Source organism: Bradyrhizobium amphicarpaeae, assembly GCF_002266435.3.
In the GTDB taxonomy this organism is placed as follows: domain Bacteria; phylum Pseudomonadota; class Alphaproteobacteria; order Rhizobiales; family Xanthobacteraceae; genus Bradyrhizobium; species Bradyrhizobium amphicarpaeae.
On sequence record NZ_CP029426.2, the window covers coordinates 3,120,430 to 3,176,644 of the forward strand.

At 63.8% G+C, this 56,215-nt stretch carries 53 protein-coding genes and 2 pseudogenes (2 of these 55 running past the window's edge); 28 read left to right on the forward strand and 27 right to left on the reverse strand.

The genetic code is table 11. The annotated features are described in order from the left end of the window. Together CIT40_RS14265 and CIT40_RS14270 are read left to right on the forward strand one after the other, a co-directional pair. Window positions 1–949 carry the 3' portion of an NADP-dependent oxidoreductase gene (locus CIT40_RS14265; protein WP_094896576.1) on the forward strand. It extends 74 nt beyond the left edge of the window, so the window shows 949 of its 1,023 coding nt (coding positions 75–1,023); its start codon lies beyond the left edge, outside the window; the stop codon is at window positions 947–949. Window positions 950–1,119: 170 nt separating this feature from the next. Further along, window positions 1,120–1,416: a hypothetical protein gene (locus tag CIT40_RS14270; RefSeq protein WP_094896577.1), complete on the forward strand. Its 297-nt coding sequence runs from the start codon at window positions 1,120–1,122 to the stop codon at window positions 1,414–1,416. A 15-nt stretch (window positions 1,417–1,431) separates the two neighbouring features. On the opposite strand, the gene CIT40_RS14275 is transcribed toward CIT40_RS14270, so the two are convergent. Next, window positions 1,432–2,274: a metallophosphoesterase family protein gene (locus tag CIT40_RS14275; protein ID WP_094896768.1), complete on the reverse strand. Its 843-nt coding sequence runs from the start codon at window positions 2,272–2,274 to the stop codon at window positions 1,432–1,434. Window positions 2,275–2,343: 69 nt separating this feature from the next. Then, complete coding sequence (locus CIT40_RS14280; RefSeq protein WP_094896578.1) at window positions 2,344–2,958, reverse strand: acriflavin resistance protein; 615 nt, start codon at window positions 2,956–2,958, stop codon at window positions 2,344–2,346. A gap of 152 nt (window positions 2,959–3,110) precedes the next feature. Between CIT40_RS14280 and CIT40_RS14285 the strand changes: the two genes are divergently transcribed. Together CIT40_RS14285 and CIT40_RS14290 are read left to right on the forward strand one after the other, a co-directional pair. Beyond that, on the forward strand, window positions 3,111–3,533 hold the full coding sequence (locus tag CIT40_RS14285) for an MAPEG family protein (RefSeq protein ID WP_094896579.1): 423 nt from the start codon (window positions 3,111–3,113) through the stop codon (window positions 3,531–3,533). A 34-nt stretch (window positions 3,534–3,567) separates the two neighbouring features. Next, entirely contained in the window at window positions 3,568–4,869 is a 1,302-nt protein-coding gene (locus tag CIT40_RS14290) for an RsmB/NOP family class I SAM-dependent RNA methyltransferase (protein ID WP_094896580.1), read from the forward strand. Between the two features lie 214 nt (window positions 4,870–5,083). Here CIT40_RS14290 and CIT40_RS14295 read toward each other — a convergent pair whose 3' ends face one another. The 3 genes from CIT40_RS14295 to CIT40_RS14305 all read right to left on the reverse strand — a co-directional run bounded on the left by CIT40_RS14295 (window position 5,084) and on the right by CIT40_RS14305 (window position 7,221). After that, window positions 5,084–5,293: a cold-shock protein gene (locus tag CIT40_RS14295; protein WP_008141931.1), complete on the reverse strand. Its 210-nt coding sequence runs from the start codon at window positions 5,291–5,293 to the stop codon at window positions 5,084–5,086. Window positions 5,294–5,558: 265 nt separating this feature from the next. Beyond that, window positions 5,559–5,891 (reverse strand): DHCW motif cupin fold protein, encoded by a 333-nt coding sequence (locus CIT40_RS14300; protein WP_094896581.1) that lies wholly within the window; start codon window positions 5,889–5,891, stop codon window positions 5,559–5,561. Continuing rightward, window positions 5,812–7,221 (reverse strand): MFS transporter, encoded by a 1,410-nt coding sequence (locus tag CIT40_RS14305; protein ID WP_244611969.1) that lies wholly within the window; start codon window positions 7,219–7,221, stop codon window positions 5,812–5,814. The genes CIT40_RS14300 and CIT40_RS14305 overlap by 80 nt, the downstream gene beginning before the upstream one ends. Before the next feature lie 97 nt (window positions 7,222–7,318). Between CIT40_RS14305 and CIT40_RS14310 the strand changes: the two genes are divergently transcribed. Continuing rightward, entirely contained in the window at window positions 7,319–7,771 is a 453-nt protein-coding gene (locus CIT40_RS14310) for a winged helix-turn-helix transcriptional regulator (protein ID WP_094896582.1), read from the forward strand. A gap of 35 nt (window positions 7,772–7,806) precedes the next feature. Here the strand turns inward: CIT40_RS14310 and CIT40_RS14315 are convergent, their stop codons facing one another. Next, the gene (locus CIT40_RS14315; RefSeq protein WP_094896583.1) at window positions 7,807–8,178 is read right to left on the reverse strand and encodes a nuclear transport factor 2 family protein; all 372 of its coding nucleotides are present in this window, start codon (window positions 8,176–8,178) and stop codon (window positions 7,807–7,809) included. 149 nt (window positions 8,179–8,327) lie between these two features. Here CIT40_RS14315 and guaA point away from each other — a divergent pair, with 149 nt between their 5' ends. The 7 genes and pseudogenes from guaA to CIT40_RS14350 all read left to right on the forward strand — a co-directional run. Beyond that, entirely contained in the window at window positions 8,328–9,926 is a 1,599-nt protein-coding gene (gene guaA, locus CIT40_RS14320) for a glutamine-hydrolyzing GMP synthase (protein ID WP_094896769.1), read from the forward strand. A gap of 139 nt (window positions 9,927–10,065) precedes the next feature. Continuing rightward, the gene (locus tag CIT40_RS14325) at window positions 10,066–11,727 is read left to right on the forward strand and encodes an AAA family ATPase (RefSeq protein WP_094896584.1); all 1,662 of its coding nucleotides are present in this window, start codon (window positions 10,066–10,068) and stop codon (window positions 11,725–11,727) included. Then, window positions 11,724–12,590, forward strand: a complete 867-nt coding sequence (locus CIT40_RS14330) for an HNH endonuclease (protein ID WP_148667195.1) — start codon at window positions 11,724–11,726, stop codon at window positions 12,588–12,590. The genes CIT40_RS14325 and CIT40_RS14330 overlap by 4 nt, the downstream gene beginning before the upstream one ends. Before the next feature lie 290 nt (window positions 12,591–12,880). Next, on the forward strand, window positions 12,881–13,339 hold the full coding sequence (locus tag CIT40_RS14335) for an SMI1/KNR4 family protein (RefSeq protein ID WP_094896585.1): 459 nt from the start codon (window positions 12,881–12,883) through the stop codon (window positions 13,337–13,339). Between the two features lie 71 nt (window positions 13,340–13,410). After that, window positions 13,411–13,716 (forward strand): hypothetical protein, encoded by a 306-nt coding sequence (locus CIT40_RS14340; RefSeq protein ID WP_148667196.1) that lies wholly within the window; start codon window positions 13,411–13,413, stop codon window positions 13,714–13,716. Between the two features lie 74 nt (window positions 13,717–13,790). Next, window positions 13,791–14,153, forward strand: a complete 363-nt coding sequence (locus tag CIT40_RS14345; protein ID WP_334265251.1) for a PIN domain-containing protein — start codon at window positions 13,791–13,793, stop codon at window positions 14,151–14,153. Window positions 14,154–14,233: 80 nt separating this feature from the next. Further along, window positions 14,234–14,633, forward strand: a pseudogene (locus CIT40_RS14350) (6-aminohexanoate hydrolase); the annotation flags it as partial. Window positions 14,634–14,775: 142 nt separating this feature from the next. On the opposite strand, the gene CIT40_RS14355 reads toward CIT40_RS14350, so the two are convergent. From CIT40_RS14355 to CIT40_RS14385, 7 genes are read right to left on the reverse strand one after another with little or no spacing between them, the layout of a single operon-like run. Beyond that, complete coding sequence (locus CIT40_RS14355) at window positions 14,776–15,750, reverse strand: formylglycine-generating enzyme family protein (protein WP_094896587.1); 975 nt, start codon at window positions 15,748–15,750, stop codon at window positions 14,776–14,778. A 3-nt stretch (window positions 15,751–15,753) separates the two neighbouring features. Beyond that, entirely contained in the window at window positions 15,754–17,397 is a 1,644-nt protein-coding gene (locus tag CIT40_RS14360) for an arylsulfatase (RefSeq protein WP_094896588.1), read from the reverse strand. A 32-nt stretch (window positions 17,398–17,429) separates the two neighbouring features. Continuing rightward, window positions 17,430–18,203 carry a GntR family transcriptional regulator gene (locus CIT40_RS14365; protein ID WP_094896589.1) on the reverse strand — a complete coding sequence of 258 codons (774 nt, stop codon included), beginning with the start codon at window positions 18,201–18,203 and terminating at the stop codon, window positions 17,430–17,432. Window positions 18,204–18,207: 4 nt separating this feature from the next. After that, window positions 18,208–19,260, reverse strand: coding sequence for an ABC transporter ATP-binding protein (locus tag CIT40_RS14370; RefSeq protein ID WP_094896590.1), 1,053 nt, complete (start codon window positions 19,258–19,260; stop codon window positions 18,208–18,210). Then, entirely contained in the window at window positions 19,257–20,096 is an 840-nt protein-coding gene (locus tag CIT40_RS14375; RefSeq protein WP_094896591.1) for a carbohydrate ABC transporter permease, read from the reverse strand. The genes CIT40_RS14370 and CIT40_RS14375 overlap by 4 nt, the downstream gene beginning before the upstream one ends. Then, window positions 20,093–21,028, reverse strand: a complete 936-nt coding sequence (locus tag CIT40_RS14380) for a carbohydrate ABC transporter permease (protein WP_094896592.1) — start codon at window positions 21,026–21,028, stop codon at window positions 20,093–20,095. Before CIT40_RS14380 ends, CIT40_RS14375 begins: the two co-directional genes overlap by 4 nt. A gap of 3 nt (window positions 21,029–21,031) precedes the next feature. Next, complete coding sequence (locus CIT40_RS14385; protein WP_094896593.1) at window positions 21,032–22,426, reverse strand: ABC transporter substrate-binding protein; 1,395 nt, start codon at window positions 22,424–22,426, stop codon at window positions 21,032–21,034. A gap of 697 nt (window positions 22,427–23,123) precedes the next feature. Between CIT40_RS14385 and pks2 the strand changes: the two genes are divergently transcribed. The 5 genes from pks2 (at window position 23,124) to CIT40_RS14410 (ending at window position 35,057) form a co-directional block, all read left to right on the forward strand. Continuing rightward, a complete protein-coding gene (gene pks2, locus CIT40_RS14390; protein ID WP_244612004.1) occupies window positions 23,124–29,399 on the forward strand; it encodes a sulfolipid-1 biosynthesis phthioceranic/hydroxyphthioceranic acid synthase in 6,276 nt (2,091 codons plus the stop codon). Next, on the forward strand, window positions 29,392–30,816 hold the full coding sequence (locus CIT40_RS14395; RefSeq protein ID WP_162307492.1) for a condensation domain-containing protein: 1,425 nt from the start codon (window positions 29,392–29,394) through the stop codon (window positions 30,814–30,816). Before pks2 ends, CIT40_RS14395 begins: the two co-directional genes overlap by 8 nt. Window positions 30,817–30,887: 71 nt before the next feature. Further along, window positions 30,888–32,195 (forward strand): WS/DGAT/MGAT family O-acyltransferase, encoded by a 1,308-nt coding sequence (locus tag CIT40_RS14400; RefSeq protein ID WP_148667197.1) that lies wholly within the window; start codon window positions 30,888–30,890, stop codon window positions 32,193–32,195. Beyond that, the gene (locus CIT40_RS14405) at window positions 32,188–33,570 is read left to right on the forward strand and encodes a hypothetical protein (RefSeq protein WP_094896596.1); all 1,383 of its coding nucleotides are present in this window, start codon (window positions 32,188–32,190) and stop codon (window positions 33,568–33,570) included. Before CIT40_RS14400 ends, CIT40_RS14405 begins: the two co-directional genes overlap by 8 nt. 188 nt (window positions 33,571–33,758) lie before the next feature. After that, window positions 33,759–35,057 carry a hypothetical protein gene (locus CIT40_RS14410; RefSeq protein WP_148667198.1) on the forward strand — a complete coding sequence of 433 codons (1,299 nt, stop codon included), beginning with the start codon at window positions 33,759–33,761 and terminating at the stop codon, window positions 35,055–35,057. 46 nt (window positions 35,058–35,103) lie between these two features. Here CIT40_RS14410 and CIT40_RS14415 read toward each other — a convergent pair whose 3' ends face one another. Genes CIT40_RS14415 through CIT40_RS14430 form a run of 4 tightly spaced genes read right to left on the reverse strand, consistent with a single transcriptional unit; the run spans window position 35,104 to window position 39,418 of the window. Beyond that, on the reverse strand, window positions 35,104–36,270 hold the full coding sequence (locus CIT40_RS14415) for an ABC transporter permease (RefSeq protein ID WP_094896598.1): 1,167 nt from the start codon (window positions 36,268–36,270) through the stop codon (window positions 35,104–35,106). 2 nt (window positions 36,271–36,272) lie between these two features. After that, window positions 36,273–37,433: an ABC transporter permease gene (locus CIT40_RS14420; RefSeq protein ID WP_094896771.1), complete on the reverse strand. Its 1,161-nt coding sequence runs from the start codon at window positions 37,431–37,433 to the stop codon at window positions 36,273–36,275. A gap of 9 nt (window positions 37,434–37,442) precedes the next feature. Next, window positions 37,443–38,132, reverse strand: coding sequence for an ABC transporter ATP-binding protein (locus CIT40_RS14425; RefSeq protein WP_244611970.1), 690 nt, complete (start codon window positions 38,130–38,132; stop codon window positions 37,443–37,445). A gap of 38 nt (window positions 38,133–38,170) precedes the next feature. Then, entirely contained in the window at window positions 38,171–39,418 is a 1,248-nt protein-coding gene (locus CIT40_RS14430; protein WP_094896600.1) for an efflux RND transporter periplasmic adaptor subunit, read from the reverse strand. Between the two features lie 489 nt (window positions 39,419–39,907). Here CIT40_RS14430 and CIT40_RS14435 point away from each other — a divergent pair, with 489 nt between their 5' ends. Continuing rightward, window positions 39,908–41,155 carry a serine hydrolase domain-containing protein gene (locus tag CIT40_RS14435; protein ID WP_244611971.1) on the forward strand — a complete coding sequence of 416 codons (1,248 nt, stop codon included), beginning with the start codon at window positions 39,908–39,910 and terminating at the stop codon, window positions 41,153–41,155. Window positions 41,156–41,317: 162 nt separating this feature from the next. Here CIT40_RS14435 and CIT40_RS14440 read toward each other — a convergent pair whose 3' ends face one another. After that, window positions 41,318–41,674: a cupin domain-containing protein gene (locus tag CIT40_RS14440; protein ID WP_094896602.1), complete on the reverse strand. Its 357-nt coding sequence runs from the start codon at window positions 41,672–41,674 to the stop codon at window positions 41,318–41,320. 168 nt (window positions 41,675–41,842) lie between these two features. Here CIT40_RS14440 and CIT40_RS14445 point away from each other — a divergent pair, with 168 nt between their 5' ends. Further along, entirely contained in the window at window positions 41,843–42,505 is a 663-nt protein-coding gene (locus CIT40_RS14445; protein ID WP_094896603.1) for an SRPBCC family protein, read from the forward strand. Then, window positions 42,505–42,867, forward strand: a complete 363-nt coding sequence (locus tag CIT40_RS14450) for an ArsR/SmtB family transcription factor (RefSeq protein WP_094896604.1) — start codon at window positions 42,505–42,507, stop codon at window positions 42,865–42,867. Before CIT40_RS14445 ends, CIT40_RS14450 begins: the two co-directional genes overlap by 1 nt. Before the next feature lie 144 nt (window positions 42,868–43,011). Here CIT40_RS14450 and CIT40_RS14455 read toward each other — a convergent pair whose 3' ends face one another. From CIT40_RS14455 to CIT40_RS14465, 3 genes are all read right to left on the reverse strand, one after another. Beyond that, on the reverse strand, window positions 43,012–43,248 hold the full coding sequence (locus CIT40_RS14455; RefSeq protein ID WP_094896605.1) for a thioredoxin family protein: 237 nt from the start codon (window positions 43,246–43,248) through the stop codon (window positions 43,012–43,014). 11 nt (window positions 43,249–43,259) lie between these two features. Beyond that, window positions 43,260–44,306, reverse strand: a complete 1,047-nt coding sequence (locus tag CIT40_RS14460; RefSeq protein ID WP_094896606.1) for a permease — start codon at window positions 44,304–44,306, stop codon at window positions 43,260–43,262. 278 nt (window positions 44,307–44,584) lie between these two features. Continuing rightward, window positions 44,585–45,085, reverse strand: a complete 501-nt coding sequence (locus CIT40_RS14465) for a peptide deformylase (protein ID WP_094896772.1) — start codon at window positions 45,083–45,085, stop codon at window positions 44,585–44,587. 185 nt (window positions 45,086–45,270) lie between these two features. Here CIT40_RS14465 and CIT40_RS14470 point away from each other — a divergent pair, with 185 nt between their 5' ends. The 4 genes from CIT40_RS14470 (at window position 45,271) to CIT40_RS14485 (ending at window position 49,451) form a co-directional block, all read left to right on the forward strand. Then, window positions 45,271–46,539, forward strand: coding sequence for a hypothetical protein (locus CIT40_RS14470; protein WP_094896607.1), 1,269 nt, complete (start codon window positions 45,271–45,273; stop codon window positions 46,537–46,539). Window positions 46,540–46,702: 163 nt separating this feature from the next. Continuing rightward, the gene (locus tag CIT40_RS14475; RefSeq protein ID WP_094896608.1) at window positions 46,703–47,284 is read left to right on the forward strand and encodes a TetR/AcrR family transcriptional regulator; all 582 of its coding nucleotides are present in this window, start codon (window positions 46,703–46,705) and stop codon (window positions 47,282–47,284) included. Between the two features lie 85 nt (window positions 47,285–47,369). After that, window positions 47,370–47,948: a DUF308 domain-containing protein gene (locus tag CIT40_RS14480; RefSeq protein ID WP_244611972.1), complete on the forward strand. Its 579-nt coding sequence runs from the start codon at window positions 47,370–47,372 to the stop codon at window positions 47,946–47,948. A 282-nt stretch (window positions 47,949–48,230) separates the two neighbouring features. Next, a complete protein-coding gene (locus CIT40_RS14485) occupies window positions 48,231–49,451 on the forward strand; it encodes an MFS transporter (RefSeq protein WP_094896610.1) in 1,221 nt (406 codons plus the stop codon). Window positions 49,452–49,535: 84 nt separating this feature from the next. On the opposite strand, the gene CIT40_RS14490 is transcribed toward CIT40_RS14485, so the two are convergent. The 4 genes from CIT40_RS14490 to CIT40_RS14505 form a co-directional block, all read right to left on the reverse strand. Beyond that, complete coding sequence (locus CIT40_RS14490) at window positions 49,536–49,931, reverse strand: ester cyclase (RefSeq protein WP_094896611.1); 396 nt, start codon at window positions 49,929–49,931, stop codon at window positions 49,536–49,538. A gap of 56 nt (window positions 49,932–49,987) precedes the next feature. After that, window positions 49,988–50,860 (reverse strand): bifunctional helix-turn-helix transcriptional regulator/GNAT family N-acetyltransferase, encoded by an 873-nt coding sequence (locus CIT40_RS14495; RefSeq protein ID WP_094896612.1) that lies wholly within the window; start codon window positions 50,858–50,860, stop codon window positions 49,988–49,990. Window positions 50,861–50,919: 59 nt separating this feature from the next. After that, complete coding sequence (locus CIT40_RS14500; RefSeq protein ID WP_094896613.1) at window positions 50,920–51,072, reverse strand: hypothetical protein; 153 nt, start codon at window positions 51,070–51,072, stop codon at window positions 50,920–50,922. A gap of 82 nt (window positions 51,073–51,154) precedes the next feature. Beyond that, the gene (locus CIT40_RS14505; RefSeq protein ID WP_094896614.1) at window positions 51,155–51,526 is read right to left on the reverse strand and encodes an MmcQ/YjbR family DNA-binding protein; all 372 of its coding nucleotides are present in this window, start codon (window positions 51,524–51,526) and stop codon (window positions 51,155–51,157) included. A gap of 69 nt (window positions 51,527–51,595) precedes the next feature. On the opposite strand from CIT40_RS14505, the gene CIT40_RS14510 reads away from it, so the two are divergent. Further along, window positions 51,596–52,147 carry a carboxymuconolactone decarboxylase family protein gene (locus CIT40_RS14510; protein WP_094896773.1) on the forward strand — a complete coding sequence of 184 codons (552 nt, stop codon included), beginning with the start codon at window positions 51,596–51,598 and terminating at the stop codon, window positions 52,145–52,147. Window positions 52,148–52,157: 10 nt separating this feature from the next. Here CIT40_RS14510 and CIT40_RS14515 read toward each other — a convergent pair whose 3' ends face one another. Continuing rightward, window positions 52,158–52,391, reverse strand: coding sequence for a tautomerase family protein (locus CIT40_RS14515; protein ID WP_094896615.1), 234 nt, complete (start codon window positions 52,389–52,391; stop codon window positions 52,158–52,160). A gap of 35 nt (window positions 52,392–52,426) precedes the next feature. Beyond that, window positions 52,427–53,167, reverse strand: a pseudogene (locus CIT40_RS14520) (SDR family oxidoreductase). Window positions 53,168–53,271: 104 nt separating this feature from the next. On the opposite strand from CIT40_RS14520, the gene CIT40_RS14525 reads away from it, so the two are divergent. The 3 genes from CIT40_RS14525 to CIT40_RS14535 all read left to right on the forward strand — a co-directional run. Next, on the forward strand, window positions 53,272–54,165 hold the full coding sequence (locus CIT40_RS14525) for a LysR family transcriptional regulator (RefSeq protein WP_094896616.1): 894 nt from the start codon (window positions 53,272–53,274) through the stop codon (window positions 54,163–54,165). 173 nt (window positions 54,166–54,338) lie between these two features. After that, window positions 54,339–55,988 carry an acetolactate synthase large subunit gene (locus tag CIT40_RS14530; RefSeq protein WP_094896617.1) on the forward strand — a complete coding sequence of 550 codons (1,650 nt, stop codon included), beginning with the start codon at window positions 54,339–54,341 and terminating at the stop codon, window positions 55,986–55,988. Window positions 55,989–56,025: 37 nt separating this feature from the next. After that, window positions 56,026–56,215 carry the 5' portion of a VOC family protein gene (locus tag CIT40_RS14535; RefSeq protein ID WP_094896618.1) on the forward strand. The gene runs 179 nt beyond the window's last position, so only the first 190 of its 369 coding nucleotides appear in the window; it begins with the start codon at window positions 56,026–56,028; its stop codon lies beyond the right edge, outside the window.

A 56,215-nucleotide genomic window follows, 5' to 3' on the forward strand; every position in this document is an offset into this window, starting at 1 on the left:
GGAATTCGCGATCCCGACGCCTGCGGCGGGCGAAGTTTTGCTGCGCACGATCTGGCTGTCGCTCGATCCCTATATGCGCGGACGCATGAGCGATGGTCCGTCCTATGCCGCGCCGGTGCCGGTCGGCGGCGTGATGGAAGGCGAGGCTGTGAGCGAGGTTGCCGCCTCCAGCAATCCGGATTTCGCCAAAGGCGACATCGTCCGCGCGCGAACCGGTTGGCAGTCTCACGCGATCTCCAACGGCAAGGGCCTGATCAAGGTCGATCCGAGGCTCGGGCCGATCTCGACCTCGATCGGCGTGCTCGGCATGCCCGGCATGACGGCGTACACGGGCCTGCTCGACATCGGCAAGCCGCAAGCAGGCGAGACCGTCGTCGTCGCCGGCGCCTCCGGTGCGGTCGGCTCGGCCGTCGGCCAGATCGCGAAGATCAAGGGCGCACGCGCGGTCGGCATCGCCGGCGGCAAGGACAAGTGCGACTACGTCGTGAAGGAGCTCGGCTTCGATGCCTGCATCGATCACCGCGATCCCGATCTCGCCGCCAAGCTGAAAGAAGCTTGCCCTGGAGGGATCGACGTCTATTTCGAGAATGTCGGCGGAGCCGTGTTCGAGGCGGTGTTCCCGCTGCTCAATCCGTTCGCGCGCGTGCCGGTCTGCGGCCTGATCGCGCATTACAACGACACCGAGGCCAAGCCGCCGAAATGGGCCGGTGCAATGATGCGCGCGACGCTGACCAAGCGGCTGACCTTCCGCGGCTTCATCGTCTCCGACTTCGCCTCCCGCCACGGCGACTTCCTGCGCGACATGTCGGAATGGGTCCGCGACGGCAAGGTCAAGTACAAGGAGTTCGTCACCGAGGGGCTGGAGAGCGCGCCCGGTGCCTTCATCGGCCTGCTGAAGGGCGCCAATTTCGGCAAGCAGCTGGTCCGGGTCGGTCCGGACAAGGCCTAGCGCGACGGGAACTGGGACTCCCGTGGCCCTGAGGCCGCACGCCGCGTGGAGATAGTTAAGAAAGAGTCACCAAATGGTCACACCTGCCCGCAAAACCCGCAGGTGTGACCGGCCGTTCATTGACGGGATCACGAAGGCATTGAATCATCGGGCATATTTCAGGTGCTGCGATGTTAGAGATCAGTGTTTTCTGCGTTATCCTGGTTGCCGCCGGCTATTGGACGGCCATGTTCATCATGGGCCGCCACGACGACGTCATCCATGGCAAGTTCGTCCATGTCGACGAGGAGGGCGATCTGACCCGCCTCGCGTTGCCGGCGCCGCCGCCATTCCCGAAGCGCCCGGTCAAGGCCGCGCAGCCTGTCAGGCAGCCGCCTGCCAACGATCTCGGGGCCAAGCCGGTGAACAGCGAGGCGCTGCAATCCCTGCTCGACGCGATCCAGCAGGACCTCAAGAGCGTCGCCTGAGCCGATCGGCGCGCCTCAATGCTCGCCGCCCATCTGGGCGAGCAGCTCCTCGATGTCGACATCGACCTGGCCCGCGGCCCTGACGTGGCGGACTTCAAGACTGTCGGGCCGGAAGCGGTATTCGACCAGCCCGACTTGCTTGATCGCGATCCGGTCCTGGCGCTGATCGTTGATGATAAAGCCCGCCGATGGCGCCCAGACATGGCGGGTGTGGCGCCAGGTGAAGTCGCGCCGCTGGTGCACGTGGCCGCTGGCGACGAGGCGCAGATCGATCGCCCCGAACATCTCGATCAACCGTGCCCGCGCCGGCTGCGGCACGTAGCGGATCGCCGTCTCCGGCGTTTCGGCATCGTCGGGCAGGTTGAGAAACAGCGGCTTGTGCAGGAACAGCGCGACCGGTCTGCCGTTCGTGCGCGCGATCTCGGAAGCCAGCCAGTCGAACTGCTCGGCCTCGAAGGCGAGCCCTGAATTCATCACCAGCGAGTTGAGACCAATGAAGCGCCAGCCGCCGGCTTCGAACGACCAATGGTCTTCGCCGATGAGATCGCAGAACTGCCGGCGGTGCGCTTCCGTGACCGGCGGCCTCGGCGCCGGGCCGACCGCAGTCGGATTGTCGCCGATGTCGTGATTGCCGGGGAGATAACGGCAGGCGACGGGCAGGGCGTCGTGCAGGTCTTTTGCGAAAACGACCTCGTCGCGGCTGGTCGGCCCGTCGAAGGCGACGTCGCCGGTGTTGATGACGAGATCGGGCCTGTTGCCGTCGATATGCTCGCTGATCGCCTGGAAGTTGGCGATCAGGCCGGGAAAGCGCCGGCCGAGATGGGTGTCGGAAATCTGCGTCAGGTGAAATTCGGACATGCGATCATCGTACCCGTGCTGGCGCGTCGGAACGATGACGGCGCCGGCATGGATCGCAGCGAACAAAGTTTAAAGCACGCGATAGCGGATCGTGTAGGAATCCTGCGGCGCGACGGTGTCGGCGAGCGGCGAGGCGATGCGGTCGGCAAGGTGCCAGGGGCCGAACTCCTGGGAGCGATGCGGCTCGGCGGGCAGGCGGAGGCGGAATTCGAAAATGCCCTTGCCCGGCAGGTTCACGACCAGCACGCGGTCCGCGGTGCGGTGGTTGAGGGCGACCGCGCCGCGCAGCAGCGCGCGCCCGTCGCCGAGATCGCTCACGCCGTCGACCAGCGCCAGGGTCTGGTTGCGGTCGGTATGCAGCTCGATCTGGCTGTCGGTCACCGCCGTCAGCATCGTCCGCGGCATGCGGATTTCGAACTCGACGGCCGGCTTGGACGGGTTGAGGCCGAGATAGGCCGCCGCGGCATGGCGCATGTCGTAGGCGGCAAAGGCGAACAGGACGAGCGCGGCGAGGGTGGCGAGGCCATGCCTGACCACGTCGCGCCAGCTGCGGTAGGACAGGTGGAAGTACACGGTCATCGCCAGCGCGACCGCGAGGGCCGCGGCAACGCCCGACAGCGCCGACATCAGGATACCGAGCCCGCCGTCAACGGTTTCGGTCAGAAGGCTGGACAGGGTGTTCATGGCTGGCTCGCCGCGCGACCCGAGGGCAAAATCGCTTTAACTATCGGCAGTTGGTCGCGGAAACGGGAACGCCGGTTCAACTCGTTGATTGTCAGGACCAGCAGACGCGGCTAATGACGGTCCGCGGTGTGCCGCCTTACGGGAAAGTTCCGATGTCCATTCAGATGGTTCTGCTCCCTGTCTTCGTGCAGGTGGGTCTCACCTTCGCGCTGCTGATCGGCATGGTGCTGGCACGGCGTCGCACGCTGGTTGCGGGCGAAACCAAAATCCGCGACATCGCGCTCGGCGAGCCGAACTGGCCCAAGGGCGCCACCCAGATCGCCAATTGCTACCGCAACCAGTTCGAGCTGCCGGTGATGTTCTATGTCCTGATCGCGCTGGCGCTTCCGCTCCGCCATGCCGATCTCTTCATCGTGCTGATGTCCTGGGTGTTCGTGGTGACGCGCTTTGCCCATGCCGGGGTGTTCGTGTCCTCGAACGATCTCGGCCGCCGCTCCACGGTCTGGCTCGCCGGCGTGCTGGTGCTGCTCGCGATGTGGATCTACTTCGCGCTGAAAATGCTGTTGTTGATCTGACTCTTGCGAGTCCGATTTCATCTGAAAGATTCAAATGACTCCCGCTGCCCGGCTGTCCGCAGCCATCGAACTGATCGACACCATCGAGAAGGACCGCGTGCCCGCGGCCAAGGCGCTGAAGGAGTGGGGCACCGCGCACCGCTTTGCCGGCTCGGGCGACCGCGCCGCCATCGCCGGGCTGGTCTGGGACGTGCTGCGCCGCTACGCCTCGAGCGCGTTCCTGATGGAGGCCGACACCGCGCGTGCCCGGCTGATCGGCATGCTCCGGCTCGAGCGCGAGATGGACACGACGACCATGGCCGCGTTGTTCGACGGCAGCCGTTTTGCGCCGGCGCCGCTGACCTCGGCCGAGCAGGCCGCGCTCAGCCATCGGTCCCTCAAGGGCGCGCCGGCCGCGATTGCCGGCGACTATCCGGAATGGCTGGATTCGCACCTGGCAAAGGTGTTCGGCGAGGACCGCGCAGCGGAGGCGGCCGCGATGGCCAGCCGGGCGCCGCTCGACCTGCGCGTCAACACGCTAAAATCCAATCGTGACAAGGCGCTGCAGTCGCTTGCTCATCTTCACGCACAACCGACGCCGTGGTCGGCAACGGGCCTGCGCATCGCGCTTTCGGCCGATGCGCGCAACCCCGGCATCCAGGCCGAGGAGGATTTCATCAAGGGCGCGATCGAAGTGCAGGATGAGGGATCGCAGCTGGCGGCCCAATTCACCGCGGCAAAGCCCGGCGAGCAGGTGATCGACCTCTGCGCCGGTGCGGGCGGCAAGACGCTGGCGCTCGCTGCCCTGATGCAGGGCAAGGGCCGGCTGATCGCGACCGACAGCGACAAGCGCCAGCTCGCGCCGATCCACGAACGGCTGTCACGCGCCGGCGTCCACAATGCCGATGTCCGCACGCCCAAGGGCGAGGCCGATCCTCTGGCCGATATAAGCGGTTCGGCTGATCTGGTCGTGATCGACGCGCCCTGCACGGGAACCGGTACCTGGCGGCGCAACCCCGACGCCAAATGGCGTATGCGCCCCGGCGCGCTGGAGATTCGCCTGCGTGACCAGGCCGAGGTGCTGGAGCGCGCAGTGCCGCTGGTGAAGACCGGTGGACGCGTCGCCTACATCACCTGCTCGGTGCTGTCGGAGGAGAACGGCGAGCAGGTGAGGGCGTTCATCGCGCGCCATCCCGAGTTCGCGGTCGTCCCGCCCGAGCAGACCGCGAGCGTGCTCTGGGACAAGGCGGAGGCGTTCGGCGAGGCCGCGCTGCGATCGGAGGAGGGCTGGCTGATGACGCCGCGGCGGACCGGCACCGACGGGTTTTTCGTGTCGGTGCTGAAGAAGGCGGCCTGATTTCGCTCCGCCGTCATTCCGGGGCGCCCGCAGGGCGAGCCCGGAATCCATCGTGCGGCAATGCGTGCGGCTCGATGGATTCCGGGCTCTCGCTTCGCGAGCCCCGGAATGACCGGGACAAACAAAAGCCCCGCGCACCGGATCCCGGTCGCGGGGCTTTCTAACTCTGGCGTTCTGCCGGTACGTCCGTGGTCAGAACGTTGTTGCGCGGGCGTTAGCCGACGCGGAGATTGTCAGCCGAGGACTTGCCGCTGCGACGATCGGCGACGATGTCGAACGAGACCTTCTGACCCTCGTTGAGGGAGGAGAGGCCAGCGCGCTCGACGGCGCTGATGTGCACGAACACGTCCTTCTGGCCGTCGTCCGGCTGGATGAAACCATAACCCTTTTGGGTGTTGAACCACTTCACGGTGCCCATAGCCATGGGAATTTCCTCTAGTTAGTTAAAGAGCCTACGCACGTGGACCGGTACGCAGAATCGCGCCCATAGTCCTGTTCAGTCGATGTTTGGAGAAGTCATCTGAAGCGTGCGCGCCCGTCAGCAACGAAGCGAAGCGGCCCAGTCGTTCGGCCAAGTATCGATGATCACAATATAGCGAGAATTTGGGGCCAGTTCAAGGCATCACCCGCGACCCGGCACCTCGCACGACTTTGCTATTTTGCGGTGCAAATTAACCGCCGGGCGGATCTCAATCCACGATGAAGAGCGTCGCCCCGGTCGCGGTCGAGGACCGGTGCGCGGCGTCGCCGAAGTCCGAAACCTGGTAGCTCATCCCCGCCGTCAGCTTGAATTTGCGCCCGTCGCGCAGCTCGCTGTCGAGCTCGCCCTTGAGCACGTAGAGCACGTGGCCGCGATCGCACCAATGATCGGCCAGATAGCCCGGCGAATATTCCACCATCCGGACCCGGAGATCGCCGATGTCGAGCGTGCGCCAAATGGCCTCACCGCGCTCGCCGGCATGTGTGGTTGGGCTGACCGTGCTCCAGTCGGTGACGGTGAAGGGGGAGGTGGGGAGCTTCATAGTGGAATCCTGTCTTGATGCCGGCGGAGCCCTTGTTATCGGATGCGACCGCTGCAGTCCTCATCTTTGCTTGGTGCGTCAATGCGCACTCGGCCGGCACCTGTATCCTGCTCGCAATGATGACCCAGACCAGCAGCGCGGCGGCGCTGATCCCGGCGCCGAGCATGCAGACGCCGGTCCAGCCGGCCATCGCATACACCATCGTCGACGCGATCGCGCCAGCTGCGCTTCCGACCGAGTAGAACACCATGTAGCCGCCGATCAGCCGGTTGGCCGCATCCGGGCGCGCGGCGACGAGCAGGCTCTGGCCGGTCACATGAACGGCCTGAAGCCCGAAATCCAGCATGATGACGCCTGCGACCACGAACCAGAGCGAGGTTTCCAGGCAGGCGATCGGAGCCCACGCCGCCAGCATCAGCATCAGCGAGAGCCCGGTGGTGCGCTGGCCCCATCCGAGATCGGCGAGGCGCCCGGCGTTGCGCGCCGCGAGGGCTCCGGCGAATCCGGCGATGCCGAGCAACCCGATCGTGGTGTGCGACAGCGCGAAGGGAGGCGCCGAGAGCGGCAGCACGATCGACGTCCAGAACACGTTGAGATCGGCGAAGATCAGGAACGCGAACACCGCGCGCTCGCGCAGGAGTGGCTCCTCGGCAAATAGCGCGGCCATCGAGCGCAGCAACGACGGGTAGGACGCTCCGGCCATCGGGCTTGGCCGGCCGGGCGGCAGCACGCGCAGGAGCAGGGCGGCCAGGCCAAGCATGAGGCCGGCCGAGACCAGGTAGACCATGCGCCAGCCGCCGATATCGGCCAGCGCGCCGGAGGCGAACCGCGCCAGCAGGATGCCCGCGACCACACCGCTGGTGACGGTGCCGATGGCCCGGCCGCGCCCGCCCGGCGTCGCGAGCATTGCCGCAAAGGCGACGAGGACCTGGACGACGACGGCCAGCACGCCGACCAGCGCCATTCCGGCAAGCAGCACCGCGGCGTGCGTCGCAGTGCCGACGACGACGAGGCCGATCGCCGACAGCACGGTCTGGCCGACGATCAGGCGGCGGCGATCCAAGAGATCGCCGAGCGGCACGATCAGGATCAGGCCGAGTGCGTAGCCGATCTGGGTGAATGTCACCACCATGCCGATTACGGCGGGCGCGATGTCGAGGTCGTGCGCCATGGCATCAAGCAGGGGCTGCGCGAAGTAGATGTTGGCGACGCTCAGGCCGCAGGTCAGCGCGAACAGCAGCGCCATCGCCGGAGAGAGCCCGCGCCCGGTCAAGTTGCCGGCGATGTCACCCGCTTTCAGCCCCGCTGTCGCAGTGTCGTTCCCCGTCATCGTCGTCTCCGGCGTATTGTAACTGGTCTTAAAATAAGACCGGTTGTATCAGTTGCTGTCCAGTCTTATTTTAGGACCAGTCTGAAGGGGGCTGCGAATGAAGCGGACCGGTTTTGCCGAGGCGAGCTGCCCGGTGGCGCGCGCGCTGGATGCCATCGGAGACATCTGGTCGCTGCTGATCGTGCGCGATGCCTTCGATGGCTTGCGCCGGTTCGGCGATTTCCGGAAGAATCTGGGCATCGCCAAAGGCATGCTGAGCGCGCGCCTGCATAGGCTGGTGGAGCTCGGCGTGCTCGAAGCGGTTCCGGCCTCCGACGGCAGCGCCTATCAGGAATATGCGCTGACGAAGAAGGGGCGCGACCTGTTTCCGGTCGTCGTTAGCCTGCGCCAGTGGGGCGAGGCCAATCTGTTCGCCCGAGGCGAAGTGCATTCGGATCTGGTGGACGAGGCGGGCCAGCCGGTCGGCAAGCTCGTGCTTCCGTCTCGGGCCGGCCGACCGCTGACATGGTCGGACACCAGTGTGAGAAAGGCCGGCGCGCGCAAGCGCTGAATGCGCGCCGACCTCCTCGAGCTGGGATCGCGGCGTCAGTGCGGCAGATGGTTGGCCGAGCCCTGCACGATCAGCCCGGCCTCGTTCACCCGCAGATATTCGCAGATCCGCTTGCCCCGCTCGTTCTCGTAGAACACGACCACGCTGTCCGGGCTGACGAACAATTCGATCACCGTGAAATGCAGGTTCGGGATCAGCCCGAGCGCCTTGCCCCAATAGGCCCGCAACGCCGCCTTGCCGCGCACGGTGCCGCTGGCATCGAACCCCATCATGGGGATGCGGTCGGATGTCATCACGGCGGCCTCGTCGTAAAGCGTCAGCACGCGCTCGAGATCGCGCGCATTCCAGGCCTCGACCCAGGTCCGGCCGAGCGTGGCGAGCGTTGATGGCTGATGGTGCGGTGACATGAACGTTCTCCCTGATTCGGCTCCTGTGTGATCCGGAGCACATTAGGTCAATAATACTGACCTAGTTTCATTTGTCCATGCCCAAAGAAGAATGTGGGCGCGCGGTTCGCGTGGTTGCGGGCCGGTCGCACGTCGCGTATCTGCTTGCCATGACAGCAGCACAGCACGACCGCTCCGCGTCGACGCCCTCCGTGGCCTCGGCGCATGACAAGATTCTCATCGTCGACTTCGGCAGCCAGGTGACGCAGCTGATAGCGCGTCGCGTGCGCGAGGACGGCGTCTATTGCGAGATCGTCCCGTTCAACAAGGCCGAACAGGCCTTCAACGAGATGAAGCCGAAAGCGGTGATTCTCTCCGGCGGCCCGGAGTCGGTGCATGAGGCGGGCTCCCCCCGCGCGCCGCAACTGATCTTCGCCTCCGGCGTGCCCGTGCTCGGCATCTGCTACGGCCAGATGACCATGGCGGAGCAGCTTGGCGGCACCGTCGAGGGCGGCCATCACCGCGAATTCGGCCGCGCCGACGTCGAGGTCAAAGCGCCGAGCAAGCTGTTCGAGGACGTCTGGTCGCCAGGCGGCAAGAACCAGGTCTGGATGAGCCATGGCGACCGCATCACCAAGATGCCGCCCGGCTTCTCCGTGGCCGGCACCTCGCCGAACGCGCCGTTCGCGATCATCCAGGACGAGACGCGCAAATATTACGGCCTGATGTTCCACCCCGAAGTGGTGCACACGCCCGACGGCGCCAAGCTGATCCGCAACTTCGTCCGCAAGATCGCCGGCCTGTCCGGCGACTGGACGATGCGCGCCTTCCGTGAGGAGGAGATCGCCAAGATCCGCGCGCAGGTCGGCAAGGGCAGGGTAATCTGCGGCCTCTCCGGCGGCGTCGATTCCGCGGTCGCGGCCGTCTTGATTCATGAGGCGATCGGCGACCAGCTCACCTGCGTGTTCGTCGATCACGGCATGCTCCGTCTCGACGAAGCCAAGACCGTGGTCGATCTGTTCCGCCACCACTACAACATCCCGCTCGTGCACGTGGATGCCTCGAAACAGTTTTTGGGCCAGCTCGAAGGCGTCACCGACCCCGAAACCAAGCGCAAGACCATCGGCCGCCTCTTCATCGAGGTGTTCGAGGCGGAGGCCAAGAAGATCGGCGGCGCCGACTTTCTCGCGCAGGGCACGCTCTACCCCGACGTGATCGAGAGCGTATCGTTCACCGGCGGCCCCTCCGTCACCATCAAGTCGCACCACAATGTCGGCGGTCTGCCCGAGCGCATGAACATGAAGCTCGTCGAGCCCCTGCGCGAGCTGTTCAAGGACGAGGTCCGCAAGCTCGGCCGCGAGCTAGGCCTTCCAGAAATCTTCGTCGGCCGCCACCCGTTCCCGGGCCCCGGCCTCGCCATCCGCTGCCCCGGCGAGATCACCAAGGACAAGCTCGACATCCTGCGCAAGGCCGACGCCGTCTACATCGACCAGATCCGCAAGCACGGCCTCTACGACGACATCTGGCAGGCCTTCGCCGTGCTGCTTCCGGTCAAGACCGTCGGCGTCATGGGCGACGGCCGTACCTACGACTACGTCGTTGGCCTCCGCGCCGTCACCTCCACCGACGGCATGACCGCGGACTTCTACCAGTTCGACATGAAGTTCTTGGGGGAGACGGCGACGCGCATCATCAACGAGGTGAAGGGCGTGAACCGGGTGGTGTACGACGTGACCAGCAAGCCGCCTGGGACGATTGAGTGGGAGTAGGGGGTATCTGACCCAAGATCAAATTGAAAAGAGCTTTGTCGTAGAGCTTTGTCGCAGAATTCCCAATCTTGGGTTGCGCGTGCCGCCTGGAATGCTACCGATAGCGCCAAATCAATAGGCGCTAAACAGACGTGCCATCATGAATCAAGATGAGGCTAATGGAGAACGGCAGCCTAGTTGGAGAGTTTTCTTCGGTCCAAAATCCACACTAGCTGACGACTCATCTTTCAACACCATTCACATTACAGAGTCGCCGGATAACTGGAATGACTTTGGGCATCAAACAGGCATAGATTACGAATTCCGCGTTCTTGGCACCGATCATCCCGTAAAGTCCTCAGGGTCTATTGGGTTTATTTCGTCCGAAACGGGGCGCACGGATCGTAGCTTACTGTCGGAATTGGTTTCGCTCGAACGCGAACCTCAAACGCCTGAAAGGCCCCGACCAATCTTCTTTACTATGTTGCGAGACATGGAGGCCTATCGCCTATTGGTCCAGGCTCTCGGTGCCGAAAATGCGAGGGGTGCCCTAATTGCCGCAAACGATCTGGTCTCTCTTCAAGAATTCTCCCCAACGTCGGATATCTTGGAGAGGGCCGTCAGAACAGAAGTTTTCTCACTCTCTTTTATGCGAAGTTCGGATGCATTTTTCGCGTTCAAAAATGCTGGTTCAGTTCTACGCGGATTGTCGAACGAAGAACTCGGCAGATTGTCCTCAACGTTTGCTATTCGGTTCCAACTGCCGGGACGAGAGAGCGAGCACGATCTCAAATTTTCCTTTGATCACGATGCCGATCTCCCTAAGCGTATCGCTATTGTAATTGGCAAAAATGGAGTGGGAAAAAGTCAGGCGCTAGGTCGCATCGCGCGAGCGGCAATCGATGGATCATCATTACTTAGCGATGGAACGCGGGGTGGTCGTCCGCTTATCAACCGCCTTTTGGCCTTCGCGCCTACGAACGAGGCGGAGTCCGTTTTTCCTTCGGACAAGAGAAAGAGGGCGCGGATATGGTATCGTCGCCACTCAATGAATCGTTCGCGTCGATCAAGGCGCGGTGACTACGTATCTGATCTCGTGGTTCAAGTCGCGCGGTCGACGCAGCAGATCGCCTCAAATTCGCGTTGGGACATTTTTGTAGAAGCGCTTGGAGCTCTCGCAAGTCCACGCCAAATTCATCTGGTAAGCACTTTGTCGGCAGATTCTTATGTATCGCTAGCTGATCTGACCAGAGGGTCGGAAAAGCAGTCTTTAGAAAAATTTGCTGCTATCAACGTCAGGCAGGAACCTGTTCGTGTGATTGACGGTCAAGGGTATCCACTAAGTAGTGGCGAGATTTCGTTTCTGAAATTCGCTGCGCAGGCTAGTTTGCAAATTGAGAATGGCTCGCTTCTGCTTCTTGACGAGCCGGAAACTCATTTGCACCCGAACTTCATTAGCCGCTTTGTTGCTTTGCTGAATACGCTCTTAGAATCGACCGGGTCAGCAGCGATTATCGCTACCCATTCAGCATACTTTGTCCGCGAAGTTTTCCGGGAACAAGTGACAATCTTAAGCATCGATGCTGAAGGTGCGGTGCGCTCGCAGCGGCCGAACCTTCGGACCTTTGGCGCGGATGTGGGTGCTATCTCGTACTTTGTGTTCGGAGAAGATGAGCCTTCTAAGCTTGCTCTAGAGGTGGAGAGTAGGCTGCTCGCACGAGGGCTGTCTTGGCCGGAAGTGTATGATCGCTACAAGGAGGAATTGTCGCTTGAGTTGCTAAATGCCTTACGTGCAGCAATCGAGGGCAAGAGTTCAAAGTGAATAGAGTTTCCCTGCCAACCTTCGATGACGCTGCAGCGTTTTTGGCGTTATCAAGCAACTCGCGTTTAAAGAGCTATCCAGAGCTTCAGGCGATCGTTCCGGACGTGCTCGATTGTTATGACACGTATATGGCTGCTGGTGGAGATCCTGCGTTAGTTAACAATGTAATTCTGTCTGATCCAATTGCTGGGTATCTTCGTGATCACTACGCTTCTCCGCCGAGAAATGTTGCCTACATCCGCCAAATGCGAGATTCTACGGAGCATCTTGTGTGCCCAATGTGCGGGTCAATGCACAGTGGCACCCTGGATCACTTTTTGCCCAAAAGTGTCTTTCCAATTTTTGCGCTGTTCTCAAAGAACCTCGTTCCGGCTTGCAAATGTAACAGCAAGCGGAATGACGTATATGTAGGCGCCACACAAGCGGAACGTGTGTTGCACCCATATTTCGATAATTGCCTCGAAGAACGTCTAGTAAGAGCCCAGTTCGATGATGTTTGCGACATCCCGAGAGTATCCGTTGCCTTGGCAATTCCAAACACCCATCCGTATTATCCAGCAGTAAACTTTCACGTGAGATCGATTGTAGAGAGGTCGGCGATTGTGAGGTATCTAGCGGATCGCTGGAGTGCTCTTTATCGTAAGCCGAGTCTTGTGATTCGAGCGTTGGGAGAAAACCCTCCGACCCAAGCTGATTTGGCGGAGATCCTTGAGGAGGAGCGGGTGGCATTGGATGATCTCCATACAAGTAGGAATAACTGGAATTCCGTTTTTGTGTCCGGTTTGCTTCAACCGCATGTTTTGAGTTGGCTGATGGGGCGGTTCTCTGATCCCGAACGGGCGCCGGATGGGCCGTTGGGGTAAATGCAGTCCGTAATATGGGTTGAGCCCAGCGAAACCCATCGCGCTAGAACGAGAGTTGATAGTTCGCGTTCGCTCACCCCTCCGGCGAAACTCTAGCATTGCGCGAAGTTCGGGTTATGCAAAGACCCATCTCTGTGTAGCCTCCACCGGCGGCATCGTTGCCGATCACGACCGCTTCGACATGTGACCGCCACGCGCATCATCTACGAGGTGAGGGGCGTGAACCGAACCAAGTGGTGCATGCAAGGATGACGATTGATCCAGATCGGACCGCGATCTAGCATTGGGTCATGGATACCGAACGACGAATTGAACACCTGGAAGGGGCGCTCGGGGCCAGCTTGCCTGCGGCCTATCGTGCTTTCCTGGAGTCGCACAGGGAAGACCCATCTCGTCCGGTTCAGGTCGTTTCGACCAATCCCGACTATTGGGATGTCGAGCATTTCCTCGAAATCGGCGATGGGAAGAGCTACCTCCAGATCGATCATTGTTATGAACTGGTCGGGGACGTGCTTCCCGAAGGGATGTTGCCGTTTGCCGAGGACGGGGGTGGCAACCTGTATCTTCTCGATTGCCGTAAGGGGCTGGGTACCGGTGCCGTCTATTGGTGGGATCACGAACAGGAGCTCGGTGAGGATCGCGTGGAGTTGGTGGCGGCGAGCTTCCCGGAGTTTCTCGCGGTTCTGATCCCCGATCCCGACGAGCTTCCGGGTGACGATGCAAGCAATAGGAGGGGGGTGGGGCGCTGAGATAGGGTGAGCGGCAAACGAGGCCGTTGCTCTAACTTGCGGTGACTTACATATGGATGTAAGTAACCTGCATGGCCTACATCAGCATCCGCGATCTCCAGAAAATCTCCGGCGAAGCCATCGGAGCCCTGCCGGGCCCGACGCCGGTGAAGTCGGGCGAGCGGACGGTGGGGCTGCTCATTCCGCTCAAGTCGACCGATCCGGATCGTCTTGCGGCGGTCCTGCGGCGCGCTGAGGCGTTGGGCAGGGGGCGTGATGCGAAGGCGGACGATGCGGCGCTGGCTGGATTTGGCGAAGTCGATCCGGTCGATTGGTCGCCCGCAGCGGTGAAAGCCCTGACCGGCAAGCCTGGCAAGCGGCGCAAGCCGAAGCCGTGAGAGCGCCGTCGCCAACCCTTGTCGTTGACGCGGCCATCCTGATCGCCGCGGTGCGGGGGCGAAGCTCCGGCGCCATGCTTGGAGCGGCTGAAGGAGCCATCCTGGTCACGACGGACCGTGTGGTTGAGGAAGCACGCCGGCGGATCGCGCTGGGTTTGAAGCGGCCCGAGCTGATCGCTGTGCTCGACGATCTCGCGGAATTGCTGACGGTTGTCCCCCTCGTTGCGCTGGAGCCCGTTCTCGCCCGTTGCGAAGAGGCTTTGCGCGATGCGGTGCCGAGCCGCAATGGGTCGGTGCGCGATGCTCACGTGCTGGCTTTGGCCCGGAGCGTAGATGCCGACGTCTGGACAACCGACCGCGATTTTGCGGGAACGGGAGTCGCGACGTGGTCGACGCCCAACCTCATGCGGGCACTTGCGGAAGCTGATCCGCAATAGAAGCCTCCAGTTCATCGCGCAGCCCACCGCCGGAAACGCGGGATCTCCGCCGCGGCGCCCCGTGGTACGAGGCTGAGAGTATTTGTCCCGGAGCTACCCTTGATGTCCGTCCCCTCGGTTGGATGCGCGGCTTCCCGCGGCGCCCGACCGGCTCATCACTTTCCAGGACAGCTCGTTCCGCAATTTCCCCGAACTGCGCTAGGCGTGGTCGAACATCCGCCAGCTCGTCCCCACCGTGAATCTCTGGCGTGGAGCAGGGCCGGCCTCGGCGCTGCCGCGCGCGTCGCAGGACATCGGCGCGATCGCTTCAACCACGATGGACGGTCGGCCCATGACCTTCGCGCAGATGCTGGAGGAGACCTACGCCGACGGCATCGCGGTGCTGCATCGGGGCAGGCTGATCTATGAGCGCTATTTCGGCGCGTTGCAGCCGCACAAGCCGCATCGTTCACCGGCGTGCTGGCCGGCATGCTGGTTGCGTCATGCGGATCGACATGGATCTGCGACCCTGAAGCATGATCCGGCGAAAGGACACCCGGCCGCGACAGAGCGCAGGAACAGCGGCAGCAGGCGGATGCCGGGAGCCTCAGCCGGCTTTGCAGGATGTGATGCCTGCGCCATCCTATGCTGGATCCCGCAGCGGCCCGGTGCGCACGACGCGGAAGCCGATATTGCTGGACGAGGAGTCGGGCGTATTGGAGCTTCGCGCCGCGACGCGGTAGCGATTGCAGTAGGATTCGTGGCAGAGGAAAGATCCGCCGCGCATCGATCGGTTGGGCGCCGGCTCGCGGTTCAGGGGGTCTTGCGATGGCGTGTGGCGGTGATAGCTCGGCGAAAAATAGTCCTCGCACCATTCCCAGACGTTGCCGGCGGCATTGTGCAGGCCATATCCGTTGGGCGCGAAACTGTGAACCGGCGCCGTACCGAAATAGCCATCATCCATGGTGTTGCGGTCGGGAAAGTTGCCCTGCCAGATATTGCAGCGATGCACGCCGCCGGGCTGCAGTTCGTTGCCCCAGGGATAGGTGGCCTGGTCCAACCCGCCGCGCGCGGCCATCTCCCATTCCGCTTCAGTCGGAAGGCGCGCACCGGACCATTGGCAGTAAGCTTGTGCATCGTTCCAGGAGACGTGGACGACGGGATGATCGAGCCTGTCGAGCACGCTGCTCGACGGTCCCTCCGGCTGCGCCCAATATGCGCGCGTCACCGGGACCCACCATGGCGTTTCCTGAACGCGCGTCGTGCGTGCGGTGCGCGTGTCTTCCGGCAGCAGCCCGTCGAAGACAAAACTCCAACCGTAGCGTTCGGCGTCCGTCGTGTAACCCGTGGCGCGGACGAAGTCGCCGAATTGCAGATTGCTCACGGTGTGGCAGGCAATTGCAAACGGCGACAGCGTAACCCGCCGCAATGGGCCTTCGCCATCTTCGACGAAGCCGATGCCGGCCGATCCCATGTGGAAGGTTCCGCCGATCAGCGAACTCCAGCGGCGCGGGATCGGGGTCGGACTGGGAAGGATCGCCGCTTGCGCATCGTCGCCCGTCGCCGGCCCGCTGCCGGCGGCGCGCTGGGTGCAACAGTGTGAGCGATCCCCAGCCATGTCCTATTTCTGCTTCTCTTCCTCCCAGAAGGCCGTGCCGCCTTCCGCCTTCATCAGCTCGAGGATCTTCTCGCGCGGGATTACGCCGCAGCGATTGGCCCATTGCTGATACTGCGCCGTCATCTCGCGGACGCGATCCGGATGCTGCGCGGCCAGGTCATTCAACTCGGTGCGGTCCGTCTCCATGTCGTAGAGCTCCCAGGGGCCGGGATACTTCCGCACCAGCTTCCACTTGCCGATGCGCACGGCCGCATTGCCCTCATGCTCCCAGAACAGCGGGCCACGGTTGCCGTAGGCCGAGGCGAACGACGGCACGAGACTCTCGCCTTCGCAAGGCAGGATGGCGTTGCCGTTATACTCCTTGGGATAGGTCGCGCCGGTGACGTCGAGGATGGTCGCCATCACATCGGTGAGCTGGCTCGGGTTGTGCCGCAGGCCACCTCTCTCGGAGATGCCACGCGGCCAGTGCACGATGAACGGGGTCGCGATGCCGCCTTCGTGGATCCAGTGCTTGTAGAGACGGAACGGTGCGTTGGACAGGTTGGCCCAGGCCGTGCCGTAGCTTTGATAGGTATCTTCGGCTCCGGGCATCAGCGTCGGGTCATTGCCGAAGCGCACGGGCTTGCCGTCGCGTGTCGTCGCCTTGGCGATCATGAGCTGGTCGACCAGCTCCTTTGCAGTGACGCCTTCCGGAATATCCTCGGCGCAGGCACCGTTATCGGAGAGGAAGATGATCAGCGTGTTGTCCATCTGGCCGGTCTCTTCCAGCGCCTTCAGGATCCGGCCGATGCCCTGGTCCATGCGGTCGATCTGGGCTGCGTACACCTCCATGCAGCGCAGCGTCCATTCGCGCTGCTCTGCATCGGTCCACGGCGGCTGAGTCGGATCGCGATCGGTCAGGCGCCAGTTCGGATGAATGATGCCGTTGTCGACGAGGCGCTTCAGGCGCTCCTCGCGCAGCCTGTCCCAGCCCGCATCGAAACGGCCCTTGTACTTGGCGATATCCTCGTCATGGGCATGGAGCGGCCAGTGCGGCGCCGTATAGGCGACGTACTGGAAAAACGGCGCGTCGGGCTTCTGCGCCTTGTGCTGGTGGATGAAGGCGGCGGCCTGATCGCTGATCGCGTCGGTGTAAAAGAACGACGGATCCTTCTCCGCCTCGTGCTCGATATTGTCGTTGCCACGGGTGAGGGTGTTGGGATGGTAAAAGCTGCCGGCTCCGATGATGGTGCCGTAGAAATGGTCGAAGCCGCGCTGTATCGGCCACGCGTCGGTCGGCTCCGTCAGGCTGCTTGCAATGTGCCATTTGCCGCTGAGGTAAGACGTGTAGTTCCTGCTCTTCAGGGCCTCGGCGATCGTCACGCAGCTCTTGTTCAGGTTGCCGGCATAACCCTCGGGGCCGTTGCTGTATGTGAGGATGCCGATGCCGGTCTGGTGCGGATGCAGTCCGGTGAGCAGCGAGGCGCGCGAGGGGCTGCAGCGGGCGGTGTTGTAGAACTGCGAGTAACGCAAGCCATTGGCCGCGAGGCGATCGAGGTTCGGCGTCTGGATCTCGCCGCCGTAACAGCCAATGTCCGAAAAGCCCATGTCGTCGTTGAGGATGAGCAGGATGTTGGGGCTATCGGGGGTCTTTGCGCCATTCGGCATATTTATGTCCTCGTTATTGACGTGTGGCGTTGCTAGTGGCGGCGCATCAGGCTGATGCTGAGGCGGAAATATTTCGGCAGATAAACGGCGCGCAGCAGCTCAAGCGCCCGTCCGTCCTTGCCGAACGTGACGCGCTCGATGGAGAGCAGGGGCGAGCCGAGCTTCACCCCCAGCAGCTTGGCGCTGCCTGCGTCGGCGAGCTCGGCGCTGATGGTTTGCTGGGCGTCCTTGATAGCGAGGCCAAGCTCGTCCTCGAAGACGCGGTACATGATGATTGAGACCAGGTCGCGCTTCTCGAGTTCGAGACCGATATCCGGGGGATAGAAGGCGTGCTCGATGGCGATCGGCGTATCGTCCGCGAAGCGCAGTCGGCGGAGCTGCCAGACGGCCCGCTCGCGCAGTTGCTCCCGAACGGCTGGGTCATGCCGGTTGGTCATGCCCTGCTGCAGGATCTTTGCGCCGGGCTGGTAGCCCGCATCGCGGATCGTTTCCGAGAAGCCCATGAGGTGGCCGACCCAGTTTTCAGGCTGGTTCGAGCGCAGGAAGGTCCCCCGGCCGCGCGAGCGGTCGAACATGCCTTCGTTCACCAGGGGCGAGATCGCGTTGCGGATGGTGATGCGGCTGACGCCGAAATGACGGCCAAGTTCGGCCTCCGTCATCAGGCGGCCGGTCTCGTCGATCAGCTTGCCGTCGCGTACCTGGCTGCGAATGGATTCCCGGATCTGGATATGCAGGGGCGTCGAGCCCTCCGCGGCCACATCGCTGCCGAGCGGTGCGGGTTTCTTCTTGCGCGTTTGAACAGCCATGGTGTCAGAGCCGCATGCGTGACGTTGGATCGAACAGGTGAATGTCTTGCGGTCGGGCCGTGATCGAGATCGTGTCGCCCTCGCCGGGAATGTTGCCGTCGGCGACGCGCATGCGGATCATGGTGCCGGCGCAGTCGAGGTCGAGCACGGCGGTATCGCCGAGATCCTCAATCAGGTCGACGCGTGCACTGAGCCCACCTTCCGCCATGCGCAGGGCTCCGGGCCGAAGTCCCACCACCACATCGCGCTCACCCGTGGTCGTGGTCGTCGTCTTGAGGCGATGACCTGCGATGATGACGTCGCCGTCCACGTAGCGGGCGGGGACGAGGTTCATCGGGGGATTGCCTATGAAGCCGGCAATGTCGATCGAGTTCGGGCGGGCGAACACCTCCGCGGGCGTGCCGACCTGCTGGATCTCGCCTGACATGAACACCGCCATGCGGTCCGCAAGCGTCATGGCCTCTTCCTGGTCGTGGGTGACGTACACGGCGGTGACGCCGAGCGAGCGCTGCAGCTTCTTCAGTTCGGCGCGCGTTTCCAGCCGCAGCTTTGCGTCGAGGTTGGACAGCGGTTCGTCGAGCAGGAACAAGCGCGCCTTGCGCACGATGGCGCGGGCGAGCGCGCAGCGCTGCTGCTGGCCGCCCGAGAGCTGGCCCGGCTTGCGATCGAGCAGGTGGTCGATTTTCACCTTGCGCGCCGCTTCCTTCACGGCGGGCGCGATCTCGGACTTCGGCAGCTTGGCCATTTCCAGCGGGAAGGCGATGTTCTCGGCCACCGTCATGTGCGGATACAGCGCGTAGCTCTGGAACACCATGGCAATGTCGCGGTCCCGCGCATCGGTCGAGGTGACGTCCTTGTCGTCGATCAGCACGCGGCCGGCGGTCGGAGCATCCAGGCCGGCGAGGATGCGTAGCGTCGTGCTCTTGCCGGATCCCGAGGGACCGAGCAGAGCGAAGAACTCGCCCGGCTTGATGTCGAAATTGACATTCTTCAGCGCGGCGAATTGACCATGCATCTTGACGATGTTGCGAAAACTGACCTGACCCTGACCGCTCATCGGCGCCCTCCGCCCTTGACTGCACCGACCGTCAGGCCCTTCACAATATGCTTTTGCGCGACAACGCCGAGGACGACGACAGGCAGCATGGCGAGGACCGAGACTGCGGCGAGCTTGGCCCACAGCGTCTGCTCGACGGAGACGAAATTGAACATGGCGACCGTCACGGGTCGCACCGTGTTGCCGCTCAGCACGACGGCGAACAGGAATTCGTTCCACGCATTGAGGAACACGAACACGATCGTTACGGCGATGCCGCCACGCACCTGCGGAATGATGATCCGCCACAGCGTCTTCAATCGGCTGGCGCCGTCGAGATAGGCGGCCTCTTCCATCTCGAACGGAATGTCCTCGAAATAAGACACCAATAGCCAGATCGCGAAGGGCAGGGAGAACGACAAATAGATCAGGATGATGCCCTGATAAGTGTCGATCCAGCCAATGTTCCGAAGCACCAGGAAGTAGGGGATGATGATGCCGACCGGCGGCAGCATCTGCGTTGCCAGCACGTAGAAGCCCGCGAACCTCTTGCCGCGAAAGCGCAGGCGCGCCAACGCATAGGCCGCAGGCACCGCCATCAGCATGGTGACGATGGTGGTGCCGACCGAGATGATGACGCTGGAAAGAAGGTTCGGCAGGATCGATCCCGAGCCGAACAACACGTCGCGATAGGCTTCCAGCGTCGGTGTGAACACCAGCTTGGGCGGATAGGCCAATACATCGGAATCGGTCTTGAGCGAATTCAGCACGCTCCAGATGATCGGGAACGCCCAGGCCAGCAGGAAGATCGTGGAGATTGCGAGCAGGGCGAAGACGCGCAGGCGCTTTGCGGTCATTTCGCCCTCCGCATTGCAAACAGGATGCCGGAGATGATGATGGTGACGATCAGCAGCGCAACCGCGAGCGCCGAGCCGTAGCCGATCGACAGCTCGGTGAAGGATTTCCGATAGGCATAGAGATTGAGGATCTCGGTCGCAGTGCCCGGGCCGCCGGCGGTGACGGTGAAGATCGCCGCGAACGCGGTCAGCGCCACCATGGTCCGCATGATGATGACCATGACGATCGCCGGGCGCAGCAGGGGCAGGGTGATGCGGCGGAAGCGCTGCCAGGCGGAGGCGCGGTCGAGCCGCGCCGCCTCGTATATGTCCTCGGGCAGCGAGGCCAGCGAGGCCAGCAGCACCATGAACGCAAACGGTGTCCACTGCCAGGTGTGGATCGCGATGACCGAGACCATCGCGAGCGTGGGGTCGCCGAGCCAATTCTTGCTGCCGAGGCCGGCGTTGATGGCGAGGTAGTCCACGATGCCGAATTCCGGTGCCAGCATGAAGGTGCGCCAGATCATGCCGACCACGGCCGGCGACAGCACCACGGGCAGGATGGCGATGACCCTGAACCAGCCCTGACCTCGCTTCATGTCCATGACCAGCAAGGCAAGCGCCAAACCGACGATGACTTGAAGTGCGACGGTCGAGCCGGTGTAGACGAGGCTGACCAGCAGCGAGGTCCAAAAGCGCTCGTCCGCGAGCAGAGTTCGATAGTTTTCAAACCCGACGAAGCCGTTGGTGAACGGCATCGCCAGATCCATCCGGAACGCGCTGGTATAGATCAGGAAGAGCAGCGGGAACGTCGTGGTAGCGAGCAGGGCGAGGAACGCCGGGGCAAGCAGGGCTGCTGCAAACCGGCGCTCGCGCTGCGCCAATACGCGGCCGAAATCGCTGCGAGGCGCCTCGCTCGCGATCTCGGCCGATGTCACCGCTGTCGTGGCCATGGCTCAGCCGCGCATCATCGGTTCGATGCGGCGCTGGGCATCGTCCAGTGCCGCCTTGATGGTGGCCTGGCCGGAGAGGGCCGACTGGATCGCGGTCGCCATGGTGTCGCCGATCGCCGGCCATTGCGGCACGCGCGGACGCCAGTCGACGTCGGTGTCCTCCTGCAGGGCGCCCATCGTGGCCGCGACGAAGTTCTCGCCAAAGCCATTCATCAGCTTGATGTAGTCAGGATCCTTCCACACCGAGGTGCGGTTGACGCCCGAACGTTTGGTGGGACCGGCGAATTTGTGCGCGGTGCGCGCCTGGGTCTCGGCGCTCGCGGCCCATTGGATGAACAGCCAGGTCGCCTTGCGCTTCTTTTCCGGCAGCGCGGAATTGATCGGGAAGCCCCAGTTCCAGATGGATGTGGTGCGCTTGCCGGACGGCCCCTTGGGCCAGCGTGCATAGGCGACCTTACCGATGATCTTGGACTTCTCGGGATTGTTGATCACCGAGGCCGACGAATGCGCGTCGATGTAGCTGGCGACGGTGCCTTGCGAGAAGGCGTCGGCGATGTCGGGCCAGTTCCAGTTGGCGGCTGCCGTCGGTGCGTACTTCTTCATGATGTCGACATACCAGGCGAGCGCCGCCTCGGCCTCGGGGCCGTTGACGGTGAGCTTGCCGCCCTTCATCCAGTCGCCGCCGAACTCGCGGAAGATCGACGGATAGATGTACATGTTCTGGCCGGCCCCGGCGACGCCGCGCAGCGCAGCGCCCCAGACGCGATCGTTCGGGGTGTTCAACGCCGCGGCATTGGACATGTAGGCCTCTAACGTGTCGGCCGGCTTCAGGCCCTTCGCATCATAGAGGTCCTTGCGATAGACCTGAATGGTGACCTCGCCGTCATAAGGCATGCCATAGAGCTTGCCGTCGATACCGTTGGCGCTGCGCCAGGCCGGAATGATGTCGTCGAGCTTGAACCAGGCCGGATCGGTCAGCGACTTGTCGGCGAGGTAAGTGTCGAGCGGCTCGACCCATTTGTTCGCGGCATAGAGCGCGTAATACATGGGGTCGGCGGCATGGGTCGCGTAGGTGCCCGTCTTCGAGGTCAAGTCGATGACGCTCTTCTGCCGGATCTGCGCCGGCGGAATTTTTTCGAAACGGACGTCGATGCCGGTCAGCGCCTTGAACTGCGGCGCCAGCGTGATGAGGTTTTCGAAATAGCTCGCCGGGATCACGGCGACAGTGATGGTCTCGCCGGATACCTGCTGCCAATCGATTTGCGCGGATTTGTAGGGCGCGAGGTCGACGTCCTGCGCGGCAGCTTGCCGGAGAAAGGCCGGACCAACCGTCGCGAAAGCGGCGGCTGCGGTTCCAGTCTTGAGTAGCGTTCGTCGCGTCGGTGTGAATGACGGCATGCGGTCCTCCCGAAAATCCGGATTTATATTTCCGGTTAGTTAGGACATTTGCTCAAATGTTATAACAAGTCAACCGCGCCAAAGTCGATCTTCGTGCTGCCTTTTGGCGCGGCAGCGTGGATCGATCGGGGATGTCGCCTCCGAGGGAGCGCGATCGTGCCGAGCAGGCGTGATGTGCAGGTATCGACTGGCTATCGCCGAGACGCGCGAAATCTGCGCGAGCGAAATAGATCTCGCCGGTGAATCGTTGCGCATCGCAGTATGGAGAAAGACCGGAGCTTTGTGGGCCCAAGCCTCGGGTCAAGGGGAGGCCGCTCTTGGTGCAGGCCGGACGTTCGGCCGGCCCCGCATGTCAATGCGGGCATTCAACTGCGATAGCGGCACACTCCGGCTCAACGCGGAAGCATCGAGCGCCGCCTGTTCGTCCGTCGGCCATTAGAGCTTGCAGCACTTCGCTTCAGCGCGGCGCCAGAGCGTCTCGAGAACCTATCCTGGTGTCGCGATCGGGAATGATCCGACATCGCTTCGTTCGGCCTTGCCAGCGGTGGCCTCCCGACAATCCACAGGGCGTGGGGACTATCTCGGATTCAGGCCTCCAGCAGTCTGCGGGCTGGACGATTGTTCGACCGATCAATAACCTAGCACGCATGTATTGATTTGGATTGAAAGTCTTCTCCCCAAGAATAAGGCCTTGATTGTGACTGCGATTGCTGTCGTCGGCATTGGCTGCAGACTCCCGGGATACATCGACTCTCCCGACGCCTTGTGGGGTGCGCTCCTGGCAGGCACCGACCTCGTCAGCGAAATTCCGCAGCAGCGCTGGAATGCCGACGATTACTACGAGCCCGTAGCAGGCGTTGCGGGGCGCTCGGTTTCGCGTTGGGGCGCGTTCCTGGACGATCCGTCGGGCTTTGATCATCGTTTTTTCGGCATTGGCGAGCCGGAGGCCCTCGCCATGGACCCACAACACCGGCTTTTGCTCGAGGTCACTTGGGAGGCCGCCGAACATTCCGGCCGCGATCCGCGCTGCCTGTTTGGGACCGACGCCGGCGTATTCTTCGGCCTTTCGCACCAGGACTACATGCAGGTCACGCGTGACGCGGGTGCGATGGGTCAGGCCTACGCTTTCACGGGAACGCCCTTCAGCATGGCGTCAGGGCGGGTCGCCCATGCGATGGGGCTTACGGGGCCTGCTATCACGATGGACACGGCCTGCTCGTCCAGTCTCGTCGCCGTGCATGCGGCTCGGCGAAGTCTCCTCGCCAACGAGTGCCGCGTCGCGTTTGCCGGCGGGGTCATGTTGATGTTCTCGCCCACAACGTTCGCTTCGGCGTCCGGCCTCGGCATGCTGTCGCCGACAGGGCGGTGTCATGCGTTTGACGAGCGCGCCGATGGCTTCGTGCGTGCCGAAGGCTGCGGTGTGGTGATGCTCAAACTGCTGAGTGACGCCCTGTGTGACGGCGACCGGGTGCTCGCCGTCATTCGCGGTAGCGCCGTCAACCAGGACGGACACACGCACAACATTCTAGCACCTTCCCGCGCGGCCCAGATCGCGGTAATCGATCGTGCGCTTGCCGAGGCGCAAGTTGATCCCTCATCCATCGGCATGATCGAGGCGCACGGCACCGGTACGCCGGTAGGCGACACGGAAGAGTTTCACAGCCTCTCAACACAGTACGGACGGCGGTCACGCTGCGCCGTTGGCTCGCTCAAGAGCAACCTGGGTCACGCGGAATCGGCGGCGGGAGTCCTTGGTCTGATCAAGGCGACGCTCGCACTGGCGCACGGCGTCGTGCCGCGATCACTTCACTTCCATCGGCTGCCTGCGCATCTCCAGCCAATTGCGACCCGGCTTTTCGTCCCGACTGACACCGTGCCATGGCCTTCGACTGGCGCCGACGGACTCCGCCGGGCAGCCGTATCGTCTTACGGCATGTCCGGCACGAACGCTCACGTCGTGCTCGAACAGGCTCCTCAAGCACCTGCATCATCCTGTCGACCAGAGGTCGTCAGAACGCAGGAGCAGCCCTGGTTGTTTCCAATTTCTTCCACATCGCCAGAGGCGCTTCGCGCAACGGCCGCGCGCCTCGCGGCTTGGTTGGACGCGAGCGCCGCCGGTCATCGCCCCGGCGATGTCGCGCGGACCCTTGCTCGCAGGCGTGGACACCGGCCGGTCCGGCACGCGCTCATTGCGAGAACGCTCGGCGACCTGACAGCGCAATTGCGCGGCGTTGTAGCCGACCAGTCTATCGATGCGGATTGGGCCAGCCATGATAGCTGCGGTCCCGTCTTCGTATTCTCCGGACAGGGCTCGCAGTGGGAGTCGATGGGCGCGGAGCTGCTCGATATCGATCCGGTCTTCGCCGGGATGGTCGCCGCCATCGAGCCTCTGATTCAGGCGATCGGCGACTTTTCGGTAACCGATACCCTGCGTCGTCCCGCGCAACTCGAAGACATCGAACGTGTCCAGCCCGCCATTTTCACATTTCAGGTCGCGCTGGCGGCGTCCTTGAAAGCCCAGGGTGTGGTGCCGTCGGCAGTGATCGGCCATTCGATGGGTGAGGTATCCGCGGCAGTCGCGGCCGGCGCACTCTCGCTCGAAGATGGCGTGCGGGTGATCTGCCATCGCGCCATGCTGTGCCAAACGCTTGCTGGATCCGGCGCGATGGCAGCCGTCGGGATGGCACCGGCGGCAGTTCGCGAAGATTTGGCCCGCCGACGGATTGACGATGTCGAGATTGCCGTGCTGGCTGCGCCGGCCTCGACGGTCGTCGGGGGCACCGTCAAGGCCGTAAAAGGCCTCGTGGCTGCGTGGCAGGCCGAAGGCCTTTTCGCCCGCGAGGTCGCGGTCGATGTGGCCTCACACACGTCGCAGGTCGAACCGATTCTCGCGCAGTTGTCGGAGCGCCTCGCGGAGGTGACTGCGCACAAACCGCGCATACCGATGTACTCCACCGTGCTGCTAGATCCGCGCGAATCCCCCGTTTGCGATGGCGCCTACTGGATCGACAACCTTCGGCAGTCGGTTCGCTTCCGTCCCGCCGTGCAGGCGGCGCTCGAAGACGGACACCGCGTGTTTGTCGAGCTTTCGCCGCACCCGATCGTGACTCGCGCGGTCTTGGAGAATGCTGCCGCAACGGACTTCGCCGTCCGCGCGCTTCCGTCGGTGACGCGGGGCGAGCCCATGTCCAACGGGCTTCTGGACCTGGTTGGTGCCATCCATGTCGCAGGCGCCTCGATCGATTTCGATGTCCTGTATCCGGACGGCCAGCTGCTTGATCTACCGTTGCCGGCCTGGACGCACTATCCGCTGTTCCTTGAGTCGGCGACGGCGGCCGCAAATCTACATCACGTGCCGTCAACACATCCGTTGTTGAACGTCCACCGCGTTCTGCACGAAGAGCCGGAACGCCACATCTGGGGGTGCGAGGTTGGCCTCGGTGCCCACCCCTGGCTTGCGGACCATCGGGTGAACGGAACGCCGCTTTTCCCGGGCGCTGGCTTCTGCGAAATGGCGCTCGCCGCGGCGCGCACCGCACTTGGTACATCGTTCGTCGAAGTACAGACGATCACGTTCGACCATGCCTTGCGGTTAGAGCCATCGACGTCCATCGTCTGCACGGCAGTGCTCGACCGACCGGGCGAGTTGAATTTCAGGGTCGCGAACCAGGCGAAGAGCGAAGCGCGGGTCCTTGCAACAGCCCGCCTTTCCGAGGCGACCTCCGCCAAGTCGCCTGTCGCCTACGACGTAGCCGCGCTGCGCGCCGCTCACGCGACGCCTGTTGCCGTGGACGAGGTGTGGCGGTGGTTCGACGCGCTGGGCATCCAGTACGGACCGTCATTTCGGGCACTGTCTACCGGCTTGAGCTTGTCCGCGGACGGTGCCTCGCTCCTTGCGGATCTTCGGCTCCCGAGCTCGCGCCGAACGGGCGACCGGGATTACACGGTGCATCCCGTGTTGCTTGACGCGTGCTTCCAGTCGGTCGGGGCGTTCGCCCGGGTCGTTTCGGAGACCAACGGGCGCCTGCTGCTGCCGTTGTCGGTACGAAGCCTCCGGCTCCACCGCACAGATGCCAACGCCGCCCACTGCCTCACCCGCTTGGTCGCGGTCGACGCCCTGCACGTCGAGGTGGACATCGATCTGCTCGACGCCTCAGGTCGCGTGCTGCTCAGTGTCGATGGATTGGCAATGGGAAGCGGTGCGGCCGAACAGCATACCGACGCCGTCGCCTGCAACTCGCGCCTGCTCGATATAGCCTGGCAGTTGTGGGACATCCCTCGTGCCACGGTCAGGCCGGAGGATGGCGCCTGGTTGCTGCTCGATGCCGATGATGCGGGACACCGCTTGACGCTGGATTTGGAAGGAAACCTGCGCGTGCAGGGGTTCAAGTCTCGCATTCTCAGCAGCGCCGGAGCGGGGAAGGGGGGCGCATGGCGCGGGCAGATTGAAGACGCCCTGGACCAGAATCGTCCTTGCGCCGTGGTGGTGGTCTTGCCACGCGGCAATGAGCCGGCGAGTCCCGAGGTATCTCGGGCGAACATAAGCAGCCTGATCCACGTGACCAACGCACTGAGGCAATGCGAGCGCCTGCCCCGCCTCTTCGTTGTCACGTGTATGGCCCAACGCGTACTGCCGGACGACACCGTTCAACTTGCGCACGCTGGTGTGCGTGGCTGGCTGCGAGCGGTCGGTGCCGAGCTTCCCGCACTCCATCCCACCCAGATCGACGTGAACCCGCAGCCCGAGGTCTCGCTGCTTCTGTCTCAGTTGCTGAGCGGCTCGGACGAGGACGAAACGGCGGTGCGCGGAGCGAGCGCGTATGTCGCGCGGCTGCAGCGAAGCTCCCTTAGTCACACGGACCGCCGCATGGTGGATCGCGACGCGACCCGCGATGGTATTGGTCTGGAAATCCGCGTGCCCGGTGACCTACAGAGCCTGGAGTTGGCGGCCGTCGAGAGGCGTGCGCCGGCCCAGGGCCAGGTGGAGGTGGCCGTCCATGCCGCAAGTGTCAATTTCGCCGACGTGCTCGTTGCCCTTGGCCGCTATCCTTCATTCGATGGCCGTGCGCAGGGGCTTGGCCTGGACTTCGCCGGCATTGTCACCGCTATCGGGGCAGGCGTTGCGGGCTTTCGCGTTGGCGACCGCGTGGCGGGGCTCTGCTGTGGGGGCGCCTGGGGGACGTATCTGACTTGCGATGCTCGTCTGCTTGTCGCGATACCCCGCCCGCTCGCGGATGCCGAAGCGGCCGCCATTCTCGCGACAACTGCCACGGCCATGTATGGCCTCGAGGATCTTGCCCGGATCGGGCCTGGCGACAAGGTGCTCATTCACTCGGCGACCGGCGGCGTCGGGCAGGCGGCTGTGGCCATCGCCCGCGCGGCTGGTGCGGAGATATTTGCAACAGCGGGCTCCGAGGCGCGGCGAGAGCTGCTGCGAGCCGACGGTATCAGCCACGTGTATGATTCTCGGACCGCAGCATTCGCGGAGCAGATCCTGCAGGACACGGCGGGTTACGGCGTGGACGTAGTCCTCAACTCGCTCACAGGCGCGTCCCAGCGCGCCGGCCTGGGGATCCTTGCGGCGGGCGGGCGGTTCATCGAGATCGGCAAGAAGGACATCTATGAGGGCACGTGGCTCGAACTGTCTCCGTTCAGGCGTAACCTCTCGTTCTTTGCCGTCGACCTTGCGCAGATGTGTATGACTGCGCCGGCTCGCGTGCAGGCACTGCTGTCGCGGGTCATGCGTCTTGCACGAGAGGAGAGGTTGCCCCTGCCGGATATCGCGACCTATCCCCTCGCCGGCGCGGCCGACGCGATTCGTATTGTCAGCAGCGCCGGCCACACCGGAAAGCTCGTGCTCACCGTTCCAACGACCGGCCGTTTCCGGGTGCCGGCGGCGCCAGAAGGCTTCACGCCGTTTAGGCGCGATGGCGCGTACGTTGTCACCGGCGGCCTTGGCGGCCTCGGCCTGTTCCTCGCTGATGCGATGTCCGCGGCGGGGGCCGGTCGTCTCATCCTCAACGCGCGCTCCCGGCCCACCGACGCGGCAATCGGCGTTTTGGCCGCGATGAAGGCACGGCGCACCGAAGTTCAGGTGATCAGTGCGGACATCGCGGAGCCCGCGACAGCACGGCGCCTTATCGAAGCTGCCGCCGCGACGGGCCTGCCGTTGCGCGGTGTCCTGCACGGTGCAGCCCTCGTCGAGGATGGAATCCTTTCCTCCGTCACAGAGGAGAGGCTGCATCGAAACTGGGCCGCCAAGGCGGAAGGCGCCTGGCATCTGCATGGGGCAACGCTGAAGCAACAACTCGACTGGTTTTGCTGTTTTTCTTCGGTGTCTGCTCTGTTTGGTTCGCCGGGGCAGTCCGCGTACGCAGCCGCCAACAGCTGGCTCGATACGTTCACACAGTGGCGGCGCGCACAGGGGCTGCCGTCGTCGGCGATCGCCTGGGCGGCGTGGGCGGATATTGGTGCCGGTGCGCATCTCTCGGCCCGCGGCGATACGCGAATGATCGAGCCCCGCGACGGTGCTTACGCGTTCCAGGCGCTGCTTCGGCACGACCGCGGGTATGCCGCATACGTCCATCTCGACGGCGCCCCGTGGCTGACGGCGCTCGCCGCGCGAAGCCCGTTCGGGGCAGGGGTGTCGCAGACCGCAGAGGCCGCGGGTGAACCTGCGCGCCGACCGCGTTTGGAGTTGAGACGCGCGCCGCCAGGCGAGCGGCCGGCCCTGCTGCGGCGTCTGATTATCGAGCGTCTCGGTGTCATCCTGCGCCGCACGGTGAATCCAGATCGCTCGCTCTTCGATTACGGCCTCGACTCACTCGGGACGCTCCAGCTGCTGATTGCGCTCGAGGCCGACACCGGCATCCGGCTTCGTTCCGTGAACGTGACGACCGTGCGCGCGCTCGCCGACACGCTGAGTGGGGCCATGGAGGAATTGCAGCCCGCTGGAGCAGATGCCCGTGACTGATCTGCGTCCGCTGCATGATTGGTCAGGGCCCCCGGGGGTGCTGACGCTCTGGTGTCCGTCTGCTGCGTCGATGGAGAGTGCAAAACGCGCGCCGGTGTCTCCCGTATTGCCGAGCTACGAGCAGGAACAGCACCTGCACGCTTTTCGTGCATGTGAGCAGCGGCACGAGGCGATGGCACGGCTGCTCGTCGTCGTGTGGGAAGAAGGAGGACGGTGTGACCTCAGAGCCTTGACCCATGTGGTGACGGCGCATGTGCGCAGGCACGACACCTATCACAGCTGGTTTGAAGAGCGCGCCGGAGCAATCGTAAGGCATGTGCTCGAGGACCCCGCGGGCATACAGATGGAGCCTTTGATGCTCGGCGACGTGAACGCCGCGGACTGGCAGAAACATGTCATGGCAACTCCGGCACCGTTTGCGTGGGATTGCTTTCGATTTGGCATTCTCCAGCGCGTGAGCGGGTTCACATGCTTTGCAAGCATTGACCATCTGCACGGCGATGCGACGTTGATAGCGTTTCTGATGACAGAGATCCGCTCGGCGTATCGCGCTGTGATCGACGGCGAGAAGCCGCATCACCTCGGACCGCCAGGAAGCTATCTGTATTACTGCACAAATCAGCGCCGGCGGGCAGCCGCGACAACGCTGGCGGATCATGAGGTGAAGCGATGGATCGCATTCCTGCAGCGAAACAACGGGCGGATGCCCGCTTTCGCGCTGCCGCTCGGTCTACTGGAGGATCGCTATCACGCGGAGTACGTGCATGTGGACATCCTCGATGATGCCGTCATGGACGCGTTCGAGTCGGCGTGCCATGCCTCCGGCGCCCGGGTGATCGGCGGTCTGCTGGCCTGCGCGGCCCTGACCGAACGGGAATTGGCGGGACGCTCGCGCTACACTGTCGTCACGCCCACGACGACGCGAAGATCGCCAAAGGCTTTTCGGACGACGGGCTGGTGCGTGGGAGTGGTGCCAATCGACTTCGACGTGCAACAACGAACGTTTCCTGAACTTGCCTTGACGGCGCAAAGCAACTTTGACGAACGGCTAAGTCTCGCCGATGTGCCGATCGAGCTCGTGCTCGAACTGGCAGCCGAACTGCCGACGGTCGGGTCCGTTGCCACGGGTGGCGTCATGCTATCCTATATGGATGTGAACGTTCCTCCGCTCAGCGCCCGGATTGCCCGCGAATGGCATGAGGCGAATGGGCGGGTCTATATCAACCAGGGCATCGCCGCACAGGTTGCGATCTGGCTGTTCCGTACGCAACGCGGGCTCTCGCTTACGGCGGCTTATCCGGCAAATGAGACAGCCCGCGCATCGATGCACCGCTATGTCGCAGCGTTTGCGGGCGCGTGCCGACGGGCCGCCGACGCATTGATGCCGACGTACTCTGATGTCGGTCGTGAACGATGATGCAGGCGGTTGCGCACCCAGCGAACGTATCGGATATGCCGCCGGCATTCTTGTCCTTCGCGGATCAGGCCATGTACCTCGCGCATGTCTCGCTCGGGCAGCACGCGGTCATTCAGGTGCTGTGGCGCTATCTGCGGCCTCTGGATATCGACGCGCTCACACGGTTTCGTGACAATCTCGCGCACGGTCATCTGGCACGGCTGATCCGGCCGGCGCGGCTTCCGTTCGGACGACACCAGTGGGCCAGCGCGCCACCGCCGTCGGCTGCTCTGGTTGCCGCCGAGACGGCGCTTGCCTCCGAGGCGATCCAAACGTGGGCCGACGCGCAGGTGGCGCTTCCATTGGATCCCGTGCGCGGACCGGCATGGACCTTGACCTTCCAGGGCTTCGCAGATGGCTCCACGGTGGTCTCGCTTGTGGTGTCGCACTGCGTTGCAGACGGACTGACGATCGCAATGGCCGTGAGCGATGCAGTGCGCGGGGAGCGGCGGCCCTCGATCTATCCTGCGCTCTGCTCCGTGCACAGCGCCGCGACGGTGCTGGCTGCCGAACTCCAGCGCATTGTGCGTGACGTGCCGGCGACATTTCGGGCGCTAGGCCAACTGGCCCGTACCTCATACACCTCCCTCGACACGTCGCATACACCGGCTGCATCGCCCGTGGGGCCAGCCGCGGATGACCAGACGGTTGTGTTTCCGTCGGCCTTCATACGCGTGCCCATGTCGGTCTGGGACGCCGGAGCGCGGAGCCGCGGAGCGAACCGCCTCACGCTCCTGACCGCAATGACCGCGGCGTTCGCCAAGGCGCTCGGTCGAATCCGTGACGAGGAAGTGACCCTGCTGATTCCCGTGAACCAGCGCGAAGGTCTGTCCCACGCCGGCGGGAACAGCGTCGCACTTGCCACATTGAAGGTGCGTGTCGACGAGCCGCGCGGGGGCCTGCATGCGTTGCAGCGGCGTCTGCGGGCTACGCTGCTGCGAACGAGACAGGAGCCCAATCGACTTGCCGCGCTGCTGCCCTTGGTGCCCTTTGTGCCCAGACGCGCATTTTCGGCCGCCAGCCATCTGGCGCTTGGCGCGCTCGCCGACCTGCCGGTCACGTGTTCGAACTTGGGCAGCTTGCCCAAGGACGTACTCCAGATCGATGGCAACGCGGCTGATCGGATCTGCTTTCGTGGCATCGACCGCCCGGTCGCGCGTCGCGCAATCGAAGCGCGTCAAGGCGTGGCCACGCTCTTCGCCGGCGTCATCCCCGGATTTGTCGCCCTGAGCTTCGTTGCCTACCAGCCCGGCGTGGTAACGGAGCCTCGGCATCTCCGTGCGCTCGTCGAACATCTCTTGGCTGATTACGAACTGGCTGCCGAGTTTTTCGATGCTTGAGACGAACACGACCGGCGCCCTCAAAGCCGCTCGGCACCGCCTCGCCTGGCTCGACCAGCTGGCCTACGAATTGTTCAGGGTCACCGGCCGGAGCCAGCTGATGCAATGCCTTTGGCTCTATGATCGTGACGTGAACCGCGCCGCGCTGGTGCAAACATATGAACGGCTCATCGCCCTGTCCTTCAATCGGCTCATTGAGCCGTCATCCTTTCCGTGGGGTAGGCCTCGCTGGGTGGCCGGGACGTCCGTTCCGTTCGAGCAGAATTCGGACCCGCTGCCACGATCTCAGCTGCTGCAGTGGGCAAACCAGCACGCGCGCGCGCCGATAGACCCTGTCAGCGGTCCCGCCGGGCGAATGGCGATCCAGGCCTTCGACGATGGCAGCACAGCCGTGAGCATCGTCGGATCCCATTTGGTGCTCGATGGCATGGGAGCATTACGCGTCATCGCATCTGCCGTGAACGGCACCGGCGTCCCGAATCCGTACTTGCCCAAAGGCGGTCGCGGGCGGCTGTCAGGATGCTTGTCTGACGCCCGGCAGATCCTCGCGGACGCGCCGCAGACCGTTGCCGCACTGGTTCGGATTGCGCAGGCGCATTGGTACAGGCCCGCCGCCCCTGTAAAAGGCTCGGCCGTTGCGCCAGCAGCAGAAGCAGTTCACGACCCGTCAACGATTGTGGAGCTTCCCGCTATTGCACTGACTGTTGACTCGCATGCCTGGTTAGCGTGCGAGCAGCGGCTTGGTGGTGACATGAGTACGTTGCTGCCGGGCTTCGTGGCGTCCTTGGCGTCGAGTCTGGGCCGCCGCCGTTTCTCGGATGGCGCTATCAGCCTGCTGGTCCCGAGAAGCCGAAGGCGTGGGCTGGCCGACGAACGAGCGCTGGCAATCGAATTTCATATGATGAACGTCGCGCCTGAAGGGCTGACGAGGAGTCTGGAACCCGTGAATGCAGCGAGGGCTCTGCTTCGTGGCGCGAGAAAAAGTCAGACCGATGTACTGACTTCGTTGCTCCCTGCCATCGCCTGGATGCCCCGCACTTCGGCGAAGACGCTTGTGAACGGGTTGTTTGATTATTCTGATGAGCTGCCGGTAAGCTGTTCCGACCTTGGAATGCTGCCGGAGGGGCTCGCACGCATCGACGGCGCGCCGTGCCGGCACTTGCTGACACGCGCCGTCGATGTCAACGTCACACGCCGGGATCTGGAGCGTTCCCATGGTCATCTCGTCGTCGTGGCCTCCCGCTACGACAAGAAGGTGTCTCTGTGCATCGAGGCCTGCCAGTTGCGCCCCACGCCAACCACGGCCGACGAACTTCGCCTGCTGGTTTCTCGAACGCTCGCCGATTTTGGACTTGAGGCGGCCATTGAGGCCTGATCTCGGCGCGTGTCGTTATCGCATGCGGATTGCCAATCGATGGGAGATGAGCCGTTGATGGGTAGCGGTCGCTTCGTGCAGCAAGCAGACAGGGGGGCGGATTGAGCTCTTCGACTGCCAACAAACGGCTCGGACAGCATGGCGGGACCGGCGCCCCAGCTGCCGGGGCGGACGACGTTCTATGCTATATGGACCAGGGTTCGTTCGTCGCATTGCGTGCGCTCGGGCGGGGGCCTCTGGTTCAAGTCACCTGGTTTTACCCCGGCGCTATCGATGAAGCCGCTGTGAGAGAGTTCAGCGAGCGCCTCTCGGCGGGGTTGCTGGGACGCCTCCTGCAACGTTCACCGTTGCCATGGGGGCGGCACCGTTGGGTGGCCAACCCTGTGCCGGGCCCGGTGACGTGGTTCCGCGAGCCGCTTCCCCGCGAACGTCTGCCCGAGCTGCGACGTCTGCTTCTCGATCTGCGTGTGGACCCCGAGCGCGGACCTGGCTGGCGTCTGGCAGTCCAGGCGCTGGAGGGCGGTGGCTGCGTGCTGACGATGCTGGTGTCGCACACGATCGCCGACATGCGTGCCGTCAGTCTGGCCGTCACCGACGCGGTGGCTGGTCGACCTTTCGATCACGGGTTTCCGGCCCCATCGTGGCGATGGTCTCCGGCGATGCTTGCGCGCGACAGTGTCGAGAGCCTGCGCGCCCTGCCTGACGTTTGGTGCGCTCTGGCGGCTCTCGCGCGGCGGTCGCGCAAGGGGAGGGCGGGCTTGCTCCCGTCGAGCTCGCGCGTGCGAAGTGGCCGGGACCGCTTCGAGCCGGCCGTGGACGCGCCGCTCGTGCCGGTGGTCATGGACGCGGGGGCGTGCCAGCAGCGTGCGTCCGATCTCGGGGTTGCAAGCAGCACGCTGATCATGGCCTTCGCGGCACGGCTCGCGTTCCGGATCGGGCGTGTGGATGCCTCGGGGCGGGTGAAGCTGGTGATGCCGGTCAGCGACCGCCGTTCCGGCGACCGGCGCGGCAACGCACTGCGGTCGATCACCGTGATGGCGGACCCCGATGTCTGCCGCAACGATCCGCGCGCCTTGCAGCGGGATTTCAAGGCCGCGCTGGCCTCGCTGAACCAGCACGGCGATGATCTGTCGCCGTTGCTTCCATTGATCCCGTATGTGCCGCTGTGGCTGGTGCGGCACCTGGAGCAGGAGGCGCTCGGGGCGGGCCTGCCGGTTGGATGCAGCCTGATCGGGGAATTGCCGTCAGACGTGAACCGTCCTTGTGGCGAGGCCTCGCTGCTGCAGGCCTCGCCTCTGGAGCGCTATACGGCTTCGGAGCTCGCGCGGATCGGTGGTGTCCTCTTCATCGCGTCCTGTCGTGTCAACGAACAACTGTCCTGCACCGTGTCCGGCTACGTACCGGACCAGATCACGTCCCGAGCCGAACTGATGCCATTCGTGCGCGAGGCGCTCGCGGACATGGGCCTGTGCGGGACGATCGGCTGACGATTGCGGATCGACAAAGCGGATTGGCGCGACGCCTGCCGAACACTCAAGCGACCCGTAGCGCGTCGACGATCTTCATGCGGGCGGCCCGCACGGCCGGCAGGAACCCGCCGAGAAAGCCCATCACGAGGGCGAAGACGAGCGACCGCAGGACGATCCCGGGCGTCAGCACGAACCGAAATGCGAGCTCGGAGAGAGACGTCCAGTTGAGTGTCGTGATCTTCACCTGCGTCATGAGTGACGCGAACAAGATTCCTACGGCCCAGCCGATCAGCGCGAGCAGCAGCGCCTCGACGAGGAATGCAATCAGGATTCGCGAGCGCCGAAATCCGAGGGCGCGCAGCACCCCTACCTCCATCATGCGGCTGGCCACCGCCGCGTACATCGTAATCGTCGCGCCGATGACTGCGCCGAGAGAGAACATCACCGAGAGTGTGAGCCCGAGAATCTGAATGAACCCGGAGAGCAGGCGCGATTGCTCCTCATAGAAGATGCGCTCGCGCTTGGCCTCGATGGTGAGGCGGGGATCTGCTTCGAGGCGCGCCTTGAGGGCGTCGAAGCCGGAGCGATCGGCCAGCCGTACCGTGATCGAAGAGAAAAAGTCGCGCCGGAACGATTGCACGAGCTGCTCGCTATCGCCCCAGATCTCGGAATCGAACCCGCTTCCGCCCGCGTCGAACCGGCCTACGATCCTCCACTCCCGCTGGGCAAACCGGAGACTGGATCCGATCTCGACGTCTTCGAAACGTCCCGCGAGGGCTCGGCCAATGACGATCTCGTTCGATCCGGGACGAAACATGCGCCCTTCGGCGATCCGGATTTGCGGACGCACGGCCAGAGCGGCCGGACCGACCCCGCGGATCAGGAGGTTGCTCGCTTGCTTGGTCTTGCGCCTGGGCTGCGCGATCAGAACCGCCACTTCCTTCGATACGAGCGGCGCTCCTTCGTCCCCGATGAGGATTTCGGGCTGGCTTTCGATGATCCTGGCCTGTCGGCGGTCGATCAGGCTCTGGATCTCGACTTCCGCGGAGCGGCGCACGAAGATGACGTTGGTGTCTTCGCCGGTGGCGACGAGCGTCTGCTTCAGTCCGGAATCGAGCATGAGCACGGCAGCGTAGACGAACACCACCAGGGCCATGCCCGTGGCAGTCAGCAAATTGGTGAGCTTGCGCTCCTGCAGGTTTCGCCAGCTGTAGGAAAGCAGCAACGGCATGGTCAGCCTAACGCCCGAAGCCCGTCGACGATGCTGACGCGGGCTGCCCTGCGCATCGGCAGGACGGCGGCGAGAACTCCGACCACCACCGCCGCAAGTGCCTGCAACATGACCGTGTTGATGCTCACGAACAGTGTCGGGAACAGCGTGGCGGAGAGTTCGGCGAGTCGCGCGGCGACCGGCGGCGTGAGCGCGATGCCGATCGCGCCGCCGATCGAGGCTATCAGGACGGATTCTGCGAGGATCAATCGCGCCACGTAGCCGGGGCTAAAGCCGATGGCCTTCAGCGTGGCATATTCGCGGAGCCGCTCGCGGGCCGTCATCGCCATGGTGTTCGCCATGACCGCCAGGATGATGAAGATCACCACGAAGGAGACGACACGAATGGAAATGAGGATCGCCTCCGTCTGCTTGACGAAGCCGATCTGGAACGCGCGCTCGGTCTCGGTGAGCGTCTCGGCAAGCGAGTTTCGAAACACTTCGTCGATGGCCTGACTGACGTCTGCGACGCTATCCAGGCTGACGACGTCCACGGCGAAGACGCCGACCTGGTCGGCTTGTGCCTTGGAGCGCACACGCAATGTTTCGTTCAGATAGTCCCAGCGGAAGAAGAGTTGCGACGTATCGGTTTTCGGATCCCGGCCGTCGAAGACGCCGCAGATCAAGAACTCCCAATTGCCGGGGAAAATGGTCCCGCGCAGCTGGATCACGTCGCCCGGCTTGAAGCCGTAGCGTTTGGCGAGCTTGCGCCCGACAATCGCGCCGCGGCGCTCGCGCAGGAAGGCGCGCCGCACCTCGTCCGGAACCAGGAGCTCGGGAAACATGTCGAGATAGCTCGCGGCATCGATCGCAAACTGGGGAAAGAAGTTCTTCGAATCCTTGTAGATGCCGCCGAACCAGCTCAGGTGGGTGACGCGCCGCACGCCTTCGACGGCGCTGATGCGCTTCTGATAGGATTTCGGCAGCGGCAGCGCAAAGGAGATGGCGTTGCGGGTCAGCAGCCGCGAAGGAACGGCGCCGTCCACCCCCGCGTACCACGTCTTGACGACGGTCTGGAGCACACCGAAGGCGAGGATCGCGACGACGAGCCCGACGAGCGTCAGGGACGTGCGGAGCCGATGGCGCAAGACGTTGCGTGCCACGAGCGTGAGCCACTGGCTCATGATCGGCACTCACTCAAGGCGCTGCTCCACGAGATAGGAGAGATCGCCCTTCTCCAGGCTCATGATGCGTTTCGCATGCGCGGCAGCGCGGTGATCATGCGTCACCATCACGATCGTCCTGCCCATGTCGCGGTTCAGCCGCTGCATGATCTCGAGCACCTCCTTCGCCGACTGCCGGTCGAGATCGCCCGTCGGCTCGTCGGCCACCAGCACCGTCGGGTCGGTGACGATCGCCCGAGCGATGGCCACGCGCTGCTGCTGTCCGCCCGAGAGCTCCGAGGGCAGATGCTTGACGCGATCGCTGAGGCCGACCAGGCTGAGCGCGAGTTGCGCACGGTCTCGGCGTTCGCGCCGTCCCAGGCTCGTGAGCGTGAGAGGCAACTCGACGTTCTCGAGCGCCGTGAGCACGGGCATCAAATTGTAGAACTGGAAGATGAAGCCCACGTTCGCCGCCCGCCAGTCGGCGAGTTCGGCTTCCGGAAGGAGCGTGATGTCCTCGCCCCCCACCTTGATCGAGCCCTGGTCCGGACTGTCGATGCCGGCGATCAGGTTTAGCATCGTCGATTTGCCGGATCCCGACGGCCCCATCAGGGCGAGAAACTCCTTGCGGCGGATGTCGAACGTGAGTCCGGCAAGGACCGGGACGATCTGTGCGCCGCGCCTGTAGCTCTTGCTTACGTCGCTCAGCGCGATCAGCACGTCTTCTCCGGTCCGCGCTTCGGAGATGTGAAGCAAGGTCACTTCGTGGCCTGCTTCACTGCGCGCCCGTCGACGAGATCGTCCAACGGCCGGACCACCACACGCGTGCCGGCCTTGACGTCGCGGACCTCGATCTGATCGCCAACCTTCGATCCGAGATCCACGCTCCGCAGACGGGCCTTGCCATCCTCGACGACGTAGAGATGCTGTCGCCCGTCGAGCTCGAAGACGGCGGCCATCGGCACTGCAAGGACGGGCTTGCGTTCTAATTCGGAGACTTCACGCTCGAGGAACGCCACCTTGGCGCTCATGTCCGGGAGCATTCTCGGGTCGCGCTGCAAGAACCGGACTTTCACGAGGGTCGACGCCTTGGCGCGATCCACGGTCGGCACCATCCGGCTGACCACGCCTTCGAAACGCTCGCCGGGGATCGCATCCAGCTGGATCTCGACCGGTTGCCCCACGTGGATGCTCAGGTACGACGACTCCGCCACGTCGGCTTCCACTTCGAGCGAGTCCATATCGGCAATGGTGACCACCGCGCCCTTGGTGTCGATCGCCTGCGAGAACGGCGTGATCGTGTCGCCTACGTTGGCGTGCCGCGTCAGGACGACGCCGTCGAAGGGCGCCCGGATTTGCGTCTGCCCCACGGCGACTTCGGAGGCGCGGAGATTGGCCTGCGCCGCGGCGATGGCGGCCCCGTACCCGGCAAACGCGGCGCGCGCCTTGGCGAGACGTGCCTCGGCGCTTTCGCGCGTCGAGTCGCTGATGATGTTCTTTTCGCCGAGAGCCTCGGAGCGCCTGAACGCGATTTCCGCCTGCGTGAGTTCCGCGCGCCCCTGTGCGAGGTTGGCTTCGGCAACCTGCACGTTGGCGGCTGCCTGGTCGCGCACCGCCGCTGTGTCGCTACTCTCGATCCGGGCGATGATCTCTCCCTCGTGCACCTTGCTGCCTTCGAGCACACCGAGCCATTCGAGGCGGCCTGTCGCCTTCGAGGCGACCGACGCCTTGCGTTGAGCCACGACGTATCCGGTCGCATTCAACAGAGTCAGTGCCTGTGACGGATAGATGGAGTAGACCACAGCGGTCTCGACAACGATCTGCGCATGCCGGCGCCACAGCCACGTCGCGCCGCCGATGCCGACGAGCAGGACGACGAGAATGACGCGCCCAAGGATGCGGCGGAATTGTCTGCGGCGCCGTGAGCCGGCGCTACGGTCGATGGCAAGCGCGGACAGATCGGGGGCGTCGGGTGCGCCGTCGCTCAGGGCCTGGGGCAAAGTCATGGTTTGATCATGGACTTCCGGGCAAAACAGCGCAGAGTTGAAAAAATATCTTATCAAGAAAGCCGTAAGCCATGCCCTTGACCACTGTCAATTAGCATTAAATGGACGCGCTTGAAATCCGCGAGGTCGTAATCTCCAATCTTCTCATGGCGTTAAACATGGCCGATGGCTACCGCACCGACGGACCGCCAAGTTGCGCTGCCGCATGAAGTCACGGTTTCCACACAGGAGGTTATGATCGTGTCTTCAATCACGCCGCGGTTCTGCCGCGCGATCGTTCACCATGGCGGCGCCGGCACCACGGCCGCCAGCGTGCGCTCCGGCGTCGCCCTTGAGGGCAAGTGATCTTCCGTCTCGCGATCGAGCAGGGTCGCGCGAGATTAGCTTATGATCCCCACCCGATGGTGCACCTGCCCAGCGCTTGCGTTGGATGTGCGCCGCCGGACCCTTTGCTAAGACATCACCATCGCCTCCCTGGAGCCCATGCTGATGTCCGTCCCGCCGACCAATCCCAGCGCCACCGAATCGGACCCCGAAACCCTCGGCTGGATGCGCGGCTTCCCGCCGTCCGCCGATCGCCTCATCACCTTCCAGGACGGCTCCTTCCGCAATTTCCCAGAACTGCGCTGGGCGTGGAGCAACATCCGTCAGCTCGTGCCCACCGTGAACGTCTGGCGTGGGCAGGGGCCTGCGTCGCCGCTGCCGCGGGCGGAGCAGGACATCGGCGCGGTCGCCTCGACCACCATGGACGGCCGTCCCATGACGTTCGCCAAGATGCTGGAGGAGACCTACACCGACGGCATTGCGGTGCTGCATCGGGGCAGGCTGATCTATGAGCGCTATTTCGGCGCGCTGAAGTCACACAAGCCGCATATCGGCATGTCCGTGACGAAGTCGTTCACCGGCGTGCTCGCAGGGCTTCTGGTCAGCGAGGGCAAGATCGATCCGCAGGCGCCGGTCACCGATTATGTGCCGGAGCTGAAGGCCAGCGCATTCGGCGATGCGCGCGTACACGAGGTCATGGATATGACCACGGGGCTCGCCTACACTGAGGTCTATACCGACAAGAATTCGGATGTGTGGGGCCTGCGGCGCGCCAACGGCATGGCGCCGATCCCGCCGGATTATGACGGGCCCACCAACATCTTCGATTTCCTGATCGCGCAACAGAAGCAGGGCGAGCACGGCCAAGTGTTCGCCTACAAGACCGTCAACACCGACGTGCTGGCGTGGATCTGCCGGCGCGTCAGCGGCCTGACCTTGGCGGAGCTCTTGTCCGAGCGGATCTGGCAGCCGATGGGCGCGGAGGAGGACGCGCATTATCACGTCGATCGGATCGGCACCGAGAGCGGCGGCGGTGGTCTCTCGACGACGCTGCGCGATCTCGCCCGCTTCGGCGAGACCATGCGCAATCATGGCCGTTTCAACGGTCGCCAGATCGTGCCGTCACAGGTGGTCGAGGACATCGCGCGCGGTGGTGATCCCGAGAAGTTCAAGCCGGCTGGTTACCCGACGCTGCCGGGAGCGTCCTATCGCAATCAATGGTGGGTCACGCACAATGCGCACGGCACCTACATGGCGCGCGGTGTCTACGGCCAGGGCATTTATGTCGATCCCAAGGCCGAGATGGTGATCGCCCGCTACGCCTCGCACCCCGTCGCCGGCAACGCCGCCAACGATCCAGTGACGCTGCCGGCCTACATGGCGCTGGCGAAGACACTGATGGCAGGCGGGTAGGGGGCGGGCCTCTTCGTAGCCCGGATGAAGCGAAGGCGGAATCCGGGACGGACCAACCGTATCGCGCGACTGCCCGTGCAGAACGAACCCCGGATTGCACTGCGCTCCATCCGGGATACGAGGTCTGCCGGAGCTAGCAAGCCTGGTCGAACACGTCACCGGCTAAGCGGCGTCGTGTGCCTCCTGCCAATGCGGGTAGGTGACGTAGGCGGTCACGGCGCCTTGATCGTGCGAGCGGATGGTGACCGTCTCGCCCTTCGGCATGTAGACGATCTCGCCGGGACCTGCGGTGACGGTGCTGCCGCTACTTGTCACCGAGAGCTTGCCTTCCAGGACGAGCATGACGTCGTCGACGGTGAGCTTTTCGTCCAGGCTCTGGTTCGGCGCATAGCGGCCGAAGCCGATGGTGATAGGCCCGCCGTGACGCTGGTCGATCACATTGGCGGCGAAGATGTCGCCGTCCTGTCCCGGAGAACGTTCGAACGAGGCGTCGGCAAGGGCGAATTTGCGAACTTTCATGAAAACCTTCCGTCTGGATCGATTGGCGGCAGGTCGGGTAGACGTTTGAGTGGGGGTTTTGTTCAACCGCGGGACGGTTTGACGCGGCGATCGGCCATAATATAAGAATTGACTTATATTAGTAGAGGACGATATTCATCGTCGAACATGACGATCGGAGGACCGCCAATGCAGATCGACGTCGCAAGAGTGTTGGGACTTGTCACGCGTTCGGTGACGAATTTCGAGAAAGACGGGAAAGCTGCGAGCGCAGTGACATTGACGCGGCTCTACGACACCAGCGTCGACGATCTCTGGGACGCCGTGACCAGCAGGGAACGGATTCCGCGCTGGTTTGCGGCGGTCGAGGGCGACCTCCGGCTCGGCGGACGCTACCAGGTCAAGGGCAATGCCGGCGGCACCATCACGGCGTGCACGCCGCCGACCCATTTCGCCGCGACGTGGGAATTCGGCGGCGCGATCAGCTGGATCGACGTCAAGCTGGCGGCCGAACGACAGCAGGCGCGTTTGACGCTTGAGCACACCGCGATCATCGAGGATCATTGGAATCAGTTCGGCCCGGGCGCGGTGGGCGTCGGTTGGGACCTCGCGCTCGCGGGACTCGACCGCTATGTTGCCTCCGGGGCATCGGTCGACCATGAGACGGCAGAGGCGTGGATGGGCTCACCGGAGGGCAAGGACTTCATGACGACCAGCGGCGAGTCCTGGCGCGCGGCGCATGTGGCAAGCGGGGTCGATCCCGGCGAGGCGAAGCAACGCTCCGACCGGACCATCGCGTTCTATCGCGGCGAGATGCCGCCCGACATCGCTCATCCCGGTACAGGAAGCTGATGCAGGTCTTCGAGGTCCTCGCCGATCCCGTCCGCCGCCGCATCCTCGAGCTGCTGGGCCAAAGCGAAATGGCATCCGGTGAGGTCGTCGACGTCATTGGGGCGGAGTTCGGCATCACCCAGGCGGCGGTCTCGCAGCACCTCAAGGTGCTGCGCGAGAGCGGCTTTGCCAACGTGCGGGCCGAGGCGCAGAGGCGGCTCTATTCGGTCGATGCCGCAGGCCTCCGCGCGGTCGATTCGTGGATCGATCAGTTCCGGAATTTTTGGGAGCCGAAGCTCGACGCGCTGGCGACGGAAATCGCGCGCGGCAAGCGCGAGCGCCGCAATGCGCCGATCACCAAGCGAGGCGGGAAGAGGGCGTGAGGATAGAGAATTCGTCGGGTGGATTAATCCGCGGCTGCGCTGAGCGCAGGTTGCTGGCGTAGTCCACCATTCTCGTGTCCGTCCGTGCGGGTAGATGGCGGATGACCCTTTGCTAATCCTCCCTCCGAGCGGCGTTTCCAGGCATCAAGCCTGGAGCCAGCGCTGAAGGTCATCCGTCTTGGGCAGGCCACCGGCATGGACGACGTTGCCGTCGATGACGATGCCCGGGGTCGAGATGACGCCGAATTTGGCGATCGCCTCGTAGTCGGTGATCTTCTCGACGGTCACGTCAATGCCGAGCCTCGCCGCCTCGGCCTTGACCATCTCTTCGGTCGTCTTGCAGCGGGCGCAGCCCGGGCCCAGCACCTTGATGTCTCTCATGATGTGTCCTTTCACGAAAACAGGGCGTTGAAGAGAAATCCGACCGCAAGGATTCCGCAGGCAACGACGGCGGCGAACACCGCGATCAGCTTCAGGCTCAGCACCTTGCGCAGGATGATCATTTCGGGAAGCGACAGCGCGATCACCGACATCATGAAGGCAAGGACGGTACCGAGCGCCATGCCTTTGCCCAGCAAGGCCTCGACCACCGGGATGATGCCTGCTGCATTGGAATACATGGGGATGCCGAGGGCGACCGCGGCCGGCACGGACCACCACGCGTCGGCACCCATGATCCGCGACAGCAATTCGGCGGGCACGTAGCCATGGATGAAGGCGCCGGCTGCGATCCCGGCGATGATCCAGTACCAGACTTTGCCGACGATCTCCTTGACCGCGTTCCAGCCGGCCTCGAACCGATCAACCCAGCTCATCTGGCCGGGCTGGAGATCGATATCTCCCGCGCGCACGTTGCGGACCCATTCCTCCAGCCAGCCTTCGAGATGCAGGCGGCCTATGACCCAGCCTGAGACGATGGCAACGGCAAGTCCGAAGGCCAGATAGGTGAGGGCAACGCGCCACCCGACGAGTGCGAACAGCAGTCCGAGTGCGACCTCGTTGATCATGGGAGCGGCAATGAGGAAGGAGAAGGTCACGCCCAGCGGAATTCCTGCCGAGACGAAACCGACGAACAGCGGTACCGCCGAGCAGGAACAGAACGGCGTGAAGACGCCGAGGCCGGCCGCGGCGATGTTACCCAGCCCTTCGCGCTTGCCCGCCAACATCGCGCGCGTGTGCTCCGGTGAAAAGAAGGTTCGCACCACCCCCATGGCAAAGACCACGAGGACCAGCAGCATCAGCACCTTGGGCGTGTCGTAGAGGAAGAACTCGATCGAGGAGGCAAGCGCGCTGCCCTGGGGGATCGGCATTCGCGCAACCGCCGCCCGCGAAAAATCCTCGAGTTGTCGGTAAATCGCGAACCATGCGACGATCGCGACTGCGATGCCGCCGATCCATGCAACCGGAGAACGCCTGAACCCGAGTGCCTGGGTGGTCATGTCATGAGACTTCGCGACTGATCGAACATGGCAGTCCGGATGAAACCAAGCGCGTCGCGCCGCGCCTTGTAGCTCTGGCGACGCGTCTCGCTTTTTGCTTGCGCGGGCAAACCATGGAAAGTGCTTAGGCGCCGACCGGCACGCGTGCATTGACCTTTGTCAATTCAGCAAGCCCCCGATCCGGCCGCGGCGCTCGCGGCCAGCGGCGCTGCTTCGACCGGGGGCAGTAGGCCGGCGCCCTGGCGATCGCAACGCCCGGTCCCTGTCGCAAGCAAAGCTTACGGGTTCCGCGCCATCTTCTCAAACTTCTTCACCAGCCGCTCGCGCTTGAGCCGCGACAGCCGCTGGATCCAGAACATGCCGTCGAGCTGGTCGATCTCATGCTGGTGGCATACGGCGCGCAGGCCGTCCGATTCCTCGCTTCGCATGTTGGCGTCGAGATCCTGATAGCTGATCCGCACGCGCGCATGGCGCTGGACCTCGTCATTGACGCCGGGCATCGAGACGCTGCCTTCGCGGTGCAGGATCATCTCGGGTGAGGTCCATTCAATGACCGGATTGACGTAGGTGAGGGGGCCTTCCCTGGCGTCGAGCTCGAGCACGACAAGCCGCAAGGGCACACCGATATGCGGCGCGGTGATGCCGATGCCGGGCGCGGCGCGCATGGTGTCGAGCAGGTCCGCCGCGAGCTCGCGCAGGCCGTCGTCGAATGCGGTGACTGGGCGCGCCGGCATCGCGAGCCGGCGGTCGGGGTAACGGACGATGGGGCGGATGGTCATGATCGGAGCGACCAATGCGGGCGAGAAGCAGTATCGAGGATCGGGAAGGCGACCAAGCACGGTTTATCGTTGCGCATGTGATTGGTCTCTTGTAACCTTCGGTTGTAAATTTTTGACATTTCAGAGATGCGCTCAAGCTACCCGTATCTTCATTTTTGTATCTACGTTTTTCTTTGGGGGAAGACATGACCGCTGCCGATATGACCGGCCAGGAGAAAGATCTGGTGCCGGAGCCGCATCTCCTGACCGGGTACTTTTTGGCGATTTGCTGTGTGATCGGACCACTATTTTTGGGTTATTTGGCGCCGAATCGCGTTGCTGACGTGCTCATGCCATTGGACGACAAATCAGTCGTCGGTTTCGTCCTTCCGAACCCTGTGGGCGATTCCAATGTCAAAATCCAGAAGCTGAAGAATGCTCTTGTCGACAAGCAAAAGGCTCTGGCCGGCAAGCAAGCAGGGCTCGAAAAATCGGAGGCGTCTGGCACTGCGTCGGACAAGCAAAAGGATGATGCGAGAGCGGCAGTTGAGGCCGCGCAAACCGCAGAAGCCGCTGCCAAGGCGGAGGTCGAGAAGGCAGAAGAAAGCCGGAACGCCGACCTGACCATTGCCCAATCCAAGCAAATTAGCGACACGTTGACGGCTCGATACAATTATGCTGCGACCAGCGGCGTACTGTATCTCGTGAGCGCGGCGACCTTGCTGTTCGGTGGATGGATCGTTTTTCGCCGCAACAGGATCTTGTTCTTTGTGGGTCTCACGCTCTGCCTCGTTCTGGCGGGCTGGGTTACGAAGGCTCCGACGGCTTATGCCAATGCGGGGCAAACATTCCTGAAGGCTTTGCTCGATAAGGCCGATCAGAATGTTGGCCTTTTTGGGCCGCTGTTCGAAACGTACAGAAACGGAGCCTCTTTCAAGGTCAGCGACGCCATCAAGCTGATCATCGACATCAATACGTTCGTCGGACTGGTCGCGGTTGGTGTCGCCCTCCTGGCGTTCGCCGTGCTTTGCAGCCCCGCAGAAAAGCTTTCTCTCTCAAGTCTGGAGGATCGGAAGTCAAATCTCCAGCGGATGGTTGCGCTCAGCTCGGCCATCCTTGTGGTTGCGACCTTCGCGAGCAAGGTCGTGATGGATTGGCCGCTCAGCCTCGTCGTCGCGCCGCAGGCCGAAGCTCTAAAGCCGCTGGCAAATGCTCTCACCAGCCATCTGGGCATGACGGGAACCATAGCCCTGTTCGCGGCAACAGCCCCTGCGTTGGCGGGCTGGTACTTGGACGTGAGGCGCTATCGACTAACTCCTGCATTCCAAAAACAGGACGCGGACAAGCTCGAGTTCGGAATTCCCGCTGCGGTGACGAGCATCCTCGCCATTCTGGGACCGGCCCTGACTTCTCCCGTCTTTGCCACTTTCAAGACGATCGCAGAGATGCTGGCTGGAGGCAAAGGCGGCGCGTGACGCGCGGTCCGATGCATCGATGCACGGCAAGCCGTAGTAAGTGAGGCCTGTCGGTCTGGCAGACGACGGCCGGGTCGTCGACAATCCTACGGGCCTCCCGGCTTCACGGATCATTGAAGCGCCTGTACTTGACTGCCTACCAACTGGAAGGTAGTCAAGCCACATGAGCAACACCTCGACCGCCGACGACATCCTGGCCTGTGCACGCACGTTGATCATCGCGGGCGGCTATAACGGCTTCAGTTACGCCGACATCGCGGACGTCGTCGGCATCCGCAAACCGAGCATTCATCACCACTTTGCCAGCAAGGTCGATCTGGTCCGCACGCTCGTGGCGCGATATCGCGAGGAAGCCCAGGCGGGACTGGCGGCCATGGAGCGCAACGTTTCGGACCCCGGCGAACAACTCAAGACTTATGTCGCGTATTGGGAAGCCTGCATCAAGGATGCGACGGCTCCGTTTTGTGTTTGCGCGCTGCTGGCCAGCGAGCTCCCGATCCTGCCCGAGGAGGTCGCGCTCGAGGTCCGGGCGCACTTCCGCGCGCTGGCGTCGTGGCTGACATCCGTGATGGAGCGCGGCAAGCGGCAGGGGCGGTTCCAGCTCTCGAGCACGGCTCGGATCGAAGCCGAAGGATTCATGGCGACCGTTCACGGCGCGATGCTGTCGGCACGGGCCTATGGCGATCCGAAGATGTTCGGGATCATCGCCCGGCCGCTACTGGATCGGCTTTCCCCCAGGCACTGACGCCACCAGCACGACTGCAATCGACCTGGACGGCGAGGGTCGATTTCGATCAACATCTACCAACTAGTAGGTAAGGAAGAGAAAAATGAGAGATATCGAGATGGCTTCGGATATGTCCGACCGTGCGCAATGGCTGAAGCAATACTATTTCCTTCGCGCTGCGTTTTCCGTTGCCTGGGTCGCTGCCGCCTTTGCCGTCGCGCCATCGTCCGCGGCGATCGCGGCAACGTTGCTCGTCGCTTATCCGGCATGGGACGCCGCGGCCAATTATCTCGATGCGTTCTGCAGCGGCGGCTTGAACCAGAACCGTACCCAGGCCCTGAACGTGCTGGTCAGCCTAGCGACGACCATCGCGGTCATCCTGGCCTTGCAGGTGAGCATGAACTGGGTACTCGGGATCTTCGGAGCATGGGCGATCCTTGCCGGATTGCTTCAACTCGGCACGGCCGTGCGGCGCTGGAAGCTGTTCGGCGCGCAATGGGCCATGGTGCTCAGCGGCGGCCAGTCGGCTTTGGCAGGCGGCTTCTTCATCTTTCAGGCCACGATGCCTGCGATCCCGTCGATCGCGAACGTCGCGGGCTATGCTGCGGTCGGCGCAGTCTACTTCCTGGTGTCTGCAGTCTGGCTCACCGTCAGTACGTGGCGCCGTGGCGCGGCGATGTGAGATTTGATTGCGGACGTCACGCAAGCGAAGGCGAACTGGATTGGCGAGATGATACCCTGATGTTTTGCCCGACGCGTCAAACCACGGCGGGCCATCGCGAGCCGCTGGCGGCTCATTTCGCCCGCCCGCTAAGTCATTGATCCCGCAGAGGCGGGCTACTGTGCATGGGGTTGTTTTCGCGATTCGTGGTGGCAGTATCCGCAAAAAAACTTGCATGATCCTGTCGGCGGTCGCGGCTCCCGTTCGTCTTCCCATCAGACAAGATCATCACGGGAGACAAAGATGACTCAATCCCCCTATCGCTGGGTGATCGTCGCGGCCGGTGGCCTGCTCGGCTGCGTCGCGATCGGCGGCATGTTTTCGCTGCCGGTGTTCCTGCAGCCGATCGCCAAGGACACCGGCTGGTCGGTGACCGGCATCTCCAGCGCAATGACGATCGGCTTTCTGGCAATGGCCTGCTCCAGCATGATCTGGGGGACGCTGTCCGACAGGTTCGGTCCGCTGCCGGTGGTGCTGACGGGATCGACAGTGTTGACGCTCAGCCTGTTCGCGGCGAGCCATGCGACCTCCCTGATCGTGTTCCAGTTCGTGTTCGGCCTTCTGACCGGCGCTTCATGCGCGGCGATCTTCGCGCCGATGATGGCGACCGTGACCGGCTGGTTCGAGACCCATCGCAGCCTCGCCGTGTCGCTGGTGTCGGCCGGCATGGGCGTGGCGCCGATGACGATGGCGCCGCTCGCGGCCTGGCTCGTCTCGAACCACGACTGGCGCACCTCGATGCAGATCGTGGCGCTGGTGGTCGGCGCCATCATGATCCCGGTCTCGTTGCTGGTGCGCCGTCCACCGGCACTCGCGCAGGCCGTGGCCGCACCGATGGGCGAGCGGGCCGGGCAGAATGAGATGTCGAGAAGCGAGGCGCTGCGCTCGCCGCAATTCCTCATTCTGCTCGCGACCAACTTCTTCTGCTGCGCCACCCATTCCGGTCCGATCATCCACACCGTCAGCTATGCCGTGAGCTGCGGCATTCCGCTGGTCGCGGCGGTGACGATCTACAGCATCGAGGGGTTTGCCGGTCTCGGCGGCCGCATCGCGTTCGGCCTGATGGGCGACCGGTTCGGCGCCAAGCGTGTGCTGGTCTCGGGGCTGCTGCTGCAGGCGTTCGGCGCACTCGCCTACGTCTTCGCCCATCAGCTCGCGACCTTCTACGCCGTCGGCGCCGTGTTCGGCTTCATCTATGCCGGCACCATGCCGCTCTACGCCGTGCTGATCCGGGAAAACTTTCCGCTGCGGATGATGGGCACGGTGATCGGCGGCACGGCGATGGCCGGCAGCCTCGGCATGGCGACGGGCCCGCTCGCCGGCGGCCTGATCTACGACGCCTTCTCGAGCTACGCCTGGCTCTACATCCTCTCCTGGGCCATGGGGCTCGGCGCCTTTCTGATGGCGATGACGTTCAAGCCGTTCGCGAAGCCGCAAGGGCAGGTGGCAGCGGCGGCTGCGTGATCGTGAAACGGTAGCCCGGGTGAGCGCAGCGATACCCGGGACGGTACTCAGTCGGGACCCGGATGTCGCTTTCACTCATCCTGGCTACGATACTTCCAGCTGCAGCTCGATCGCTGTCTTGTCGAGGATCGACCACACCTGCCGAATCTTATCGTCGGCGAATTCGTAGAACACGTTTTCGTAGAACAACACGCGCTTGCCGTTGACCGCCAGCCCAAGGAAGGTCCCGACCGGCGCGCAATCGAATTTCAGTCGTGCCGCGATCCTGGGCGGATCCGACAGCAGCATTGCGACGTCGAAACGCAGGTCCGGAATGTCGCGAAAATCCTGCTCCAGCATCGTGCGATAGCCTGAGAGCCCGAGCGGCCGCGAATTGTGGGCGACCTCCTCATGCACGAACCGGCCCAGCGACGGCCAGTCCTGCCGGTTCAGGCAGGCGATGTAGGCATGGTAGATGGCAGCAAGGTCGTCTCGTCTCATATCGAAACCCACTTGGACTTCGACCCTAACGCGCAAAGACCCCGAACCGGTCCAGCCTAGACGCGCTTCTCGAAGAACAAATCCGGATAAGGGTCGTCGTTGAAGCGCGGGATCTCGCGCCAGCCCGTGCCGCGGTAGAGTTGGGCCGCCTCCGGCAGCGCGCTGTTGGTGTCGAGCCGCAGCAGCGTGATGCCGAGCTCGCGCGCGGCGCTTTCGGCTGTGTCCATCAGCCGCCGGCCGAGCCGCAATCCGCGCGCGGCGGGGGCCACCCACAACCGCTTGATCTCGGCATAGCCCTGATCGGTTCCCTTCAGGCCGACGCAGCCGATCGGCAGCGTGTCCGACATCGCGACGATGAAGCTGCCGCGCGGGCGGCGCATGTCCTTGGCGTCGGGGTCGCGCGACAGCGAGACGTCGAAACCTTGGCTGAAGCGGCGGCCGAGCTCGGCGTAATACTCGCCGAGGCAGTAGCGCGCTTGCTCGCTCTGCGGATCCATCTCCTCCAGCGCAACACGCTCGCGCGTCAATGCAGACGCGATCAGGTCCATCGCCGCCAGCAGCGCCTCGCGTTGCGAATGCTGCGCGAGCAAGCCCTCGGCCTGCGTGTTCGACAGCGCCTCATAGGCGGCGAACTCGCGCTTGCCGGTCCGCGTCAGCTTCGCGACGCGCCGCCTTGCATCGCCATCGTGCGCGATGGTCTCGATCATCCCTTCGTCCTCGAGGCCGCGTAACAGCCGGCTCATCAACCCAGAATCGAGGCCGAGATACTCGCGGATCTCGGCCACATCCGAGCGCCCATGGCCGATCGCGTTGAGCACGCGTGCGGCACCCAGCGGCCGGCCGCGCCCGAGGAATGAGGTATCGAGCGCGCCAACAGCGGAGGTCACGGCACGGTTGAAGCGACGGACGCGTGAAACGGGATCGAGCATGATTTCTGACTTTAGTCAGAGATGATGTCCCGGTCAACGGCGGCGGGATTCGTGTCGCTCTAGGTGCAGATCGCGCGTGGTATCATCCAGGTCGCAAAGGTCTGCCAGAGTCCGTCCTCGCGGCGGCGCTGGTAGGCGACGAAGTCGGCGCCGTCGCTGTGGACGAGTTCATAGCGATAAGCTTTGGAGGATGCGGTGGTGGGATTGCTCATGGAACACTCCATCTCAAATGGGCTTTGCAACCGAGCTAGGTGCAGTGCAGCAAAAATCCAATGGAGGACGGTAATCATCCCATCACGTTCTGGAGAGTGGTCGGTCCAGCCCCAGGGACTTGCGCGATTTGCGGGTGAGCTTTGCGACGATCAGGGCATGAGCCTGCGCCAAATAAGCCGTGAGCGCGGCATCCGGCAGAGCGTTATTGCCGGCGAGTTGCACCCATTTGGCGCGCGCGAGATACGGCGCTGGCCGTGCCACGCCATGTTCGATCAGGATCGCGTAGGCCACGTCCGAGACCTTGAGCATGTAGCCGCCGGAACCCGAGGCAAAGCCACCGCTGAGCGCGAACATCTTGCCGCCGACCTTGAACACGGAGGTGCCTTCCCACTGCACCACCTTGGTGACGGCAGGCAGGCGCAGACAGCGTCTTTCAAATGTCTTGGGTGTCATGCGGTCGCAATCGAGGCGGATGGGCTGCCGCTATGGCAACATGCATTCTCCAACCAGGGATGAATGGCCATGTCGCGAGTTTCGATCAAGACCAGGGACGATTTGCCGGAGGCGCTGAGGCCGCTGTGGGACAAGATGGCGACCTACGGCGCGTTCGAGAACCAAGCCGGTGTCATGGCGCATCGGCTGCCGATCTTCAAGCATATGTGGTCGCTGCTGGTCGATCTCGCCAGCGAAGGCCAGGTGTCGAAGCGGCATCTCGAGCTTGCGCTGGTCACAGTCTCGCTGCTCAACAAGTGCGACTATTGCGTCTCCCATCACGCGCCAAAATTGGCGGTGCAGGGCGTTTCGGAGCAGGGCGCCGCGCGCCTTGCCGACTACAAGGACCATCCCGAGCTCGATCAGCTCGACAAGCTCGTCGTCGAATATTCCATCGCCGTCACCAACAACTGGAACAAGACCCGCGACGACATCTTTGCTCGCCTTCGCGTGCATTTCTCGGAAGCCCAGATCGTCGAGCTGACCTGGCGCATCGCGCTGTGCGGCGCCTTCAACCGCTTCAACGACATCCTTCAGCTCGAAGTCGAGCAAGGCGTCCCTCACAGCGAAGCCGCGGAGTAGGCTCGCGAGCTCAGCCTGGGGCTGCCTTCACGGACTCGCCGGCGCGATAAGCATCGGGGACGACGAATACCTCGTCGGCGCGGCCATAGCCACCGTCGGGGACTTCCTCGATCAGGACCATCGTGTGCGGCCGCGCCGCTTCACCGAAATAGTCGACGAACAGCGCGGTGAGGCGATGCACGATCTCCGCCTTCTGGGCGCGCGACAGCGCGGCCTGCGGGATCTTGATGTTGGCGAAAGGCATGATTGTCGTCTCCGTGTCCGTTGTCGCGCTGCGTGTCAGATCACGCCGCCGTTGGCGCGGATGATCTGGCCGTTGATCCAGCCGCTGTCGCGGCCGGCGAGAAAGGCAACGACACCGGCGATGTCGTCGGGCTGGCCGAGGCGGCCGAACGGGTTCATGGCGACAATGGCCCGCACCTGCTGCTCGCTCTTGCCGTCCATGAACAGCCGGGTCTCGACCGGACCGGGCGCCACCGCGTTGACCGTGATGCGCCGGCCGCCGAGCTCCTTGGCGAGGATATGGGTCATGGCTTCGACCGCGGCCTTGGTCGCGGCTTAGACGCCGTAGCCGGGCTGATAGAGGCCGACGACGCTGGACGAGAAGTTGACGATGCGGCCGCCGTCGCGGAGCCGCCGCGCCGCTTCGCGCAAGGACCGGAACACGCTTTCGAGGTTGATCGACATCTGCCGCGCGAACGCGGCGTCCGTCATCTCGGCGAGTGGCCCGAGTTCCATGACTCCGGCATTGTTGACGAGGATGTCGACGCCGCCGAAGGCACGCTCTGCCGCATCGAACAGCAGCGATGGGGTTGCCGGATCGGCAAGATCGGCCTGCACGGCGATGGCCTGTCCGCCGGCGACCTCGATCTCGGCAACGAGTGCGTCGGCGGCGTCGCGGCCACTGGCATGGTTGATGGCAACCGCGATTCCGTCCCGCGCCAGCCGGCGGGCGGTCGCCGCGCCGATGCCGCGGGAGCCGCCGGTGACGATGGCGGCGCGCTGGGATGGGGTGGTCATGGTGGGTCTCCTCGATCGGTCTGACCGGGAGATACGCGATCGCCATGGCCGGATAATCGTCCAAGACTTGCCATCACTTGTCGGCTGTGGTGAACAATCACCCCATGGACCGTTTCGACGCCATGCGCCTGTTTGTCCGCCTGGTCGAGCGGCAGAGCTTTACGGCCGCAGCCGCCGACCTCGGTATTCCCCGCTCGACGGCGAGCGAGGTGCTGCGGGGCCTCGAAGCGCGGCTGGGGGCGCGGCTGCTCGAACGGACGACGCGGCATGTCACGCCGACGCTCGACGGCGAGGACTACTACCGCCGCTGCGTCGCCATCCTGGCGGAGGTGGAGGAAGCGGAAGCCGCAATGCGCGATGCGCAACCGCGCGGCCTGTTGCGTATCGACGCGCATCCTTTGCTGACGCGCACCTTCATACTGCCGCACCTGCCTGCGTTCCTGGCGCGCTATCCGCAGCTCGACTTGCAGATCGGGCAGGGCGACCGCCTCGTCGATCTCGTGCGCGAGGGCATCGATTGCGTGATCCGCTCCGGCGAGCCGGAGGACAGCGGCATGATCCTGCGCCGCCTCGGCACCATCGCGGAGGTTACGGTGGCGAGCCCGGCCTATCTGGCGAGCCACGGCACGCCGGCGACGCCGGACGCACTCGACGGCCATCAGATGGTGGCCTTCCTCTCCTCGCGCACCGGCGACGTGCTGCCGCTGGAATTTTCCATCGCCGGCACGCTTCGCCATGTCGTGCTGCCGAGCCGGGTTCGCGTCAACAATTCCGACACCATGGCCGACCTCGCGCGGCTCGGCTTTGGACTTGCGCAGGCGCCTCGCTATCGCTTTGCGGACGATCTCGCCAGCGGGGCGCTGGTCGAGGTGCTGGCGGATCATCCGCCGTCGCCGACGCCGCTCTGCGCGCTCTATCCGCAGAACCGCCAGCTCGCGCTGCGTCTGCGCGTGTTCCTGGATTGGATCGCCGGGATTTTCGCGGAGGCGAAGCCGTGAATGCCAGCGCAATCCAGACATGCGTCCGCTGAAAGACTCTGGATCGCTTCGCTGCGCTCGCGATGACGTTGGTTGAGCCGTTGCGCGCCGCATTGTGAGTTGTGCTGTCGCTGCGAGTGGCTACCATGTGATTGCTCCTGGTTCATGGGAGCAGCACAACGCGCGGAGGCGGCATGAGCGGGCAGGACCACAAAGTCAAGGGATCGGACCTGTTTGTCGCGGCGCTGGAGAACGAGGGTGTCGATCGCATCTTCGGTGTTCCCGGCGAGGAGAATCTCGATCTCGTGGAATCGTTGCGCACCTCCAAGATCGAGCTGGTCCTGACCCGTCACGAGCAGGCCGCCGCCTTCATGGCGGCCACGCATGGTCGGCTGACCGGCAAGCCCGGCGTTTGCCTGTCCACGCTCGGCCCCGGCGCGCTCAATTTGTCCACCGGCGCGGCCTATGCGCATCTCGGCGCGATGCCGATGATCCTGATCACCGGGCAGAAGCCGATCATGAGCAGCCGGCAGGCGCGCTTCCAGATCGTGGACGTGGTCGCGACCATGAAGCCGCTGACGAAGCTGTCGCGGCAGATCATCAGCGCCTCCAGCATTCCGACCGTGGTGCGCGACGCCTTTCGCGTCGCGATGGAGGAGCGGCCCGGGCCGGTGCATCTCGAATTGCCCGAGGACATCGCGGGTGACGAGGTGCCTGATGTCCCCGTGATCCCGGTCCATCCGATCGAGATCCCGGTCGCCCATCGCGCTGCGCTCGACCGCGCCGCGGAGATGATCCTGGCTGCGAAACACCCGCTGGTGATGATGGGGGCCGCGACCAGCCGGCCACGTTCGACCCACGGCATCGCGAGCTTCGTGCGGCGGACCGGCATTCCGTTCTTCACCACGCAGATGGGTAAGGGCACCGTGCCTGGCGGCACCAATCTCTACATGGGCACCGCCGCACTGTCCGAGCGCGACTATGTCCACGACGCCATCGATGCCGCCGACCTGATCGTCGCGATCGGTCACGACCCGATCGAGAAGCCGCCCTTCATCATGGGGCCGTCGGGGCCGAAGGTCATTCACGTCAGCTACACCTCGGCCAGCGTCGAGCAGGTTTATTTTCCGGACGCCGAGGTTGTCGGCGATGTCGGCCCGAGCCTCGAACTGCTCGCCGACCGGCTCGAAGGCAAGCTGCCGCAGGCTGCGGCGCTGCTGCCGCTGCGCGAGGAAATCCTGGGGCACATCGCCGACCGCGCCACCGAGGCGCGCTGGCCGCCGACGCCGCAGCGCATCGTGCACGACATCCGCCAGGTGATCCCCGAGAACGGCATCGTCGCGCTCGACAACGGCATGTACAAGATCTGGTTCGCGCGCAACTACCGCACCCGCGTTGCCAACACGCTGCTGCTCGACAATGCGCTGGCGACCATGGGCGCCGGCCTGCCGTCGGCGATGATGGCCGCGATGCTCTATCCCGACCGCCGCGTGCTCGCGGTCGCCGGCGACGGCGGCTTCATGATGAACAGCCAGGAGATGGAAACCGCCATCCGTCTCAAGCTCAACCTCGTCGTGCTGGTGCTGGAGGACAACGCCTACGGCATGATCCGCTGGAAGCAGGCCGTCGATCATTTCGCCGATTACGGCATGACCTTCGGCAATCCCGACTTTGTTCTGTACGCGAAGGCCTACGGTGCGAAGGGGCATCGGATCGAGAGCGTCGACAGTTTTGGTCCGACGCTGGACGCGGCCTTCAAAGAAGGCGGCGTGCATCTGGTCGTGATCCCGATCGACTATTCGGAGAACGTGCGGGTGCTGGTCGACGAACTGCGGGCGCGGTAGAAATAGGAGAGGTGAGGGCAATTGGATTGGTGATCGGATGAATCAACGCCTTACAGCCATCCTGCCCTGTAACGATCTGGATGCTGCCCAACGGTTCTTTGAGCGACTCGGCTTTAAGGTCGAGGGTGGCCCGGATGACTACCGCATGATGAGCGACGGTCGCGGTGGCGACATTCATCTCCAAGCGGCAGTGGATGGCTGGTTGGTGCCGGGCCGAAACCCGTTCG

Coding starts and splice junctions, on each gene's coding strand:
- CIT40_RS14380 (WP_094896592.1), bottom strand. CDS start 21,028: ATGGCCACGACAGCGGTGACATCGGCCGAGATCGCGAGCGAGGCGCCT.
- CIT40_RS14310 (WP_094896582.1), top strand. CDS start 7,319: ATGAAGCGGACCGGTTTTGCCGAGGCGAGCTGCCCGGTGGCGCGCGCG.
- CIT40_RS14515 (WP_094896615.1), bottom strand. CDS start 52,391: ATGCCTTTCGCCAACATCAAGATCCCGCAGGCCGCGCTGTCGCGCGCC.
- CIT40_RS14275 (WP_094896768.1), bottom strand. CDS start 2,274: ATGTCCGAATTTCACCTGACGCAGATTTCCGACACCCATCTCGGCCGG.
- CIT40_RS14500 (WP_094896613.1), bottom strand. CDS start 51,072: ATGAGCAATCCCACCACCGCATCCTCCAAAGCTTATCGCTATGAACTC.
- CIT40_RS14370 (WP_094896590.1), bottom strand. CDS start 19,260: ATGAGCGGTCAGGGTCAGGTCAGTTTTCGCAACATCGTCAAGATGCAT.
- CIT40_RS14355 (WP_094896587.1), bottom strand. CDS start 15,750: ATGGCTGGGGATCGCTCACACTGTTGCACCCAGCGCGCCGCCGGCAGC.
- CIT40_RS14345 (WP_334265251.1), top strand. CDS start 13,791: ATGCTTGGAGCGGCTGAAGGAGCCATCCTGGTCACGACGGACCGTGTG.
- CIT40_RS14465 (WP_094896772.1), bottom strand. CDS start 45,085: ATGACCATCCGCCCCATCGTCCGTTACCCCGACCGCCGGCTCGCGATG.
- guaA (WP_094896769.1), top strand. CDS start 8,328: ATGACAGCAGCACAGCACGACCGCTCCGCGTCGACGCCCTCCGTGGCC.
- CIT40_RS14450 (WP_094896604.1), top strand. CDS start 42,505: ATGCAGGTCTTCGAGGTCCTCGCCGATCCCGTCCGCCGCCGCATCCTC.
- CIT40_RS14430 (WP_094896600.1), bottom strand. CDS start 39,418: ATGACTTTGCCCCAGGCCCTGAGCGACGGCGCACCCGACGCCCCCGAT.
- CIT40_RS14475 (WP_094896608.1), top strand. CDS start 46,703: ATGAGCAACACCTCGACCGCCGACGACATCCTGGCCTGTGCACGCACG.
- CIT40_RS14455 (WP_094896605.1), bottom strand. CDS start 43,248: ATGAGAGACATCAAGGTGCTGGGCCCGGGCTGCGCCCGCTGCAAGACG.
- CIT40_RS14365 (WP_094896589.1), bottom strand. CDS start 18,203: ATGGCTGTTCAAACGCGCAAGAAGAAACCCGCACCGCTCGGCAGCGAT.
- CIT40_RS14505 (WP_094896614.1), bottom strand. CDS start 51,526: ATGACACCCAAGACATTTGAAAGACGCTGTCTGCGCCTGCCTGCCGTC.
- CIT40_RS14510 (WP_094896773.1), top strand. CDS start 51,596: ATGTCGCGAGTTTCGATCAAGACCAGGGACGATTTGCCGGAGGCGCTG.
- CIT40_RS14360 (WP_094896588.1), bottom strand. CDS start 17,397: ATGCCGAATGGCGCAAAGACCCCCGATAGCCCCAACATCCTGCTCATC.
- CIT40_RS14270 (WP_094896577.1), top strand. CDS start 1,120: ATGTTAGAGATCAGTGTTTTCTGCGTTATCCTGGTTGCCGCCGGCTAT.
- CIT40_RS14295 (WP_008141931.1), bottom strand. CDS start 5,293: ATGGCTATGGGCACCGTGAAGTGGTTCAACACCCAAAAGGGTTATGGT.
- CIT40_RS14530 (WP_094896617.1), top strand. CDS start 54,339: ATGAGCGGGCAGGACCACAAAGTCAAGGGATCGGACCTGTTTGTCGCG.
- CIT40_RS14335 (WP_094896585.1), top strand. CDS start 12,881: ATGGATACCGAACGACGAATTGAACACCTGGAAGGGGCGCTCGGGGCC.
- CIT40_RS14460 (WP_094896606.1), bottom strand. CDS start 44,306: ATGACCACCCAGGCACTCGGGTTCAGGCGTTCTCCGGTTGCATGGATC.
- CIT40_RS14415 (WP_094896598.1), bottom strand. CDS start 36,270: ATGCCGTTGCTGCTTTCCTACAGCTGGCGAAACCTGCAGGAGCGCAAG.
- CIT40_RS14420 (WP_094896771.1), bottom strand. CDS start 37,433: ATGAGCCAGTGGCTCACGCTCGTGGCACGCAACGTCTTGCGCCATCGG.
- CIT40_RS14440 (WP_094896602.1), bottom strand. CDS start 41,674: ATGAAAGTTCGCAAATTCGCCCTTGCCGACGCCTCGTTCGAACGTTCT.
- CIT40_RS14375 (WP_094896591.1), bottom strand. CDS start 20,096: ATGACCGCAAAGCGCCTGCGCGTCTTCGCCCTGCTCGCAATCTCCACG.
- CIT40_RS14300 (WP_094896581.1), bottom strand. CDS start 5,891: ATGAAGCTCCCCACCTCCCCCTTCACCGTCACCGACTGGAGCACGGTC.
- CIT40_RS14445 (WP_094896603.1), top strand. CDS start 41,843: ATGCAGATCGACGTCGCAAGAGTGTTGGGACTTGTCACGCGTTCGGTG.
- CIT40_RS14525 (WP_094896616.1), top strand. CDS start 53,272: ATGGACCGTTTCGACGCCATGCGCCTGTTTGTCCGCCTGGTCGAGCGG.
- CIT40_RS14400 (WP_148667197.1), top strand. CDS start 30,888: ATGTACCTCGCGCATGTCTCGCTCGGGCAGCACGCGGTCATTCAGGTG.
- CIT40_RS14480 (WP_244611972.1), top strand. CDS start 47,370: ATGAGAGATATCGAGATGGCTTCGGATATGTCCGACCGTGCGCAATGG.
- CIT40_RS14410 (WP_148667198.1), top strand. CDS start 33,759: ATGGACCAGGGTTCGTTCGTCGCATTGCGTGCGCTCGGGCGGGGGCCT.
- CIT40_RS14340 (WP_148667196.1), top strand. CDS start 13,411: ATGGCCTACATCAGCATCCGCGATCTCCAGAAAATCTCCGGCGAAGCC.
- CIT40_RS14495 (WP_094896612.1), bottom strand. CDS start 50,860: ATGCTCGATCCCGTTTCACGCGTCCGTCGCTTCAACCGTGCCGTGACC.
- CIT40_RS14485 (WP_094896610.1), top strand. CDS start 48,231: ATGACTCAATCCCCCTATCGCTGGGTGATCGTCGCGGCCGGTGGCCTG.
- CIT40_RS14285 (WP_094896579.1), top strand. CDS start 3,111: ATGTCCATTCAGATGGTTCTGCTCCCTGTCTTCGTGCAGGTGGGTCTC.
- CIT40_RS14305 (WP_244611969.1), bottom strand. CDS start 7,221: ATGACGGGGAACGACACTGCGACAGCGGGGCTGAAAGCGGGTGACATC.
- CIT40_RS14325 (WP_094896584.1), top strand. CDS start 10,066: ATGAATCAAGATGAGGCTAATGGAGAACGGCAGCCTAGTTGGAGAGTT.
- CIT40_RS14405 (WP_094896596.1), top strand. CDS start 32,188: ATGCTTGAGACGAACACGACCGGCGCCCTCAAAGCCGCTCGGCACCGC.
- CIT40_RS14315 (WP_094896583.1), bottom strand. CDS start 8,178: ATGTCACCGCACCATCAGCCATCAACGCTCGCCACGCTCGGCCGGACC.
- CIT40_RS14470 (WP_094896607.1), top strand. CDS start 45,271: ATGACCGCTGCCGATATGACCGGCCAGGAGAAAGATCTGGTGCCGGAG.
- CIT40_RS14280 (WP_094896578.1), bottom strand. CDS start 2,958: ATGAACACCCTGTCCAGCCTTCTGACCGAAACCGTTGACGGCGGGCTC.
- CIT40_RS14435 (WP_244611971.1), top strand. CDS start 39,908: ATGTCCGTCCCGCCGACCAATCCCAGCGCCACCGAATCGGACCCCGAA.
- CIT40_RS14385 (WP_094896593.1), bottom strand. CDS start 22,426: ATGCCGTCATTCACACCGACGCGACGAACGCTACTCAAGACTGGAACC.
- CIT40_RS14290 (WP_094896580.1), top strand. CDS start 3,568: ATGACTCCCGCTGCCCGGCTGTCCGCAGCCATCGAACTGATCGACACC.
- CIT40_RS14490 (WP_094896611.1), bottom strand. CDS start 49,931: ATGAGACGAGACGACCTTGCTGCCATCTACCATGCCTACATCGCCTGC.